Annotated in this window: 52 protein-coding genes, 1 other RNA gene, 1 riboswitch and 1 other annotated feature (1 of these 55 running past the window's edge); of the genes, 5 read left to right on the top strand and 48 right to left on the bottom strand. The window is 44.3% G+C overall.

The window, feature by feature from the left end:
* The 32 genes from PGU50_RS13075 to PGU50_RS12920 form a co-directional block, all read right to left on the bottom strand.
* Positions 1–644: the beginning of an MATE family efflux transporter gene (locus tag PGU50_RS13075; RefSeq protein WP_270247147.1), read on the bottom strand. The gene continues 739 nt to the left of window position 1, outside the view; the window shows 644 of its 1,383 coding nt (coding positions 1–644); its start codon is at positions 642–644; its stop codon lies off the left edge, out of view.
* A complete protein-coding gene (locus tag PGU50_RS13070) occupies positions 625–1,125 on the bottom strand; it encodes a GNAT family N-acetyltransferase (RefSeq protein WP_117555816.1) in 501 nt (166 codons plus the stop codon). Before PGU50_RS13070 ends, PGU50_RS13075 begins: the two co-directional genes overlap by 20 nt.
* A 2-nt stretch (positions 1,126–1,127) precedes the next feature.
* On the bottom strand, positions 1,128–1,799 hold the full coding sequence (locus PGU50_RS13065) for an HAD family hydrolase (RefSeq protein ID WP_270247146.1): 672 nt from the start codon (positions 1,797–1,799) through the stop codon (positions 1,128–1,130).
* Positions 1,800–2,025: 226 nt separating this feature from the next.
* Positions 2,026–2,826 (bottom strand): SDR family NAD(P)-dependent oxidoreductase, encoded by an 801-nt coding sequence (locus PGU50_RS13060; RefSeq protein ID WP_044998928.1) that lies wholly within the window; start codon positions 2,824–2,826, stop codon positions 2,026–2,028.
* Between the two features lie 176 nt (positions 2,827–3,002).
* Positions 3,003–3,632, bottom strand: a complete 630-nt coding sequence (locus PGU50_RS13055; RefSeq protein ID WP_117555814.1) for a precorrin-8X methylmutase — start codon at positions 3,630–3,632, stop codon at positions 3,003–3,005.
* Positions 3,629–4,030, bottom strand: coding sequence for a bifunctional adenosylcobinamide kinase/adenosylcobinamide-phosphate guanylyltransferase (locus PGU50_RS13050; protein WP_117822896.1), 402 nt, complete (start codon positions 4,028–4,030; stop codon positions 3,629–3,631). Before PGU50_RS13050 ends, PGU50_RS13055 begins: the two co-directional genes overlap by 4 nt.
* On the bottom strand, positions 4,027–4,578 hold the full coding sequence (locus PGU50_RS13045; RefSeq protein ID WP_117555810.1) for a bifunctional adenosylcobinamide kinase/adenosylcobinamide-phosphate guanylyltransferase: 552 nt from the start codon (positions 4,576–4,578) through the stop codon (positions 4,027–4,029). The genes PGU50_RS13050 and PGU50_RS13045 overlap by 4 nt, the downstream gene beginning before the upstream one ends.
* On the bottom strand, positions 4,566–6,104 hold the full coding sequence (locus PGU50_RS13040) for a cobyric acid synthase (RefSeq protein WP_270247145.1): 1,539 nt from the start codon (positions 6,102–6,104) through the stop codon (positions 4,566–4,568). The genes PGU50_RS13045 and PGU50_RS13040 overlap by 13 nt, the downstream gene beginning before the upstream one ends.
* A gap of 1 nt (position 6,105) precedes the next feature.
* Positions 6,106–7,161 (bottom strand): pyridoxal phosphate-dependent aminotransferase, encoded by a 1,056-nt coding sequence (locus PGU50_RS13035; RefSeq protein ID WP_270247144.1) that lies wholly within the window; start codon positions 7,159–7,161, stop codon positions 6,106–6,108.
* A gap of 15 nt (positions 7,162–7,176) precedes the next feature.
* Positions 7,177–8,139: an adenosylcobinamide-phosphate synthase CbiB gene (gene cbiB, locus PGU50_RS13030; protein ID WP_117834375.1), complete on the bottom strand. Its 963-nt coding sequence runs from the start codon at positions 8,137–8,139 to the stop codon at positions 7,177–7,179.
* A complete protein-coding gene (locus PGU50_RS13025; protein WP_117822890.1) occupies positions 8,136–8,762 on the bottom strand; it encodes a histidine phosphatase family protein in 627 nt (208 codons plus the stop codon). The genes cbiB and PGU50_RS13025 overlap by 4 nt, the downstream gene beginning before the upstream one ends.
* A gap of 34 nt (positions 8,763–8,796) precedes the next feature.
* Positions 8,797–9,573 (bottom strand): adenosylcobinamide-GDP ribazoletransferase, encoded by a 777-nt coding sequence (locus PGU50_RS13020; protein WP_117822888.1) that lies wholly within the window; start codon positions 9,571–9,573, stop codon positions 8,797–8,799.
* Positions 9,570–10,643 (bottom strand): nicotinate-nucleotide--dimethylbenzimidazole phosphoribosyltransferase, encoded by a 1,074-nt coding sequence (gene cobT / locus PGU50_RS13015; protein WP_195501945.1) that lies wholly within the window; start codon positions 10,641–10,643, stop codon positions 9,570–9,572. Before cobT ends, PGU50_RS13020 begins: the two co-directional genes overlap by 4 nt.
* Positions 10,644–10,689: 46 nt before the next feature.
* Positions 10,690–12,072, bottom strand: a complete 1,383-nt coding sequence (locus PGU50_RS13010) for a cobyrinate a,c-diamide synthase (protein ID WP_117555798.1) — start codon at positions 12,070–12,072, stop codon at positions 10,690–10,692.
* On the bottom strand, positions 12,069–13,289 hold the full coding sequence (cbiE, locus tag PGU50_RS13005; RefSeq protein WP_270202813.1) for a precorrin-6y C5,15-methyltransferase (decarboxylating) subunit CbiE: 1,221 nt from the start codon (positions 13,287–13,289) through the stop codon (positions 12,069–12,071). Before cbiE ends, PGU50_RS13010 begins: the two co-directional genes overlap by 4 nt.
* Positions 13,290–13,291: 2 nt before the next feature.
* Entirely contained in the window at positions 13,292–14,026 is a 735-nt protein-coding gene (gene cobJ, locus PGU50_RS13000) for a precorrin-3B C(17)-methyltransferase (RefSeq protein WP_117555972.1), read from the bottom strand.
* 1 nt (position 14,027) lies between these two features.
* A complete protein-coding gene (cobM, locus tag PGU50_RS12995; RefSeq protein ID WP_270247143.1) occupies positions 14,028–14,804 on the bottom strand; it encodes a precorrin-4 C(11)-methyltransferase in 777 nt (258 codons plus the stop codon).
* Positions 14,801–15,538 (bottom strand): precorrin-2 C(20)-methyltransferase, encoded by a 738-nt coding sequence (locus tag PGU50_RS12990; RefSeq protein WP_270247142.1) that lies wholly within the window; start codon positions 15,536–15,538, stop codon positions 14,801–14,803. The genes cobM and PGU50_RS12990 overlap by 4 nt, the downstream gene beginning before the upstream one ends.
* Before the next feature lie 20 nt (positions 15,539–15,558).
* Positions 15,559–16,695: a cobalt-precorrin-5B (C(1))-methyltransferase CbiD gene (cbiD, locus tag PGU50_RS12985; protein WP_270247141.1), complete on the bottom strand. Its 1,137-nt coding sequence runs from the start codon at positions 16,693–16,695 to the stop codon at positions 15,559–15,561.
* A 9-nt stretch (positions 16,696–16,704) separates the two neighbouring features.
* Entirely contained in the window at positions 16,705–17,232 is a 528-nt protein-coding gene (locus tag PGU50_RS12980; RefSeq protein WP_118198747.1) for a cob(I)yrinic acid a,c-diamide adenosyltransferase, read from the bottom strand.
* Positions 17,222–18,328 carry an ABC transporter ATP-binding protein gene (locus PGU50_RS12975; protein ID WP_270247140.1) on the bottom strand — a complete coding sequence of 369 codons (1,107 nt, stop codon included), beginning with the start codon at positions 18,326–18,328 and terminating at the stop codon, positions 17,222–17,224. The genes PGU50_RS12980 and PGU50_RS12975 overlap by 11 nt, the downstream gene beginning before the upstream one ends.
* 2 nt (positions 18,329–18,330) lie before the next feature.
* Positions 18,331–19,368, bottom strand: a complete 1,038-nt coding sequence (locus PGU50_RS12970; protein ID WP_270247139.1) for a FecCD family ABC transporter permease — start codon at positions 19,366–19,368, stop codon at positions 18,331–18,333.
* Positions 19,369–19,383: 15 nt separating this feature from the next.
* A complete protein-coding gene (locus tag PGU50_RS12965; RefSeq protein ID WP_270247138.1) occupies positions 19,384–20,589 on the bottom strand; it encodes an ABC transporter substrate-binding protein in 1,206 nt (401 codons plus the stop codon).
* Between the two features lie 31 nt (positions 20,590–20,620).
* Positions 20,621–23,467 (bottom strand): hypothetical protein, encoded by a 2,847-nt coding sequence (locus tag PGU50_RS12960; RefSeq protein WP_270247137.1) that lies wholly within the window; start codon positions 23,465–23,467, stop codon positions 20,621–20,623.
* A gap of 275 nt (positions 23,468–23,742) precedes the next feature.
* A riboswitch (cobalamin riboswitch) is annotated at positions 23,743–23,937 on the bottom strand.
* 294 nt (positions 23,938–24,231) lie between these two features.
* A complete protein-coding gene (locus PGU50_RS12955) occupies positions 24,232–25,932 on the bottom strand; it encodes a [FeFe] hydrogenase, group A (protein WP_117822865.1) in 1,701 nt (566 codons plus the stop codon).
* Positions 25,933–25,944: 12 nt separating this feature from the next.
* A complete protein-coding gene (locus tag PGU50_RS12950) occupies positions 25,945–27,813 on the bottom strand; it encodes an NADH-quinone oxidoreductase subunit NuoF (protein WP_008371805.1) in 1,869 nt (622 codons plus the stop codon).
* Positions 27,803–28,288, bottom strand: a complete 486-nt coding sequence (locus PGU50_RS12945) for a complex I 24 kDa subunit family protein (RefSeq protein ID WP_022220742.1) — start codon at positions 28,286–28,288, stop codon at positions 27,803–27,805. The genes PGU50_RS12950 and PGU50_RS12945 overlap by 11 nt, the downstream gene beginning before the upstream one ends.
* Positions 28,289–28,541: 253 nt before the next feature.
* A complete protein-coding gene (locus PGU50_RS12940) occupies positions 28,542–29,465 on the bottom strand; it encodes a LysR family transcriptional regulator (protein WP_181988834.1) in 924 nt (307 codons plus the stop codon).
* A 62-nt stretch (positions 29,466–29,527) separates the two neighbouring features.
* Complete coding sequence (gene cobK / locus PGU50_RS12935) at positions 29,528–30,289, bottom strand: precorrin-6A reductase (RefSeq protein WP_117822861.1); 762 nt, start codon at positions 30,287–30,289, stop codon at positions 29,528–29,530.
* The gene (locus tag PGU50_RS12930; protein ID WP_270247136.1) at positions 30,286–31,344 is read right to left on the bottom strand and encodes a cobalt-precorrin 5A hydrolase; all 1,059 of its coding nucleotides are present in this window, start codon (positions 31,342–31,344) and stop codon (positions 30,286–30,288) included. Before PGU50_RS12930 ends, cobK begins: the two co-directional genes overlap by 4 nt.
* 5 nt (positions 31,345–31,349) lie before the next feature.
* Entirely contained in the window at positions 31,350–31,688 is a 339-nt protein-coding gene (locus PGU50_RS12925) for a cyclic-di-AMP receptor (RefSeq protein WP_008371815.1), read from the bottom strand.
* Positions 31,689–31,839: 151 nt separating this feature from the next.
* The gene (locus PGU50_RS12920; RefSeq protein WP_270202818.1) at positions 31,840–32,526 is read right to left on the bottom strand and encodes an ABC transporter ATP-binding protein; all 687 of its coding nucleotides are present in this window, start codon (positions 32,524–32,526) and stop codon (positions 31,840–31,842) included.
* A 218-nt stretch (positions 32,527–32,744) separates the two neighbouring features.
* Between PGU50_RS12920 and PGU50_RS12915 the strand changes: the two genes are divergently transcribed.
* Positions 32,745–33,899 carry a double-cubane-cluster-containing anaerobic reductase gene (locus PGU50_RS12915; protein ID WP_270247135.1) on the top strand — a complete coding sequence of 385 codons (1,155 nt, stop codon included), beginning with the start codon at positions 32,745–32,747 and terminating at the stop codon, positions 33,897–33,899.
* 64 nt (positions 33,900–33,963) lie between these two features.
* Here the strand turns inward: PGU50_RS12915 and PGU50_RS12910 are convergent, their stop codons facing one another.
* From PGU50_RS12910 to PGU50_RS12880, 7 genes are all read right to left on the bottom strand, one after another.
* A complete protein-coding gene (locus PGU50_RS12910) occupies positions 33,964–35,355 on the bottom strand; it encodes a peptide MFS transporter (protein ID WP_270247133.1) in 1,392 nt (463 codons plus the stop codon).
* Between the two features lie 229 nt (positions 35,356–35,584).
* The gene (locus tag PGU50_RS12905; RefSeq protein ID WP_270202820.1) at positions 35,585–36,274 is read right to left on the bottom strand and encodes a GntR family transcriptional regulator; all 690 of its coding nucleotides are present in this window, start codon (positions 36,272–36,274) and stop codon (positions 35,585–35,587) included.
* Positions 36,275–36,480: 206 nt separating this feature from the next.
* Positions 36,481–37,797 carry a M18 family aminopeptidase gene (locus PGU50_RS12900; RefSeq protein WP_270247132.1) on the bottom strand — a complete coding sequence of 439 codons (1,317 nt, stop codon included), beginning with the start codon at positions 37,795–37,797 and terminating at the stop codon, positions 36,481–36,483.
* Between the two features lie 26 nt (positions 37,798–37,823).
* Complete coding sequence (locus PGU50_RS12895; RefSeq protein WP_270202822.1) at positions 37,824–39,260, bottom strand: APC family permease; 1,437 nt, start codon at positions 39,258–39,260, stop codon at positions 37,824–37,826.
* Positions 39,261–39,315: 55 nt separating this feature from the next.
* The gene (pepT, locus tag PGU50_RS12890; RefSeq protein ID WP_055157951.1) at positions 39,316–40,533 is read right to left on the bottom strand and encodes a peptidase T; all 1,218 of its coding nucleotides are present in this window, start codon (positions 40,531–40,533) and stop codon (positions 39,316–39,318) included.
* 129 nt (positions 40,534–40,662) lie between these two features.
* Positions 40,663–41,208 carry a phosphodiesterase gene (yfcE, locus tag PGU50_RS12885; RefSeq protein ID WP_117834413.1) on the bottom strand — a complete coding sequence of 182 codons (546 nt, stop codon included), beginning with the start codon at positions 41,206–41,208 and terminating at the stop codon, positions 40,663–40,665.
* A gap of 142 nt (positions 41,209–41,350) precedes the next feature.
* Positions 41,351–43,588, bottom strand: coding sequence for an excinuclease ABC subunit UvrA (locus PGU50_RS12880; RefSeq protein ID WP_270247131.1), 2,238 nt, complete (start codon positions 43,586–43,588; stop codon positions 41,351–41,353).
* A gap of 164 nt (positions 43,589–43,752) precedes the next feature.
* Here PGU50_RS12880 and PGU50_RS12875 point away from each other — a divergent pair, with 164 nt between their 5' ends.
* The 4 genes from PGU50_RS12875 to PGU50_RS12860 all read left to right on the top strand — a co-directional run bounded on the left by PGU50_RS12875 (position 43,753) and on the right by PGU50_RS12860 (position 47,523).
* Positions 43,753–44,574 carry a transporter substrate-binding domain-containing protein gene (locus PGU50_RS12875; RefSeq protein ID WP_182420263.1) on the top strand — a complete coding sequence of 274 codons (822 nt, stop codon included), beginning with the start codon at positions 43,753–43,755 and terminating at the stop codon, positions 44,572–44,574.
* A 21-nt stretch (positions 44,575–44,595) separates the two neighbouring features.
* Complete coding sequence (locus tag PGU50_RS12870) at positions 44,596–45,282, top strand: amino acid ABC transporter permease (RefSeq protein WP_117555754.1); 687 nt, start codon at positions 44,596–44,598, stop codon at positions 45,280–45,282.
* A gap of 15 nt (positions 45,283–45,297) precedes the next feature.
* Entirely contained in the window at positions 45,298–46,083 is a 786-nt protein-coding gene (locus PGU50_RS12865) for an amino acid ABC transporter ATP-binding protein (protein WP_117834421.1), read from the top strand.
* 93 nt (positions 46,084–46,176) lie between these two features.
* On the top strand, positions 46,177–47,523 hold the full coding sequence (locus PGU50_RS12860) for an MATE family efflux transporter (protein WP_117834423.1): 1,347 nt from the start codon (positions 46,177–46,179) through the stop codon (positions 47,521–47,523).
* A 149-nt stretch (positions 47,524–47,672) separates the two neighbouring features.
* Here PGU50_RS12860 and PGU50_RS12855 read toward each other — a convergent pair whose 3' ends face one another.
* The 9 genes from PGU50_RS12855 to moaA all read right to left on the bottom strand — a co-directional run bounded on the left by PGU50_RS12855 (position 47,673) and on the right by moaA (position 57,602).
* Positions 47,673–48,335 carry a Crp/Fnr family transcriptional regulator gene (locus PGU50_RS12855; RefSeq protein WP_008371838.1) on the bottom strand — a complete coding sequence of 221 codons (663 nt, stop codon included), beginning with the start codon at positions 48,333–48,335 and terminating at the stop codon, positions 47,673–47,675.
* Positions 48,336–48,820: 485 nt separating this feature from the next.
* Positions 48,821–49,846, bottom strand: coding sequence for a tRNA preQ1(34) S-adenosylmethionine ribosyltransferase-isomerase QueA (gene queA / locus PGU50_RS12850; RefSeq protein ID WP_008371840.1), 1,026 nt, complete (start codon positions 49,844–49,846; stop codon positions 48,821–48,823).
* A gap of 19 nt (positions 49,847–49,865) precedes the next feature.
* Entirely contained in the window at positions 49,866–52,286 is a 2,421-nt protein-coding gene (pheT, locus tag PGU50_RS12845; protein WP_270247130.1) for a phenylalanine--tRNA ligase subunit beta, read from the bottom strand.
* A 112-nt stretch (positions 52,287–52,398) separates the two neighbouring features.
* On the bottom strand, positions 52,399–53,418 hold the full coding sequence (gene pheS, locus PGU50_RS12840; protein WP_008371846.1) for a phenylalanine--tRNA ligase subunit alpha: 1,020 nt from the start codon (positions 53,416–53,418) through the stop codon (positions 52,399–52,401).
* A 215-nt stretch (positions 53,419–53,633) separates the two neighbouring features.
* Positions 53,634–53,854: a binding site (T-box leader), on the bottom strand.
* Positions 53,855–53,978: 124 nt separating this feature from the next.
* The gene (locus PGU50_RS12835; protein ID WP_082421134.1) at positions 53,979–54,812 is read right to left on the bottom strand and encodes a YihY/virulence factor BrkB family protein; all 834 of its coding nucleotides are present in this window, start codon (positions 54,810–54,812) and stop codon (positions 53,979–53,981) included.
* Positions 54,813–54,927: 115 nt separating this feature from the next.
* Positions 54,928–55,108, bottom strand: a non-coding RNA gene (ssrS, locus tag PGU50_RS12830) — 6S RNA.
* Between the two features lie 87 nt (positions 55,109–55,195).
* Positions 55,196–55,669, bottom strand: a complete 474-nt coding sequence (gene moaC, locus PGU50_RS12825) for a cyclic pyranopterin monophosphate synthase MoaC (RefSeq protein ID WP_055246514.1) — start codon at positions 55,667–55,669, stop codon at positions 55,196–55,198.
* A gap of 14 nt (positions 55,670–55,683) precedes the next feature.
* Positions 55,684–56,619, bottom strand: coding sequence for an MOSC domain-containing protein (locus PGU50_RS12820; RefSeq protein ID WP_118198763.1), 936 nt, complete (start codon positions 56,617–56,619; stop codon positions 55,684–55,686).
* A gap of 8 nt (positions 56,620–56,627) precedes the next feature.
* Positions 56,628–57,602, bottom strand: coding sequence for a GTP 3',8-cyclase MoaA (gene moaA / locus PGU50_RS12815; protein WP_118198784.1), 975 nt, complete (start codon positions 57,600–57,602; stop codon positions 56,628–56,630).
* Positions 57,603–57,671: the final 69 nt, after the last annotated feature.

The raw sequence follows: 57,671 nt of genomic DNA, 5'->3' as shown, positions 1-57,671 counted from the left end.
ATCAGCTGTGAAATAATTGTTCCAATTGCAACCCCGGCAACTCCCATATGAAAAAGAATAACCAGTGTCATGTTCAGCGCGGCATTTGCAATTCCGGAAATGATCAGGAAGATCAATGGACTTTTTGTATCACCGATCGCCCTTAAAATGGCTGCCCCATAGTTATATAACATAAAAAATGGCATTCCCATAAAATAGATCCGCATATATAAGGCAGACTGCCCGATCACATCATCCGGCGTTCCCATAATTTCAAGTGCCCACTTTGCAAGAAGCACCCCGATAACTGCCATCATAATTCCACTGATCAGCGCAAGTGTGATCGAAGTATGTACTGTTTCCGACATCTCCCGGTCTTTGCCCGCTGCATAAAATCTGGCTGCAAGAACATTGGCACCAAGTGAAATTCCGATAAACAGGTTCGTAAACACATTGATCAGTGCTGTTGTGGAGCCGACTGCGGCAAGTGCCTGACTCCCGGAGAATCTTCCTACCACGATGATATCCACTGCATTAAACGCAAGCTGCAGAATTCCGGAAACCATAAGTGGCAGTGAAAAAGAGATCAGCTTGTCCATGATGGAGCCGTTGCACATATCAATTTCAAACCTATTTTTTTTCACATTATTCACCCAGCCCTTCATCAAATGTAAGTCTCATCTGATTCCAGACCACGTTTCCATGTACTGATTCTGAGACACCTTCATTTTTGAATCCAAACCTGGCATAATAAGATATCAGCCGGTCCTTGCAGGTAAGGACAAGTCCCTTTCTTCCTTGCTCTTTTGCATCTGTAATCGCTCTTTTGATCAATTCTCCTGCATATCCATGTTTCCGGTAAGACGGCAGCGTATTTACACCAAAAATCATCTGCCAGTCACCTTTTTCATCATGCATTTCCGCTTTTTCATACATTTCGTCTGTCAGATCTTCCTGATTCGTCACCATACCGTCCACGAAGGCGATCAACTTCTCTTCTTCAAACATCAGCCAGAAATGATCTTTATAAAAAGTAAGTCTCTTTTCAAATTCTTCTTCTGTTGCCGCTTCTGCTGCCGGGAAACACTCTGCCTCCACACGGGCAATTTCTTTCAGATCACTCATATCTGCTGTTCTTATTCTCATCTTTACTCTCCCTCTTTTCCTAATATTTTCAGCATTTTTTCTACATTTTCGCTGGTCCATGCCGGAAATTCCAGTACCGCATCCGGGATATCCTGCCTTCCGGAATCCGGGTTGTGGAACCAGATACATTTCATATCGGCTGCTCTGGCAGCTCCTCCACCGTTAGTCGAATCCTCTACTACCAGACAGTCCTCCGGCTCCATTCCCAGTTTCTCTGCCGTTACAAGGAAAGTATCCGGTGCCGGTTTTGGATGCTCTACATAATCTCCACTCATGACCACTGTAAAATATTTCTCCATATCCAGAGACTTTAATGCATCTTTGATCGCATAAGCCGGAGAGGAAGACGCTACTGCAAGCAGATATCCTTCGTCTTTTAACTGCTTCAATGCTTCTTTGATTCCCGGCATCTCCGGAAATCCTTCTGCCTCTGTAATCTGCGCTTTTTTCTCTTTCATGAGCGCATTCATCTTATCCACATCATCAAAAACCGGCCCATAATTCTCATTGATCAAATCCATGAAGAATCCACGAGTAGAACCGATACACGGAAGGTAGACCTCATAGTCAAGATCGATTCCGTTCTTCTCTTTTAAAATTTCCTTCCAGCAACGATAGTGTAATGGTTCTGTGTTGATCAGAACACCGTCCATATCAAAAATAACTGCTTTCATATCTTTTTAGCCTCGATTAAATGATTTAAATTTTCTTTTCATTCTTATTTTGAATGACGTTTTTAAAGATGTCAAGACAGAGAAGCTAAAAAGAATATGCATCTCCGGCACGTAGTGCCTTTTATTTCATAGGAAGTTCCTTCGGAATTTCCTATGAAATAAAAAGAGAGCGACTGTACGATTCAAAAAACGCACAGGCACTCTCTTTGGCTTTTATGGATTTTTCTTAAGGTCTCTGTCCCATTCCACCTTCTAAGGTGATCGTCTCTCCGTTCATATATTTGAAATCCGGTGATGCAAGCTGTACGCATGCACGTCCGATTTCTTTTTCTACATCTCCGTAATGTCCAGCCGGCGGCATCTTTACATTTGCCTTAAATGCTTCCGGATAAGCTTTCTGAAAATTCTCAAGCTGTGCTGTCCATGCGAGCGGGCATACGATATTGACATTGATTCCGTCTGGTCCCCACTCTGTTGCAGCGACTCTGGAAAGTCCACGAATCCCTTCTTTTGCCGCTGCATATGCGCACTGCCCGTAATTTCCGAAAAGTCCGGCGCCTGAAGCAAAATTGATAACAGATCCCTTTGTCTCTTTCAGGTACGGATAGCATGCCTGCATATAATAGAATACCGCATATACGCCGGAATACATTGCCAGATTGAACTGGTCTGTTGTATGATCTGCGATCGTAACACCGGATGCGGATGCCTGTGCATTATTGATCAGGACATCAATTCTTCCGAATGTGTCGATTGCCTGCTTTACTACGTTCTGTACTGTTGCTTCATTATCAGCCCCCGCGCTGACATCAGCCTGTACAGGTAATACTTTGATACCATAGAGTCTCTCCAGTTCTTCTTTGGCATCTTCGAGTTTCTTTACATTACGTCCGGTAATTACCAGATTCGCTCCTTCTTTTGCGTAAGCTGTTGCGATTCCATATCCAATAGATCCACAGCTTCCATCACTTAATACGGCTCTTCCGCCGCCTGTGATAATTGCAGTCTTTCCTGTTAAAAATCCCATAATCAGTTTCTCCTTCCTGCTATCCTTCAACTAGCATACGATTATAATAGCAGAGTTCAGGTCGGAATTCAATACGGAATTGCGTCTATTTTCTGACAATATAGTTAATTTTTTAATTATCGCAAATACAGTTAGAATACAAAAACCTCATTGGACAAGGGTAGTTTATTATATATTTACAACATATATAATAGTGCATTGCAGATGCATGCAGCGATATTGCTGCCACCTTTTCTGCCTCTTGCTACGATATATGGCGTGTCTTTCAGTGAAAGGATTAACTCTTTAGACTGGACGACATTTACGAATCCTACAGGAACTCCGATGACAAGTTCCGGGGTTAATTTGCCATCCTGGATCAGTTCATAGAGTCTTACAAGGGCTGTCGGGGCATTTCCGATGGCAAAGATGATTTTTTTATCAAGGGCGGCTGCTTTTTCCATGCTTGCCACGGCACGCGTGGTTCCGTTCTTTTTGGCAGTTTCTGCTACATCTTCATCGGACATGAAGCAAAGAACTTCGCCTCCGTATTCTGCAAGCTTCCGTTTGTTGATACCTGCTTTTCCCATCTGGGTATCGGTTACAATGACTGCACCATTCCGGATGGCATCCAGCGCTTTTTCTACTGCACCTTCTGAAAACATCAAGTTCTTGGCATAATCAAAATCTGCGCTTGTATGGATACAGCGTTTGACGATCGGTTCTGTTCCTGGGATTAGATGCGTATCTCCCAGTTCTTCTGTTATGATCTCAAAACTGCGTTTTTCTATTTCTGCAGGTTTTACATTTTCCAGTTCTATCTTCACTTGGTATCTCCTCCTTTGATCGTCACACCGATCCCGCATACTACCCGGTCTACCTGATCTGAATTTGCCGCAAGTACGGTACAGATCCTTCCGGTCAGTTCCCTGTATCTGCGCTCAAATGCGTCTATCGGAACCAGGCCATAGCCAATCTCCTGTGTCACAATTACAATATCCGGACACTTTTTTGTTAGTTTCGATGCGAAATCAATTGCTTCTTTTTCCGACCAGTTTTCTTTTTTTATCATGCTCTGGATATATTTTTCAAAATGAAAGACTCCTTCTGCCGCAAAAATATTATCTCCTTCACATAGTTCCCCATCCGTCCAATGAATGTATGGGTTCTGCTTTTTTGCATACGCAAGCTTCCCCTGGTATGCACCGCCGATTATCATTTTCATTTTTTTATGTCTTTCCTTTCAACCGGAATTCCGTACACAACTTCTGTCACCAGATCTGCCATCTCTCCCATCCGAAGATTTATGTTTCCGAGAAGCTTCAGATATTTTTCCATCTCCGGATTGTCTGTCATGCTGTCTGAAAACACTTCATTTGTAACAACTACCAGATCATCACTGGCCTTTTGCAGCTTATGGATTCCTGCCAGAATGGACTCTTCTGCATTTTCACCTGCTCCTGACGGATCGTACATTTCATTTGCCACAAGATTGGACATACATTCCAGAAGAACACTTCCTGTCTCTTTTGTCTGCAGGACTTCCGCAGCTTTTTTAAGATCCGTATAGCATTCGATCGTTTCAAACCCTTTGCCTGCACGAAGTCTTCTGTGACGTGCAATTTTCTCTTCCGTTTCCTTCCCGAAAGGCATCATAGTTGCTATATAGTAGCGTTTTTTGTTTCTTTTTGAATGGCTGGCATACTCCATAAGCTTCTGCTCTGCATATTCGGATTTGCCACTTCCACTGCCACCTGTGATCAGATGAAACATTCTGCTGCATTTCCCTTCTCGATAATCTCATATATTTTCTTCATATCCATATTCTCACGAACTGCATTTGCAAGAATCTGATACTGCTTCTCTTTGTAAGCATGGTAGTCCATGGAGTGCATGGCTTCCTCGCCGTATCCTTTTTCTTTCAGAAGTGCTCCGATCAGTGCATCCGCTACTTCCCGGTCATCAAAAATCCCATGTACATAGCAACCGTACACATTCTTCTTCTGCGCTCCGTCCCACCGGCTCTCACCTGTCACCTGATCACAGATCTGTACCAGCATCTTATGATCTGCAGCATCTTTATCTGAAAAAATAGTTTCCCCCATATGGATCTCATATCCATCCAGCTTTGCACCGGACATTGCTTTTAAGATTCCGGTAACTTCTCCGAACTTTCCGGTAACACGGGTTCTTCTCTTGGTATTTTCAAATACAGTAACGGCAGGAAGCAGCCCCATCGCTTTTATGGTTCCACCACGTTCTACCCCTTCCGGATCACAGATCTCTTCTCCCAGCATCTGGTAACCGCCACAGATACCAAATACCGGTTTCCCTGATGAGGCATGGCGTAGCACTTTTCCTTCCAGTCCGCTCTGACGAAGCCACAACAGGTCTTCCATCGTATTTTTACTTCCCGGCAAAATTACCAGATCCGGATTCCCGAAATCTCCTGCCTTTGACACATACCGGAGAGAAACTTCTTCCCTGCATTCCAGTACTGCAAAATCTGTGAAATTGGAAATACGCGGCAGGCGGATCACTGCAATATCCAGAAGTGCCGCCTTTTCTTTCCGGTCAAACCTTTCTGACAGACTATCCTCATCATCAATATCCGCATAAATATATGGCATCACACCACATACCGGTATCTTTGTCCGCTCCTCCAGCATCCTGATACCTGGCTCCAGAATTTTTACATCCCCACGGAACTTATTGATCACCGTACCTTTGATTCTTGCCCGCTCTTTTTCTTCCAGCAGCATAACCGTCCCGACGATCTGCGCAAACACACCACCACGGTCAATGTCTCCGGCAAGAAGAACCGGTGCATCCACCAGCTCAGCAAGTCCCATGTTGACAATATCATTCTGCTTAAGGTTTATTTCTGCCGGACTTCCCGCGCCTTCAATGACGATCACATCATACTTTTCTTCCAGTTTATGATAAGCTTCTAAAATAGCCGGAATATATTCTTTCTTTTTACGGAAGTATTCCATCGCCGGCATGACTCCCGCAACTTCTCCGTTTACAATTACCTGACTTCCTACATCGGAGGTCGGTTTCAAAAGAATCGGGTTCATATAAACTTCCGGCTGGATCATGGCAGCTTCTGCCTGCATGACCTGTGCGCGTCCCATTTCCAGACCATCTGCCGTGATAAAAGAATTGAGTGCCATGTTCTGTGACTTAAATGGTGCAACCCTGATTCCATCTTCCTTTAAAACACGACAGAGCCCTCCCGCAAGAAGGCTCTTTCCAACATTTGACATGGTTCCCTGAATCATAATCGACTTTGCCATATTAAAATTCTCCCTGACCTGCATAGAGGATTTCTCCCAGCGCATCGATCAGCTTCTGGTTGTCTCCTCTCTGCCGCATACAAACACGATAATATCCTTCTCCGAGACCTTTGTAATTGCTGCAATCCCGAATCAGGATCTTCTGTTTTTTCAGTTTCTCATATAAATTTATACCGCTTCGCATCAGAATGAAATTGGCATCTGACGGATAATGGGTAATTCCCAGCTTGTTCAGTTCATTTTCCATCCAGATTCTTTCACGGTTCGTAAAATCACAGGTCCGTTTCACACGCATCCCCTCTTTTAAAGATGCCATGCCTGCCACCTGTGCCGGTATCGATACACTCCATGGCTGTCTGGACTGTTCCATCTTCTCCAGAAATTCCATATCCGAAGTAACGGCATACCCGATACGGATTCCCGGAATCGCGTGCATCTTAGTCAGTGAACGGAGGATAAATAAAGTTCTCCATCTCTTGGTATCCGCAAGAATGGATGCCGTAGTTGCATTTTCCGCAAAATCAATAAAACATTCATCCAGCACCATCCGGATTCCGTAAGTCTCACATCTGGCAAGAATCTTCCAGAGCATGCTCCGGTCGATCAGCTTTCCGGTCGGATTATCCGGTGAACATAAAAATACCATATCGATATCTTCATTCAGAAGATCCAGAAAATCTTCTTCCAGCTGAAACCCAGTCGCTTCTCTTTTCTTGTAATAACAGATCTCGCACCCGGTCGCACGCAGTGCCTGTTCGTATTCCGCAAATGCAGGAACCGGTATCAGCGCCTTCCTTGGGCAGTCCGCAAGCACTGCCGTAAAAATCAGATCCGCCGCCCCATTTCCACAGATAATATGCTCAGCCGGAACTTCCAGTCTTTTCGCCAGAGCACTTTTCAGTTTCCTGCAACTGGCATCCGGATAATTTCCAATCTGGTCCATTGACTTTCTTGCCGCTTCCACTACAGCTCTTCCAGGTCCGAACGGATTCAGATTCACGGAAAAATCTGTCATTCCTTTGTGTGTATAAATATCTCCACCATGTACATATTCCATAACCTTTTATTCCCCTTACATCAGTATCATACAATATTTCAGTAATCCAAAGACAAGAAGTGTCAGAAGTGCTGCTCCGTCCATCAGATTTCCGGCTCTTAAAATATCTTTCGGCTCGATAGGACGCACATCATCTCCAATTGTCTCTTTCGGATATAATTTTCCAAAATAATAGGCATCTCCGGCAAGCTGCACCTGAAGTGCACCTGCACATACCGCTTCTGTCTGTGCGGAATTCGGGCTGGCATGCTTTCGCCTGTCTCTTTTCCAGACTGCCCACGCCCTTTTATAATCCATCCTGAAGATCCATGCACTTGCGATCATCAGAAGTGCTGATATCCTGGACGGAATATAATTCCATACATCATCCATTTTAGCCGCAAACCGACCAAAATGTAAATACTTTTCATTCTTATATCCTACCATAGAATCCATTGTATTAACAGCCTTATAAAAAAATCCAAGTGGTGCCCCACCGATCAACATAAAAATGAGCGGTGCAATCACTCCGTCTGATGTATTTTCGGCTACCGTTTCTACCGCTGCCTTTGTCACTCCGGCCTCAGAAAGATTTCCGGTATCCCGCCCTACGATCATCGATACCGCATGTCTTGCCCCCTCCAGATTGTGGTTTACGAGCTGTACATAAACCTTCCGGCTTTCATCTTTCAGGCACTTTCCGGCAAGAAGCTGATAACACCAGAAGGTTTCCAGTGCAAATCGAAGCCAGAAGCTGACCTTTCCGGCAAGATACAAAAGTCCCCACGGAATTCCAATGGATACCATAACCACACCAAACCACAGAATCCCCCCTGCGATTCTCTCTTTTCTTTCTTCATTTTTGCAAAATTCGCGCAGCCATTTTTCCAGCATCGAAATCCACTTTCCAATGATCCGCACCGGATGATAAAGCCATACCGGATCCCCGAAAACCGCATCCAATGCCATTCCTGCTATACATGCCATCAAAGAACTCATATTTCCTCAATCTCCTCAAACTGTCTGTTTCCCTGCTGCCATTTTTCTTCTTCAATTTGAAAATGAAAACCTTTTCCGTTTTTCACCTGCCAGTGGTAAAATTCTTTCTTTTCCGGATCAAACGCTTCCATCACCGACATGATCGTCCCCCCATGAACCACAAAGGCAATCTTCTTCCTTTTTCCCTTTATCATCTTTTCCATCATCTCTTCAAATCCGCAGACACACCGTTTCCGGAACTCCATCGGATCTTCTCCTCCCGGAAATGCCTTTGTACCTCCAGAATCAATCCAGCTCTGATACTTTGGATTCCCAGTCAGCTCCTGATAATTCTTCCCCTCAAAAAGCCCAAAATCGCATTCCCTCATCTTATCACAGACAACCTGCTCCGCTCCCGGGAAAAGAATCTCTGCCGTCTGCCTGCACCTCCTGAGCGGACTGACAATCACAAGCTCCGGCTCCCACTTCGCACGTCCATTTTTCTTCCCGTATCGTCTGTTTTCTTCTTTTTTCAGAATATACTCCGGAACGCACTCTGTTTTTATTTCTTCATCCGTCACCCCTATATACCGTTTTTCCAAATTCCCTTCCGTCGCAAAATGCCGAATCAGTCTGACTTCCATCTTCTATATGTCTCCTCTTCCTTTCCCTGCTTTTTCATTGGATTCCCTGCACAATCAATCCCCCGACTAATAATGCCAGCTCACAAATCTGCAGAAAGTATCCCGCCAGATCCCCGGTAACGCCTCCAAACTGTTTCCTGCTCATCCGGTAATAATATCCAAATACTGCTCCTGCAATTATAAGAAGTACCACCATACCAACCGGCGAGCAGATATACAAATATCCTGCCACCAGGATCAGGTATACGATCATTGTGAACCTTACTGCCTTTTTCTGTGCTCCATCCTGGAAAGTCTTCACAAGACCACTTCCTCTTGCTGCCGGAAATGTCATTACAGCAAGCCCACTGAGCGCTCTTGAAATTACATATCCTGCTGCTACTACAGGAAGCATCTCCGTCCGGATTTCACTCCATACGCCAAGGCTTCCGGTAAAATAACAGCAGATTCCGATGACCGCAAAAGCACCGTTATGCGAATCTTTCAGGATTTCCAGTTTCTTTTCTTTATCTCCCCAGGATCCAAGTGCGTCCATCGTATCCATAAATCCATCCAGATGGATTCCTCCACTTACAAAAACTGGTATCAATGTCATGACCGCAGCAAACATCAATCTTCCACTGTGTACTTTTGAAAAAATATTTCCATCAAGAAACATTCCTGCCAGATAAATGATTGCTCCGGTCACAACACCGATCAGCGGAAAAAAACACATCGTATATTTCATATTTTCCTTGTTCCACTCAATGCGCGGCATCGGTATTTTGGAATACATAGAAAACGCAATGATCATCGGTTCTAAAAACTTCATCTTTCTTCCTTCCCATCCAGTACTTCATACTGCTCTACGTGAATATCATCAAAAGTTCCCATTTTGCGGTACACCTGAAGTCCCATCTCAAGAAGCGGCATCGCTGCCACTGCTCCTGTTCCTTCCCCCAGACACATACCACATGTGAGAAATGGTTTTTTTTCTAAAGCATCTAAAATCTTTCTTGACGCAGGTTCATCAGACAAATGGGATGGTAAAATATATCCTGCACATTCCGGAACCATCCGTACCGCCACAAGTGCAGCCACTGCAGAAATAAAGCCATCTATCAGCACCGGAATCCGGTAGATCGCCCCACCAAGATATACACCTGCAAGTCCTGCTATGTCAAGTCCTCCAACCTTGGAAAGTACATCGATCGCATCTGTCTTATCCGGCTGCATCCGCTCAACCGCTTCCCGGATGACCTGTACCTTCTTTCGCAGACCCTTTTTCGTCAGACCTGCCCCCTTTCCTGTCATGACCTTCGGATCCTCTCCGAGCAATACAGAGGCAACCGCACTGCTGGTCGTTGTATTTCCAATCCCCATTTCACCTGTCGCAAGAATTTCGTATCCCGCTTCGGCACACTTCTTTACCATCTGAATTCCAACTTCTATCGCCTCAACTGCCTCTTCTCTTGTCATCGCCGCTTCTTTTGCAAAATTGTGTGTGCCATACATCACTTTGTATTTTTTCTTTGTCACAGACGGCACATCTGTTGCCATCCCTACATCCACCGGGAAAAGATCTACCTTTGCCTCTTCTGCCATGATGCAGACGCTTGTCTCTCCTCTTGTAAAATTATCCGCCACGATTGCCGTTACTTCCTGACCGGTCTGTGTCACGCCTTCTTCTACCACACCGTTGTCCGCGCACATAATGATCAGCCCGCGCTTTCGCAGTTCAAAATCTGAAGTCCCCTTAATCCCGGCAATCTGGATCACCGCATCCTCCAGACTTCCCAGGCTAAACAGTGGCTTCCCTACCGTCATCCAGTGAGCCCGCGCCTCTTCCATTGCATTTTCATCAAGTGGTTTTATTTTCTCTTTCCATCTGGTCTCTTCCATCTGTAAGTCTAATCTCCTGTCTTTTCGATTTGTCTTTGTCAGCTTTTTACTTGCTTCTGTAGGTTCTACACGCTTCTACAAAGCGTTTGGCCACTTTGGGGTTGGAATAAAAGTATAAATGCGGAAATCCCGCAAACAAATTCCCCTTCATATGAACAGCCTGCCATTTTCTCACACCATCCGGCTTTACGGCAAGTGTATCCTCTCCGTTTTCCGTAGAATCCCAATAATGGAACTCATGCGCCCGGATCTTCTCTCCCTTTTTCATATACACTCCGTTCATTTCCGCAGTCAGCTCAATGTATCCGAATCTGGTAAGTCGCCCTTTTTTGATCCCTTTTCCCGGAAGTGCCCCCACCATCGGATAGTGCTTTCCATCTTCCCCTTCCAGCTCTTCTGTCAAATATAAAAATCCTCCACATTCCGCAATACATGGAATTCCATTTTCAATCTGCTTTCTTACATCTTTTCGCATAGCTCTGTTTTCTGCCAGATGTTTCGCACAAAGTTCCGGATATCCACCACCAAATAAAAGTCCGTCTAAATGTTCCGGAAGCCTTGTATCCTCCAAAGGACTAAACGGAATGATCTCACATCCAAGCTCTTTTAAAAGCTCCATATTATCCTTATAATAGAAACAAAAGGCCAAGTCACGCGCTACGCCGATACGCACTTTTCGTCCGGCTGCTTCCTGTTTTGCCTTCACCGGATGATACTCCATTTCTTTTGCTTCCCAGGCAATTTTCAGCACCGATTCCATATCAAGTGTCTCTGTCAGAATCTCTGCTGCCCGGTCAATCTGTTTTTTCAGGTTCCCTATTTCCTCCGGAAGCATCAGTCCCAGATGCCGACTCTCCAGATGAAAAGCATCCTCCTCCGGCACATAACCAACCACCTGAACCTGGAATCCCATTGTCTGCAATCCCTCTTCGATCATCTTCTTCATCTTCGGATACAGCATCGGGGAAATCCGGTTCAGAATGATTCCCCGGATATTACTGTCATTCCGGTATTCAATCATTCCCTTCAATACTGCCAGGATTGTCGATGCCATACCTCTTGCCGGAACAACCAGGATTACCGGAAGTCCCAGGGTTCTCGCAACGTCATAAGTACTTGCCTGATCCGAATCCAGACTGATCCCGTCATAGTACCCCATCACACCTTCTGTCACCACAAGCTCCGCGCCTTCCGCATGATGCATAAACCGCTCTTTCAAGCGCTCCCGGTCACAAAAATACAGATCCAGGTTCTCGGAATCAATTCCCAGCACCTCCCGGTGAAACATAGGATCAATATAATCCGGTCCGCATTTGCAGGCGCGTACCTTCTTTCCGGCATTTTTAAATGCTTTCATCATTGCCATTGTCACCGCTGTCTTTCCACTCCCACTGGCAGATGCCGCGATTACAATTCCGGGAATTTTCATTCTGTATCTCCTCCGTCTGAAATAATATAAATCGGATTTAACCCGGTCATCATGTGATATCTTCCAAGTTTCTTTGACTTTGCCACATTCAGTTGTATGATTTCCGGATCTGCAAGCAGTCCTTCCTCCATCGCCTCCATCGCTTCCTTCACGGTTTCCAGCGAAATTGCATTAATCACGATACGGACGTCCGGATTTTTTTTCTTTATGCACTGAATAATTTCTTTTAACTGTCCTGTACTGCCTCCGATAAAAGCATGGGTCGGCATTTCCAGTGCTTCCAGTGCTTCCGGTGCAACTCCTTCTATCACCTGAATCTGGTCTGTCCGGAATTTCTGCATATTCTTCCTGATCAGCTCTGCACCCTCCGGATTCTTCTCTATTGCATAAACGCGGAGATTCTCTCCCTGAAGAGCAGCCTCTATAGACACCGAACCGGTTCCGGCCCCCACATCATATATTACTGCATTCTTTGTAAGCTTCAATTTTGCAATGCTGACTGTCCGCACTTCCTCCTTCGTCATCGGAACACTTCCACGGATCAGCTCCTCATCTGCAAGATGAATTCCTGTTCTCTTTTCCGGCTTTGGATTCTCGATCAGAATAGTGGTAAGATCACCAAAATCTTCTGCCTGAAGCTCGTTTCCTTTTTTGATCACAATCTCTTCATCCGGATAAGACAAATGATTTCCAACCGAAACGGTTACTTGTTCCAGATGGTAATATTTCAGTTTTTCGCAGATCTCTTTTCCCGCACTTTTCCCAAGGATCAGAAATGTCTTTTCATGGTTTGCAACTGCATAGATAAAATTCTGACTTCTTCCATGCATGCTGATGATCTTCGCATCCTCCCAGCTCTTTCCGACCCTTGCCGCAAGATAGATTACCGAGGAAATTCCCGGAAAAATCTGCACTTCATATCCGTCTTTTTTCAGAATATCCGCCAGCTTTTTTGCCCCGCTGTAAAATCCGGTATCCCCGGAAAACAGCACCGTACATCTGGTCTTTTTCTCCTGCTCATCCAGGATCGCTCTGATCTTTTCCGGCAGATACTCTGCATAGCAGCATTTCTTTTTTTCCCGGAATCCTTCCAGCATCCGCATGGCTCCGATCAGCACATCACTTTCCGCAATGATCTTTCTGACCTCTTCCGTAAGCGTTCCTTTACTTCCCATCCCGATTCCGACAAGATTTACCCGGCATTTTCGGTTTTCCACAGTTATTCCTCCAATCGATAGCCTCTCGGTGTCACCATTTTCCCATCCACATTTCTCGTCTGGCTGTTGCCGATATAAACGGTTGTAAACATATCGACCTCCGTATCCTTCAGCTCAGAAAGTGTCAGAATATGTGCATCTTCGCCTTCACGTCCGATGTTCCGCACATAACCGCAGACTGTATCCGGGCTCTGGTACTCCAGAATATACTCGCATGCCTTTTTCAGGTAATCTGCCCGTTTCCGGCTGGACGGATTATACAGACAGATTACAAAATCCGCCATCGCAGCTCCGCGGATCCTCTTTTCAATCTTCTCCCACGGTGTCAGAAGATCACTCAGACTGATCACTGCAAAATCATGCATCAGAGGTGCACCAAGAACTGCCGCTCCGCCATTTGCCGCCGTGATTCCCGGCACGACCTCCAGCTCCACCTCCGGGTAGCCCTGTCCCATCTCATAGAGCAGACCTGCCATTCCGTAAATTCCGGCATCCCCACTGCATACCATAGCTACCGTTCTTCCTTTCATTGCCTCATCCATTGCCATCTCACAGCGGACCACTTCCTGCCGCATTGGTGTGGAAAGGTACTTTTTATCCGGAAATCTTTCCCGTATCAGTCCTGTATATACGGTATATCCGATAATAACCTCACTTTTTTCCAGTGCCGTGGACGCCTGGTATGTCATTTCTTTCTCAGCACCCGGTCCAAGACCGATTACATAGACTTTTCCAATTTTACACATTTCCTGCACCTTCTTTTCCTTTGCCTTGCCTGAACTCTGTTGTAAACTCCGGATGATATAAAAGTGACCGTTCATACTCTCCGCCAAGCACCTCACCAACCACGATCAGTGCTGTCTTTGTAATTCCATTCTCCTTTGCTGTCACCGCAAGATCTTTCACCTTACATCTGCACACCTTTTCATCCTCCCAGGTTGCCTTGTAGACGATCGCTGCCGGAGTCTCCGGCTGATAACCGCCTTCGATCAGACGCTTCGACAGTTCTTCCAGCATCCCGGTACTTAAAAAGATTACCATCGTTGCCTGGTGCGCAGCGAAGCTTTCAATGGATTCTTTTTCCGGAACCGGTGTTCTTCCTGCCATCCGTGTGATCACCACAGACTGTGAAATCCCAGGAAGAGTATATTCTGCATTCAGTGCAGATGCCGCTCCGCAAAAGGAGCTGACTCCCGGGCACACTTTACAAGAAATATTCTCCTTTTCCAGCAGATCCATCTGCTCTTTGATCGCACCATACAGACACGGATCACCCGTATGCAGCCGGACAACTTTTTTCTCCTGCTTCTCTCCGGAAATCATCACTTCCATCACTTCTTCCAGCGTCATCTTCGCACTGTTGTAGATCTGACAGTCCTTCTGACAATTCTTAAGAAGCTCCGGATTTACCAGTGAACCGGCATACACCACTATATCTGCTTCCTTCAAAAGCTTCTGCCCCCGTACTGTGATCAGATCCACAGCACCACTTCCTGCTCCAACAAAATGAATCATTTTTCTTTCTCCTTTGCTATTACAATCGAAAAATATCCCGCATCTTCCGGTATTTCTTCTGTGCATTTGTAAATTTTTTCTCCATCCATTCCGCAGTTCATGACCATTTTCGCCTGCTGTCCTTCCTCTTTCAGAACAGCTTTGACCTGCGCCATCTTTTTCCCGGTCTTCATAAGAACCTTCGTCCCCGGAAGCTTCAACTTTTCTTCAATTCCATAGGATCCCTGAAAAACATGCAGCTCCTGCCGGTTCTCCACAAGCGAGATCTCCAGCCTTGCTGCCGCAGCACAAAAAGACGGAATCCCGGAAAAGATCTCCCCCTGATATCCCATCTTTTTCAGTCTTTTATAAATATAAATTCCTGTCGAATACACGGTCGGATCTCCAATCGTCAGAAAAACCAGATTCTTTCCTTTCTCCAGAAGCTCTGACGCCTTTCTTGCACCCGCATCGTGTATCTCTTTCAGTAGCTTTTTTTCCTTGATCATTGGCATGGGAAGATACAGCCGCAGCTTCTTTTTCGTCTCCGGCTCTGCCTCACACGCAATCCGATATGCCAGACATTCTTTTGCAAATGTCTCTTCTTCCCTCTCTTCCAGTTCCGGTTTCTTTAACTCCGGACTGCCAATTGGAAGTACCAATACCTGACACGCCTTAATCGCACGAATTGTCTTTATCGTCATCAGTTCCGGATCTCCCGGACCTACACCCGCAAGGTCAAATCTTCCTGCCATTTTTTGTCATACCTTTCTACCTATCCGATTTTCTCCCTTAATTCATCCACAAGCAACGTCTTCCCCAGAACTCCAAGCTCATCGGAAAACATCAGCGCCCCGACCTTCATCTTCTCGCCGGCACGCTTTGTCAGGTGATACTCGATTTTCTCCATAACCGTCCGCATCGTCTCTTCCAAAAGCCCTTTTTCTTCCAGGATTTCCAATGCTTCCTTCGTTGTAAAACACTCCATCAGAGCACACACTGTATCCCGGTCTGCCCCTGCCATTGCCGCATGGACGGCAAGCACTTCCATTCTTACATCTGCCTGTCTGGAATGAGTATTCATTACGCCTGCAGCGATCTTGACCAGCTTTCCGATATGTCCTACAAGCAGCAGTCCGTCCATCTTCAGCCGCACGCCGTCATCAATCGCATCCCCGATATAATTACTGCACTTCACCGCAAGCTCCTGGTCATATCCAAGCGTCTGCCTGAGAAAATCATTTCCATAATTTCCCGGTGTCAGATAACAATACCGGTGACCTTCATCACGAAGCATCTTCATTTCCATGAAAATAGTCTGCGTCAGTGCCTGTTCGCTCATCGGTTCTACGATCCCGGAGGTTCCAAGTACCGAAATCCCGCCTTCAATCCCAAGTCTTGGATTAAACGTTTTCTTCGCGATCTCCACGCCCTCCGGGATATAGATCACAATGTCTGCACCGCCATCCCATTCGTATTTCTCAATCTGGCTTTGCACCGCTTCCCGGATCATCTGCCGTGGCACTTTGTTGATTGCTGCCTCTCCGGCTTCCTGCTCCAGCACCTTCCGGGTAAAGCGCCCGACTCCGATTCCACCATCTAAGGTCATTCCTTTTTCCTTTTTTTTCGTGACCTTGGCGTAAACGAAGATCCCGTTCGTCACATCCGGATCATCTCCGCTATCCTTCTGAATGGCACAGCTGACCGCTTCATTTTCTCTCTGGATCTCTTCCACTTCCAGATACAGTTCGATCCCTTTCGGTGTCATAAGAGATACCTGGCGGACTTCCTCCCCGGAAAAGAGCATTGCCGCTGCCGCCTTTGCTGCTGCCGCAGCACAGCTTCCCGTTGTGTATCCGCACCGCAGTTCTTTTTGATTTTTCCACACGACCTGCATCTTGTCCATTTCCATTTCGTCTCCTTAGTATTCGATGCCTTTCCTTGCCCGGATTCCTTTTTCAAAAGGATGCCGTACCATCTTAACCTCCGAAATATAATCTGCCAGCTCCAATAACTCATCTGACGGATCCCGTCCGGTCAGAACCACTTCCAGATTGTCCGGTCTGTCTTTTAAGAACTGCACCGCCTCTTCATTCGGAATCAGTCCATACCGGTATGCCGCCATAAATTCATCGATCACAAGCATATCATAATCCCCTGTGCTGATTTTTCTCTGGATCGTATTCCACAGCCTGCCATACATCTCTCGGACTTCTTCCTGTTCCTTTTCAGAAAGTGTCTTAAAAAATCCATAGCTTTTTTCCAGATGAAGTACCTCGATCTCCGGGATCTGATCCAGAATCTTCAATTCTCCTGAAAATTCATTTTTTAAAAAACGGGCAAACAGAACCCGCATACTGCTTCCAGCTGCGCGCACTGCAAGCCCTGTTGCCGCCGTCGTCTTTCCTTTTCCATCTCCACAGTAAATGTGCAAAAGTCTATTTTTCATATGATTCCAGCTTCCCCATTTCTTCTGCAAATACAAGCAGTTCTTTCATCTTCCGGTTGGTTGTCCCAATCACAATTCCTGCATTTATCACCTTTTTACACTGTCTGATCATCTGCTTTGCCCGTTCAAATGCACGATCGCTTACCGGCTCAAATGGCTCTTCTTCTATTACATTGACCGCCAGATGCTTTGCCAGATGATAGTCGATATCATTAGTATACAGGATTCCTGCCGAAAATGGAATCTTTGCTTTCTGAAGGTTTCGGTAAACAGGAATTCCACTGCCTCCGGAAGAGATCACAAATACTTCTGCCTCTCCCTCCGCCTTTGCAAGCTCCACACTTCCGAACAGCGGATCAAAATGCCCGTTGTCGATCTCATAAAGCTTCTGGATAAAATCTTCTTTAAAAATCGCCTCCGGCTCTCCATACCCGAAAATCGTATCTCCTTTAACGCACAGGATCTTATCTGAGATCTTCTGCGCCAGATCGATCTCATGGAGTGACATAATGACCGTGATCTGCTTTTCTTTCGCCATATTTTTCAAAATAGTAAGCAGCTCCAGCTTATAACGGATATCCAGAAAAGAAGTGGGTTCATCCAGAATCAGGACCTCCGGTTCCTGACAGATCGCTCTTGCCAGAAGGATCCGCTGTCTCTGCCCGTCACTGATCGCCTCAAAACTTTTTTCTGCGTATTCTGTTGCATGGACAATTTCCAGTGCTTCCTGTGTCTTCTTTTCATCTTCACGAGTTAATATCCCGAGCCGTCCTGTATAAGGATACCGCCCTGCTGCTACAACCTCATAGCAGGTCATCAGCTCCGGCTTTGCCCGCTGTGTCAGCACCACTGCCATCTGCGTTGCAAGCTCTTTGTAAGATAAGTCTTTCAGATTCTTTTCACCGATCGTTACCTTACCTCCAATGAGCGTAAGCTGCTTGATAATACTTTTTAAAATCGTAGATTTCCCGGAACCGTTTGGTCCGATCAGTGTCAATATCTCACCTTTTTTAATCTCTGTACAGATATCATGGATCAGTACATTTCCATGATATCCGACAGAAAGATCTTTCATCTGAAAATAGCTGTCACTCATATTTATTTCCCTTTTCTTCCTTTTATCATCATGAAAATTACGATCGGTGCACCAAAGATCGAAGTCACGGTACTGATATTCAGCTCCAGTGGTGCAAATGCCATACGCGCGATCAAATCACATCCCATACAGAACACCGCCCCTCCAAGGAATGTTGCCGGTATCACAACCAGCGGTTTTGCCGTCCCGAGAAGATGCTTGATCAGATACGGAACTGCGATTCCAACGAATGAGATCGGCCCTGCAAATGCGGTCACACATGCGGAAAATACACTTGAGAGCAGAATCAGAAGCACCCTGAACACACGGATATTGACACCCATGCTCTGCGCATACATTTCCCCAAGCTGATACGCTCCGATCGGCTTTGACAGGAAAAAGGTAAGGATCAGAGTGATTCCTACCATAAGCGCAGCTACCTTTACATTGCTCCAACTCATCCCTGAAAAGCTTCCCTGTGACCAGCCGTGCAGATTCACAATATCTGAATCCTCCGCAAAAGTCACAACGAAATCGGTTACTGCCGAGCAGATATAACCGATCATGATTCCACCAACCAGAAGGGTTGCCATATTCCGGATCTTCCTTGCAAGAAGCAGGATAAATCCGATAGAAAGCATGGATCCGGTAAATGCTGCAACAATCAGTACATAGGATGATACAGAGGTATAATATTTTAAAAAGATGATCATCGCCAGAGCGACCATCATCTTTGCACCCGAAGAAATCCCCAGTACATACGGTCCTGCGATCGGGTTGGAAAAAAATGTCTGCAATAAAAATCCGGAAAGGGCAAGTGCCCCTCCCAGAATTGCTGCTATCAGAACACGCGGAAGACGGATTTTCCAGATAATATTCATCTGCACCTGTGTTCCTTTTTTCAGAAACAGGATCCGTAAAATCTCAGGAACCGAGATCTGTACATTTCCGGTATTGATGTTCAGCACTACGATCATGCAAAAAGCTACTGCCAGCACCGCAAATACTCCCACATATCTTGTATTCCTTTTCCAGTTATTTTTCATTCCTGCCTGTCCCATTTTCTTCTCCGTTTTCTATTTTACATGGTATAAAAATGTCATCTTGCTTTCATTGCCGCCTGTCAGCATCAGATTCATATCCGTGATCAGTTCCCCGACGATATCGGTTGCCTGATACAGATATTTACCGGTACACCATACATTTCCTTCTTTGACTGCTTTGAAATCAGAAAAAAGTGCATCTTTTTCTTCCAGATCCTTTACACTGTTGATTGGATTATCGATACTTGAATTATAAATCAGATAATCTGCATCCGCCGCCTGTGCATAAAACTCTTCCATTGTAAGTTTTACTGCTGAGGTATTACTGTCATCGCCAGTCAGATCACCGAATACATATCTTCCACCGGCAAGTTCGATCATTTTCGGAATATAATCATCACTTCTTCTTACTACCACCGTTCCGTCACTGCTTACATAGAAAAATGCAACCGTCTTCTCGGTATTCTTAAAATCTTTGAGCGCATCGACATTTTCCACCTGCTTTTCAAAAAATGCATCCGCTGCATCTTCTTTATTCAGCATTGCTGCATAAAGTTTGATCCACTCAGTTCTTCCAAGGGGATGCGATTCATAGCTGGACCGGTCGATCATCACCGGGATATCCAGCGATTCGATCATCTCCTGTACCTTCGGTGTGTGAAGGATCATGGTCGATTCGATGGCAAGATCACAATCTTCATCCACCAGCATCTCATAATCCGGTTCACTGTATTTCCCGGCAAATTTCATTTTCCCGTCTTCCATCGCTTTCACCGCATTCTCAATATACCATCCGGAAGCCTGGGTACCTGTCATTGTGATATTATCCAGAGAATCTATCGCATTAAAAAGTGCCATCGCAGATGTTGCCGCAAGATAAATATGATCCAGCGGCTGCTGAAGGATTACGTAATCCTCATCAACTCCATCCGGCACATCCTGGTTCTCCGGAACGACCAGAAATTTTGCACCGTCTTTGATATCGATCATCTTATAGCCGTCTTTGTAGTAATATACCTGAAAACCTTCGGCGTATTCCAGATCCATCGTGGATTCATAGGTGAGTCCGTCAATCTCCGGACCTTTTTTTTCTTTGGCACTTTCTTTCGTACTGCTGCTTTCTGTTTTTTTTGTATCTGTTGTATTCTTTTTCATCTGCCTACATCCGGTCAGTGCTGCCGTTCCAAGCAGCACTGTACTCAAAAGAATACACCCCAAACGCATCGTTCTCTTTTTCATTTTCTACCTCTGTATCTAAAAAAGAATCTGCCTAGTTTATTGCAGAAGAATCTGCACTGTCTGTCTGCGCGAAAATTGCCTCGTAAACCTTGCTCCACTCTACTTTTGCATCATTCTTTTCCTCATCTGCTGACCGGTCAACGATCATCGGAATATCCAGAAGAACAAATTTTTCTGCCAGCTCTTCGTATCTCTTCTGCTGATCTTCTACCGACATTTTCTTCTCATTCTTTTCATCCGGAAGAATTTTATTGGAAAGGATTGCAAGATCACACTTACTCTTCATCAGTTTTTTATTTTCCGGTTTCTTATAGGTTCCTGCATAAATGATCTTCTTAGCTTTCATTGCTTTTGCAATGCCTTCTACCTTACAGTTCTTCTGTTTTACCCCTACTGATGTAATCTGGTCTGTTGCATTCAGCTTATCCAGGATTTCCAGTACTTCCTCTGAACCTACATATGCAGACTTCTTTGGCTTCTGGATCACGATCATTTCTTTGTCCAGACCTGCCGGAATTTCTGCGTCTTCCGGAACGATCAGATAACGGACGATCTTTGCTTTGTAAAGCGCAAGCTTTTCTTCCTGTGCCGGTGTCAGTCCGGAATCTGTATCTTCTTTTGTATCCTTTGTCTTGATTTCTTTTGTATCCTCATCTTTTCCCTGATCGATTTCTAAAAGAGTGATTCCCTGATCATAATGATAAATCTTGAAGTACTTAGCATGCTCTACCTTTGTCTCAGACTGATAAGAAAGTCCCATGATTTCCGGCGCTTTCTCATCCAGTGTATCTGCACTTAAATTGGTCTCCCCACTTACTGTAGTTCCGTCTGCTTTTGCTGCAGCACTTAGGTAAATGAAAATCGAATAGCTGATTTCATGCGCTGTTGACATCTTGGTTGTCATACCGATGATCGTATTGTTCTTGTTCAGTTCTACCGGAATGACAAATGTAGACGTACTTCCGGTTGCTGTCGGATAATAGGTATTTCCATTCGCCTTTACATAACCATAAGAACCACTGCTAAATACAATGGTAGCATATGCCTGACCGCCTGTCACGGTAATCTTGGTACAACTGATGCTGACCTTTCCGGTTCCACCTGACCAGGAAAATTTATCCGGTGTATAGACACCGTCTGCAAGTGTTGTTGCACTGTTTACACGGGCAGTTCCACCATTTAAATCTGCCTCGTATTTGGATTCTTTGTCCGGGGTCTGGTTTGTGCCTGTGCCTCCGGAAGTGGTGCCGGTTCCAAAGTTGGTGTTCTGGCTGGTGTTATTTCCCTGGTTGGTGTTGCCATTATTTCCAGTAGTTCCATTTGTGGAATTGCTATTATTCAGATTCTTCATGCCTGCTGAGGCGAATGTCAAGGTACGGTCATACCATATTTGCTTTTTATGAGAAAATGCTGCCACTGAAATTCCTGTGTCTAATAAAGAAACCGGAATCGTATAGGTATACATACCATTTTTGTCCACAACATAAGGAATCCACTTGGACTTATCTGCAAGTGCTGCTTCTGCACTTGTTCCTACATACAGATAATCATATCCTGTACCACTGAGTGTAATTTTTGCAGTCATCTCCCCATTTTTTGATGTTAAGATGCAATCCGTAACTTTAAACATGGATGAACTTGAAGTTACGTTTGCTTTATAAGAACCATCACTTACCTGAACATATTTGGTCATTCCTTCTGTCTTGAATGTTAATGTACGATCAAACCATTTACCACCTTTTTTCCCATGTGCTGCAATCTGAATCCCAGTATTCATGCTTTCCACCGGCACTGTAAATACACATTTTCCTTCTACAATTTCTTTAGGCGCAATTAACTGATCTTTTAAAGCTTTTTCAGCATCCTTAGCGGTTCCCACGTATAAATAATCATATCCTGTTCCACTAAGTGTAATATCTGCCTGCATCTTGCCACCAACAGATGTCAGCACGCAATTTACTACACGAAACATTCCACTAGCTGAAGCTGCATCAACATCTACTACATACTTTCCAGTATCCAGTACGTTCTTGTCCTCATTTCCTGGTTTCTGGTTTTCGCCACTTCCGGTTCCCGGTTTGCTATCTCCTGAATTGCCTCCCTGTTCAGGATTTTCTGTGTCGTCTTTTTTATTTTCTGCTGACGATGAGATATGAAGCGTGTAATCTCCGTCTGCTTTCCTACTCTCCCAACCGTTCTCTTGGCTATGTGGTACAAAGGCAACATCCGTTCCATCTGCTGACAGCGGAAGTTCAAATGAAAATAAATACCCTTTGCCTGTTCCTGTTCCAACTATCGCCTTTTCTTCTTTCCGTTCAACTGTATCAGCTTTACTTCCAATATAAATTTTATTGTAAGTTGTATTCTCTGTTTCTATCGAAACTTTCAGGTGATCATTTTCTTTTACAACAGAAGACGGTCCAAGCTTAAACATTGCAAAATCACTGGTAACATTTTTCGCTTCCTGCGTACTCACTTCTCCAGCATTTTGCGCAGTTTCTTCTGTTTTAACATCCTGCCTCTCAGAAACCTTCTCTTCGCTCTTTCCGTCTTCGCCCGCTTCTTTCTTCTCTGCCTCAGTTACATTCCCTGTTTCCGCATTTTCTTCTGCTTTCGGCTCTTCCTGACTCTTCTGCTTCTCGTCCGTTCCCTGTCCGGCAGTCGTTTCTTCTTCCTGTCCAGTCACTTCTGCAGCCGGCTGACCTGCTGCGTCTGCCGCACCTATTTTTCCGTCCGCTACTTCTACGGTCTGCTGACCTGATTCTGTATTTTCTACTCCTGCTACTGCACTGTCCTCAGCGTAAGCATAAGAAACCGGTGTAACCGACATTGCAACTGCCATAAAAAGTGCAAGAAACTGTTTTGAATTCCTCTTCATAACCTAACTCTTCCTCCTGATGTCCTGATCTTCTGTCGCTTGACAACTCGATGATGTACATTCGCCAAATTCAGATCCTTGTGCAAGCACAAATCTATACCTGGCTCATCGTATGAAAAAAAATCTGCTTCCTTTTTCCTGAAAGCAGACTTCACCTACACCCTCTGCCACCGGAACTCTTCTCTGTATATATGGCAGCACAAAAATCCTGCTTTCATACTCTGTATGAAGCAAGATATCATTTCTTTGTGTATGTAAACGCGCTTTCATCGGAAGCAATTTACTCTCTTTCAGCAGGTCTCCTGGCTTATGGATCCTAACAAAGCTGCACCTTCTCACATTTTTATGCAATGGCATGCCGCCGCTTTACTCCTCATTTACAGTGACCGGATCGCTCAGGACTTTCACCTGATTCCCTTTTAAGCCGACCAGAAATTCTTCTGCCTAGCACTGAAAAAGTTTCTTTATTTATTCTTACTCACTATAACAGATATGTTTCTTCTTGACAAGAGTCATCTTTCCTGGTTTATTTCCCTATTTTTTCCAAACTCTCCATTAAAAATCCCGGAAGTTTTTGTTTCAAAATCGACACCTTAATGACTATATGTTTATCATAATTTCATGACCTACTTCATTTATATATAGAAAGCGAAGGGGATCGAAATGAGAAAAAGTGCCAGTGAATGTATGGAAATACTCTGAAATAAGACAATGCAGCCGCCAGATCGACGACTGCATTGTCTTATACTCTTTTTCGTACAATTTTATTTTTTCGCTGCCTCAAAATTACGATGAAGTAATTCGTGGGTCTTTCCTTTCAGAAGTTCATCATATAATGACAGGATCAGCGGATTCTCATTCGACTTCTTAATCTGCGTATTGATATCGGTATCATACAGGCCTTTGCTTCTGGCTATCCTGCTTCTCGGACCTGCCGGGACTGGCTGTCCGCCACCCATGATACATCCGCGCCTGCATGCCATAACCTCAACAAAGTCGTAATGTACCTCGCCCTTCTGGATCTTCTTCATCAGCGCATCTGCATTTCCAAGTCCACTGACAACAGCTGCATGGATAGTACGTCCGTTGTAATCAAACTCTACTTCTTTCAGTCCTTCTTCTCCACGAACTCCACTGAATTTGATCTTATCCATTTCCACACGGTTATGTCCTTCACGAAGACGCCTGAGTACGGCTTCTGTCACACCACCGGTTACTCCGAAGATCACACCTGCACCAGATCCGATACCAAACGGCATATCGGATGCTTCGATCTCCAGATTTTCAAAGCGGATACCGGATTTCCGGATCATTGTAATCAGCTCTGTTGTAGTCAGTACATAATCAATATCCTGTTTTCCATTCGTGGAAGATTCCGGTCTTAAAATCTCTTCTTTCTTTGCAGTACACGGCATGATCGATACAGAAACGATTCTCTTTCCACCATTCTTTTCCGGATCCTTATAGTATTCACGGATCACAGCACCAAACATCTGCTGCGGTGAACGGCAGGTTGACAGATTTTTTGCCAGATCCGGATAACGGTTCTCGCAGAATTTTACCCATGCCGGACAGCAGGATGTAAATAATGGGAGATTTTCTCCGGATGCAAGTCGTTCAAGAAGCTCTTCAGATTCCTCGATCACCGTAAGGTCTGCACCATAAGAAGTATCATAAACTTCATCAAATCCAAGGCGGTGCAACACATTGACGAGTTTTCCCATCACATTTTCCCCTCTTGGAAGGCCGAACTGATCGCCGACTGCGACCCGGACTGCCGGTGCGATCTGTGCGATCACCTTTGTATTCTTATCTGCAAGAAGATCCCAGATCACTTCGATATTGGTATTGATACTGATCGCACCTGTAGGACAGACAACCCTGCACTGTCCACAGTTTACGCAGTCTGTCTCTGCAATCTTTTTGTTAAATGCCGGTGTTACCAGAGCCTTTGTTCCCCGGTATGCAAAATCAATCGCATTAACAGACTGTACATTGTCGCACATACGGACACAGTCACCACAGAGAATACATTTATTCGGGTCACGCACGATTGACGGTGAACTGAAATCCAGTGGATACTGTTCTTTTGTATTTTCAAATCGGACGGTTGTGACGCCCATACGGTGTGCCAGCGCCTGAAGCTGACATTCTCCACTCTTGATACAGGTTGTACAGTCTCTGCAATGTGCAGCAAGTAAAAGCTCCAGAATCATCTTACGATATTTCATAAGACGCGGAGTATTCGTGTAAATGACCATCCCATCTCTTGGCGGTTCTGAACAGGATGCAAACGTCTTTCCTCTCTCATCTTCTACGGTACACAAACGACAGGCTCCATACACAGACAGTTCTGAATGGTAGCAGAGTGTCGGTATATCTATATCTGCATTACGGATGACAGAAAGTACATTCGGCTCATCTGTAAACTCTACCTTCCTTCCATCTATTGTCATATATCCCATGACTCATTCCTCCTATTTCTCGATATGAATTGCTTTAAACGGACACTGTTCCATGCAGGCTCCGCACTTGATACATTTCTCCTGATTGATATGATAAGGAGATTTCAACACGCCTTCAATTGCACCTGCCGGACAGTTTCTTGCACACTTCGAGCAGCCCTTGCATATCTCCGGATCGATCTGGAATTTACGCAGATTTGAACAGACACCTGTCCGGCAGCGTTTCTCGTTGATATGTTCCAGATATTCCTCTTCAAATGCATTCATGGTACTGATAACCGGTTTCGGTGCGCTCTTTCCAAGTCCGCAAAGCGCCGTACTCTCAATCATATCTGCCAGTTCACGAAGCTCGTCCATATCGGATGGTTTTCCGTTTCCTGCTACAATACGCTCCAGGATTTCAAGCATTCTCTTTGTACCTTCACGGCAAGGAACACATTTTCCACAGCTTTCTCTCTGTGTAAAACTCATGAAGAATCTGGCAACCTCTACCATACAGGTATCCTCGTCCATGATAACCAGACCGCCCGAACCGATCATTGCCCCGATCTTCGCCAGTGAATCAAAGTCCATCTTACTGTCCAGCTGATCCTCGGTCAGACATCCACCGGACGGACCACCGATCTGTACTGCTTTGAATTTCTTGTCATTCTGGATTCCACCGCCGATGTCATAAATAACTTCGCGCAATGTAATTCCCATTGGTACTTCGATCAGTCCTGTATTTCTTACATTACCAGTCAGTGCAAATGCTTTCGTTCCGGGACTCTCTGGTGTACCGATTCCTTTGAACCAGTCTGCACCATTTGTTACGATCATCGGAACATTGGCATAGGTTTCTACGTTATTAAGAACAGTTGGTCTTGCCCATAATCCCTGCTCTACTGTACGTGGCGGTTTTACTCTCGGCATTCCACGTTTTCCTTCAATGGATGCCGTCAGTGCGCTGCCTTCTCCACAGACGAATGCACCTGCACCACGGTTGATATGTAAATGGAAACTGAAATTGGTTCCAAGAATGTTGTCTCCTAAAAGTCCGATTGCCTCTGCCTGGCTGATCGCTGTCTTCAGTCTTTCAATCGCAAGCGGATATTCTGCACGTACATAGATATAGCCTTCCTGTGCCTGTACTGCATATGCTGCGATCATCATGCCCTCGATCATACGGTGCGGATCACCTTCCATGATACTTCGGTCCATAAATGCACCCGGATCACCTTCATCACCATTGCAGACCACATAGCGGATCTTTTCTTTCTGGGAAGCAACCTGCTGCCACTTTCTGCCGGTGCGGAATCCGGCACCTCCACGTCCACGCAGATTCGAATCATAGATTGTCTGGATCACTGCTTCCGGTGTCATCTCAAAGAGTGCCTTTTCGATTCCGGCATAAGCACCGACTGCAAGTGCACCCCCAATATGCTCTGCGTCGATATGTCCGCAATTCTTCAGTACCAGTCTGGTCTGCTTTGCGTAGAACGGAATCTCTTCCTGTGACGGATAGGTCACTCCATCCATCTTGTAGAGAAGTCGCTCTACCGGTCTGCCACCCAGGATTGTTTCGTTATAAATCTCTTCGCAGTCTTCCAGTTTTACTTTAATATATAAATAATTATATGGTTCAATTCTTACCAGAGGTCCCATCTCGCAGAAGCCATGACATCCACTCTTCATAACCTTTGTATGTGCGATTTCTTCCCCGATCTTTACTTCTACCCCTGTATGATCTTTTGTCAGTTCTTTTAACTTTTCATAAATCTTGCCTGATCCACTTGCCAGACATCCGGTTCCCCCGCAAACCAGTACTCTACAGTCAGCCGATTGTTTTTTCTGACATTCAATACGATATTCCTTCAGTTCCGTTCTGTTTTCAATTTTCATTTTCTTCACCTCTCAGTTCTTCAAGAAGTTTGATTACCTTCTCCGGTGACATCTTCGGATGTACTTCATCATTAACTGTGATCGCAGGTGCAAGTCCACAGGCTCCAAGACAGGATACAGTCTCTACTGTAAAAAGCATATCGTCTGATGTATGCTTGTGCTCATTTAACCCCAGCTCTTTATACAGTGCTTCCAGGATCGGAATGGATTTACGCACATGACAGGCTGTTCCGTCACAGACCTTGATCACATACTTTCCTTTCGGTTCAAATGAAAAATTCTCATAAAAGCTTGCCACACTGTACGCTTTTGCCTCTGTAATCCCGATCTGTTTTGCTACATAGGTAAGCAGTTCCGGTGGAAGATAACGGTATTCCTCCTGAATATCCTGAATGATCGGTATCAATGAGCGTTCCTCCCTTGTATGCATGGCAATGATCTCATCCGTTTTCTGATAATAAGATGCATCTAACATTCCATTTCCTCCTTCGTCATATTGTACATTTCCTTCTTATTATTCTATCATTTTTATGACATTATAACATATATCTATAGTTTTCGTTTATACATTTCATATATGATAGCTATATATTTTCCAATATATAATAATACAAGAATCAAAAGTATCAGTATTTATGAATAGACGGATAAATGTGTACCCAGCTCATCAAATACACAAAAAGAGCAGAATGGATATATCTTGATCCGATATATCATTCTGCTCTCATTTACATCATTTCACGGATTGTTTCTTTTAAATGCTCAATAAATTCTCTTTCGTACAATTTTTTCTGATAACCCTTTTTGTAGATCAGCACATCCCGGATCATCTGTCCGGAAAATCCGGCATGCTTCTGCACCAGATTGTAGTTTTTCCTTAATTTTTCCGGTACTGGCGATACCCACATATAACTGTTTTTTACTTCCCGCAAAATATCAAACTGGCTTCCCCTTTCAAAAATATAAATTTTATTATGTGGATGAAGCGACTCTCCATTCTCACTCAGCTCGGTGTATTCTCCGGTCGGAAGTTTCCAGTCCCCATGCAGGATTTCCACACCATCTTCCAGTTCTTCTCTTGTCTTTAACTCCCTCTTTGCAAGATCTCCATCCGCAGAAGTTAAGATCATATACGGAAGCTCTGCCAGAAGTTCTGCATCCAGCCCTTTCAGATCAAGAAGCGACTGAAAATAAGGTTCATTCTCGCACAGATACCGGATGATTCCCATGGAATACCCGTTCTGCAACACATTTTCAATGGCATGCATAGAACTGTTTTCCTGAAATTCTGCTTTGATCGCCGTTTCCTTGCTCTGCATTCCGATAAACTCTGCAAATGCACTGGAAATGTAACTTGCCCTCGGAACAGTAATCTTAAATGAGAGATTTTCTTTCCCAAGATCACTGCAGTCCCTTTTCATTTCCTCTATTTCGTAAAGGATCCTTTTGGCATACTCCAGAAATTTCTGTCCTTCTCTTGTCGCCTTAACTCCCTTTGACGACCGCTCAAAGATAGAAATTCCAAATTCCCGCTCCAGATGCTTGATCGCTTTACTAAGATTTGGCTGCGCCACATAAAGTTCCTTCGCCGCCTTTGAGATTGACCCACTCTTATCGATTTCAACTACATAATGCAAATCTGTCAGATTCATCTTCCCCATCTGCCTTTCTGATCTCTGACTTTATCTCCCCACAACTATTTTCTGAACTTTTATTACAGATTCTTTTCCAGCCATTTACAGACTTCTGAAAATGTTCTCCCTGTTTCTTTTGGTCTTCCTACCGCAACAAGAACTACCCCTGTTTCCTTTGCTGCCTGTACCTTTTCTCCAAAGCCTCCGGCTTTTCCCGATTCTTTGGTCACAAAGTATTTCGCGCCTGTCTGATGGATCGTAGCCACGTTCATTTCCTTTGAAAATGGTCCCTGCATTGCAATGAGATGCTTTCCTTCAAAACCAAGCGCGACCGACTCCATAACCGCCTGCTCCGTAGAGAGGACTCTTGCAAAGCAGCGCTCTTTATACTCCGTAAGCTTTGTATATTTTATCAGTTCCTTGCTTCCGGTGGTAATCAGGATCTTTCCTTCTGTATTTTTCAGATATTCCACCGCATCTTCAACCGACTGCGCCCAGATCACCCTATCCGCTTCATCCGGCGCTGCTTCCATCTCCTCACGCAGGCAACGCAGATACTGCACACCGGAGATTTCGCAGGCTCTCCTTATCTCCCCAGTCACAAGCTGTGCGAATGGATGGGTTGCATCGATCACCAGATCGATCTGCTTTTCCTTTATCATCTCTGTCATCTGCTTCTGATCCATACGCCCAAAAAAGACTTCCGCATTCTCATGCTCTCCGGTACATTCTTTTCCATATTCGGTTGCGGCACTGACATAAACTTTTACATTTCTTCCATCCAGGAATTCCGTAATCCGCCTTCCCTCTGTTGTCCCTGAAAATATTAAAATCCGCTTCATATTCTGATCCTTACCTTCTTTTCTGCCACTGCTATTGTCACCCGTTTCATGCACTGCTTCGGCATCAGAAGCCTGCCATCCTCGCCGGCTGCAAGGATCGCCGCCCGCTCACAGACATTGTCCACACCTGTGACCTTCCTGACAAACTCCGAATGAGAGCTGACACATTTAACCTTTCCCAACTCTTCTGCTGAAAACGTGTAAAATGGAAGCTTCCACTTTGCCGCATAAGAAAGTAATCCCGCTTCTTCTTTTTTCAAATCAATACTGTCGATCTCAATGACTTCCTTTTCTGTAAATCCAAGGATCTTTTTTGCCTCATTGACCGCGCTTTGGATTTCTTCTTCGGAAATCCCTTTGCGACATCCGATTCCCAGCACCAGGTTCTTCGGCGGAAGATCCAGAATCGTCTCTTCTTCCCGCCTTTCACCACTTCTTCCTGCAATCCGGATTCCATATGGATAGTTTCTGAGAAACTCTTCTGTTTCACATAGCTTTAATTCCTCCGGAAACTTTCCTTCTACTGGAAATACACTGTAAAGTCCAATCTTATTCCCATCCAGAACCACAGCTGAAATCTCCTTTGCCTTTTTCCGGTCTGTCAGTACCAGACCATTGCTTTTTGCAAATACATCTACTGCAAACTTTTGTTCTACATCCGTTGCTGTAGTAAGTACTGCCTGCGCATTTATTTTCTCCGCGATTTCCTTTGCAAGCTCTACAGCTCCGCCCACATGTCCCGACAGGAACGGAATCACATAGCTTCCTTTTTCATCCATCACCAGAACCGGCGAATCGGTAAATTTGTCTTTCACATGAGGGGCGATCATCCGCACTGCGATTCCTGCCGCCCCGATAAAAAACAAAGCCTTCTCTCCCCAGAGGCTGCCTATCCAGCTTTTCTTATCTTCCGGAAAAGCATGAAATCCGTATAATCTGCAAAACCGTGTCAAAGTATACACTTTGACACGGTATCCGCTTTGTATGAAATTCTCTCTGACTTTACAGGCCATCTGACAGCCTGCATCTGTAAAACTCAAGATTACAATTTCCATAAACTTTAGTATTTCTCCATCTGCTCCACGTTCAGTACAAAAATCGTACTTCCGCCTACCTGCACATTGATCGGAACGGACGGTGCTGCGCTCATGCTGCTCTGTCCTGAGATCAATGCCGGGTTTGCATAAGTGATCGTCTTTCTTTCGCCAGAATTCTTCTTGATAATCTTCAGTGCCTCTGCTACCTTCTCATCATCCACTACAACCATGATCGTGGTGCTCTTTTTCTTCAGAAATCCACCGGTTGTAGCCAGCTTTGTTACCATGTATCCGGCAATATTCAGTTCCTCTATCGTCTCCAGTTCATCATCCTTATGCAGGATCGCCATAATCATCTTCATACAAAAACCCTCCTGTCTTATCTGGCTTTTGATTCCAGATTCCTTTTTCTTTTATTTTACCGCATTTATCTGGAAAGGTAAACGAAAATGTTGCATTTTAAAAGATTTTAAAAAATTAGTTGAAATCCAAAACGAACTTTAACTTTGTGCATTACCTGTTACAATAATCTTCTTCAATCCTGCCATCCAGTATCCGGATCACCCGGTGTGCCTGACTGGCAATCTCTTCATCATGTGTGATGATAATAACCGTTCTGCCTGACCTGTGCAGTTCTTTCAGGATTTCCATGATCTCCTGTGTTGACTTCGTATCCAGATTGCCGGTCGGCTCATCGGCGAGAATGATTGGCGGTTTTGCGGCAACCGCTCTTGCCACCGCAACTCTCTGCTGCTGTCCTCCGGACATTTCATTCGGCTTATGCTTCATCCGGTCTTCCAGACCGACACTTTTCAGGGCTTCCATCGCAAGTTGCTTCCTCTCATTTTTTGACACCCCGCGGTATACCAGCGGAAGCTCTACGTTTCCAACTGCATCCAGATTACTGATCAGGTTGAATCCCTGGAAAATGAAACCGATCTCTTTATTCCGCACATCTGCAAGCTGATTATCTGTCATACTCGCCACATCCTGCCCGTCCAGAACATACTTGCCGGAAGTCGGTGTATCCAGACAGCCAAGCATATTCATCAGCGTTGATTTCCCCGATCCTGAATGTCCCACAATCGCAACCAGGTCTCCTTTTTCGATATCCAGATCGATCCCGTCAAGCGCACGAACTTCATTCTCACCCGGATTGTAGATTTTCTTCATATTTTCTATATGAATCAATGCCCCCATAAATGTTCTCCTTTTCTTTTCATTCTACTTTACGTTCCTGTTTTCAATATACCTTATTTTGAATCCAATCACAATGCTATCCTCCTGGCATCATGAATTCTTAAGAATTTCCATTGAAAACATCTTTAAATTTCCTTTTTTATAAAAAATATCAATTATACATCTCGTTTAAAAACACTTATGATAAAACTATCAGTTATAAAAAAGGAGATCTGAAAATGACCAATTTAAAATTACCGGAAGATTTTGAAACCTATCCGGAAGCAAGAAAGAATGCTTTTCTGAAAATGAAAGAGCTGAAGGAGTCCGGGCGCAGAATTGTCGGAGTTTTCTGTACCTACACCCCATGGGAACTGATTGAAGCTGCAGACGCAGCTGCAGTTGTACTTTGCGGGATCGGAGATGACAATATCCCGATCGCAGAGACCAGACTGCCACAGAACCTTTGTCCTCTGATCAAGGCAAGCTACGGTGCCGCCCTCGCTGACCGTTGTCCATTCTTCTATTTTTCAGACATGGTACTCGCAGAGACAACCTGCGATGGAAAAAAGAAAATGTATGAACTGATGTCTGAGCTTAAACACTGCCATATTATGCAGCTTCCGCCAGGAAAAACAGGCCGCGGTGCGCTGGAATTCTGGAAACAGGAGGTAATCAGCGTCAAAGAAGATCTGGAGGATTTCTATCACATAAGGATCACAGATGAGCAGATCCGCAAAGCAATCCATCTTCGCAACCGGGAACGCAAGGCCGTCCTTGACTTCTTTGAGATTGGACGCTTAAAACCGACTCCGATTACCGGTTATGAGATCAATACGGTTATTTCCTCGAACGAATTCACGGTTGATCTGGAAGAAAAAATCAAATACCTGGAACACCGTACCGCTGAGCTTAAAGAGCTTTATGAAAAAGAATATAAAGGCAAACCATCCCGTCCGAGAGTTCTCATTACCGGATGTCCGACCACCGGCGTGATCGACAAAATTGTACGCCAGATTGAAGAACTCGGAGCAGATGTTGTCGGCTTTGAGAACTGTTGCGGTCCACGTGAGAAAAAAGATCCGATTGATGAGACAAAGGATCCAATCACTGCAATCGCCGAAAAATATCTTCGTGTAAACTGTTCGGTCATGAGTCCGAACCCGGGACGTCTCGAGGCGCTTGATGCCCAGATTGATGAATATCAGGTAGATGGTGTCGTTGAGGTCCTTCTGCAGGCATGTCATACCTTTGCCATTGAGTCCGATGCGATTCACACCTTTGTCACCAAAGAAAAAGGACTTCCGTATATTGCGATCAATACAGACTATTCTTCTGGTGACCAGGCACAGATCAATACAAGACTCGGGGCATTTATCGAAATGCTCGGTTAAAAGAAAATCCGGTGATCTTTCCTTCGATCACCGGACTTCTTTTTTCTCTTTTTGGCAGAATCATTTAAGCTTCTTCTTTCCCTTCAACAAGGCTGTTCAGCTTCTTGTTAGCCAGGAAGATAAGTGCTGTAAATACTAACATAATGACTGTGATTCCAACAAATACAGGGAACACATCAAATTTTTCAATAAATGCCTGTACAAACGGGCTTAACTTGTTTGCGCCAAATGTAGAAATTGCGATAACCCCCATCAAAAGTGAGAGATATTTCTTCGGCGCATACTTACTTACAAATGCATTACGCAGCGGTGAGAAACACATCTCTCCGATTGTAATAACCGTTACAAACAGGAATGGCCAGAAAACGCTTGCTTTTACAGAAACATCTGCGCCAACTCCGCGAACCAGTTCACAAACAACCATTACTCCAAACGCAAGTCCTACAAAAAGGAAGCCAAGTGCTACTTTCTTAAACATATTCATATCGCCCTGCGGACGCTCGGCAAGTTTCTTCCAGATGGCTGCCATCACACCACCAAGAACGACACACAAAAGTCCGTTCCATGTAGTAGTAACCCATGACGGCGGAATGTCAAAAGAGCCAATACTCATCTTCACATAATCAGTCATATAAATGACAAGCGCAAGATCCTGCTGATAGTAGAACAGCCAGAAGATAACAGAGAGTGCCGATACAAGAATGATCGCTATCATACGGTTTCTTTCCAATTTTGTAAGCGGCTGCTTATCGTTCTTCCCATCTTCTTTCTTTTCGTTAGACCCGATCACATTTCCATTCTCATCCGTAAGATACTTGAATGGTTTCACACCCTGTCCCTGAAGGTTTTTCCAGTTCAGCACAAACCATGCCAGACCAACGATGCACCAGATCGATGCCACAAAGAAGCACTGACGGAATCCAAGCACATCGCCTTTTTTAAATAAGTGGAGATACAAAAATCCGGTAAGCAGTGAACCTACGAAAGCCCCAACATTTACATAAGAATACTGAATGGAAAATGCAGCATCCAGAAGCTCTTTGTTTTGATATTGTCTTCCGATCAGAGCATTTAAGTTTCCTTTGAAAAGACCGGTTCCAATCGATACAAGAATGATCATCAGATTGACCATTCCCGGACCTGTTGCCTTCCAGCCTACCAGATATCCGATTGCCATGATAATATATCCCAGAGAGATCGCATATCTCGCTCCCAGCCATCTGTCAGAGATAATCCCTCCGATCAGCGGTGCCATGTAGGTGTACGCTGTCAGATTCGCTGCCATTACTGCTGCATCTGTTCGCTCAATACCAAGACCACCCTGCAAAGTTGCAGTGATCAGGAATAACAGCAAGATTGGCTTTGCTCCGTAAAATGCCAGGCGTTCAAACATAAACGTGATACAACAGGCATAAAAGCCTTTTGGATGTTTTTCATTAGTCTGTGCTTTTCCCATTACTTTTTAATTCCTTTCTGTTTTTGGCGACTGTCGACAATCGTTATTTTCTATAAGTAATATAGCATAACATCATCACTTTTTCAATACAGCTCATATCTTACACTCCTTTTTTGTTATAATTCAACAAAATACAGCAAAAAGAGATGTGGAATATTACTATCCACATCTCTTCATTATTAATATTTATCCATTTACTATGTAAACTGTAACCTTTCCTCTCTGTATCCTAGACAAGAAAATCAAATGAAAATCTGGAATCCTCTTCCGACAATCCCTGCTCTTTCAAAAGCCTTCGGATCGTTCTCATGTAATGTTCGGAAAGAACCTGACAGATCTTCTCCTTGTTCTTTTCCCTGCAGGCATCCACCAGTTCTTTATGAATCGGATACTGTCTTTCTACCACACGCTTTTTATCCGTGCTCAGGCTGAAGCCCGTAACAATATTTCCATAATTCAGCTCTTTCCATGCTTTATAGAGCCTTGTCATACCAGTCATCTCTACAAGTAGTCCATGCATCTGGTTATCATAGACAAAAACCTGGTCAAACTGCTCTTCATCCAGTTTTTTCATTTTTTCCAGCACTTCTTCCATCCGGCAAATGGTATCCTCCGGAACGTTTCCGCCCATCAGCTTCACTGCCATGGTTTCGTAATTCGCCCGCATAAGGTAAATTTCAAATGATTCTTCCAGTGTAATTTCTTTTACAGAGCATCCTGCATTTCTTACATATTCTATAAGTTCTTCATTTTCCAGCTGTCTAAGTGCCTCACGAATCGGAGCCCTGCTCGTCTTAAATTCCTTTGCCAGATCCTGTTCCACAATCTTCTGTCCCGGCTCCAGCTCCTGGTAAATGATCCTCTTCCGGATAATATCTGCAATATTTTCTCTTAGTGTTCGATATATTAATTCTGCCATTCCTTTTACCCAACCTTGTTACTCATTCTCTGCCATTTCGGTGATCTGACACCATAATTATTATAACAGGACATTTTCTTTCCTGTCTATAAAAAAATTAGAATGCACTCTGAATTTTATTTTTCTATCGTTCCTCGAAATATGCCTTCTTCCAGATTCAAAAAAACTTGCAGAGAGTTCTTCCGGAACTCCCTGCAAATACTTCTTTATACAATTTCAAACACACCATCGCCTGCTGCCTTGATATGACAGCTGTAAAATTCTTTGGATGCCTCGATCAGATAACCCGTATCCTTTACACCGGAAGTCTCATAAGCCGAATGCATTGCGAGCTGCGGAAGTCCGATATCCACGGTATTCATGGATACCTGCGCCATTGCAATATTTCCCAGTGTACTTCCACCTGCCGCATCCGAACGGTTGGCAAAAAACTGCACCGGTACACCTGCCTTTTCACAGATTGCCTTGAAAATCGCAATACTTACTGCATCACTGGTATATTTCTGACCGGCATGAGATTTGATCACGATTCCTTCGTTCATATAGTTACAGTTATTTACATCCGTCTTCTGCTGATAATTCGGGTGTACTGCATGTGCATTATCACAGCTCAGCATAAAACTTCCGGCAACTGCACGATAGAAATCTTCCTCATCCTTTCCCAGTGCCTTGTTGATTCGCCAAAGCACATCCGACAACAGTGTCGATGCTGCTCCCTGCTTGGTTCCTGATCCAACCTCTTCATTGTCAAAGCAGGCAAATACATTGATATTCTTTTCATTTTCTCCTGTTAGGAAACCATTCAGTGACGCAAACGCACACTGCAGATCATCCAGCTGTGGGCAGGATAAGAATTCATTCTCTCTTCCCCATACAGATGGCTCCATCCGGTTATACAGGAACAGATCCATACCATAAATCTTCTCTTCTTCTACGCCAAGCTCTTCTGCGATCAGTTTTTTCATCTCACCCGGTTCTTTTGCCGATCCAGCAAAAACCGGAAGCATGTCTACCTGTTTGTTGATCGCACGGCCTTCATTGACTGCGCGGTCCATATGGATTGCAAGACTTGGAATCATCAGAAGATCTCTTTCTACCTTGACCAGTCTGGTCTCCATTCCACTGTCCGTCTTTACAATTACGCGCCCTGCTACCGATAACGGACGGTCAAACCAGGTAGAGCAGATCATTCCGCCATAGCCTTCTGTATTCAGAACGGTGTATTTTTTCTTCACCTCTATCTCTGCATTCTCTTTGATCTTAAAGGTCGGTGAGTCACTGTGGGACGCAGTTACATGAAAGCTGTACTCATCCAGTTGGTTTCCGACTTTAAATGCAAGAATGCTGGAATGGTTGCGGGTCACATAATATTTTCCGCCTTTTTCTATTTTCCATTTTTCCGACTCTTTCAGCTCCTGAAATCCTTCTTTTGTAAGAATATCCCGGATTGATTTTACTGCATGGAAAGCAGTCGGCGAGTTCTTTATAAATGATGTGAGTTCTTTAATTGTCTGGTTATCCATAATGTTCCTCCTGGCATTTCAGCCCTTTATTTTCCAGATTCTTTTGCACGTTCACGTTCGGCAAGCTTCGGCATGATAATTCCAAGTGCAGTCAGCACTACCGGTGTGATCACATTCATTGCAAAGGTAAATGGATCTTTGTTATACATTCCCATTATACAACAGATCAGTGTCACAAATAAACACCATCCTCCGAAGAAGTATGCGATCTTCTGATTTTTCACAAAACGGTATTCTGCCGGAATCCGGTCATATGCCTTACGAAGCGCAATGTAAGCCACAAATACCCAGGTATAACGAAGCGGCATACATACGGAATTCAGCCTGGTAAGCTGCTGGAGAACCGCTGCTGCTCCCGGAAGGAAGGTCTGCACTACGATGATTGCCCCTGCAAGCACCAAAACCAGTTTAATACCATTGGAATACGCACCATATTTATTCTTTTTACGAAGCCCTGAAGGAATATACTGTGCCGTTTTTTCGTTATCCAGAAGCATACGCAACGGTGCATCGATACTCAGGATCAGAATTGAAAACTGTCCGATCAGGTTACAGAGTGCATAGATGATCAGGAAAGTATCTCCAATGTGATAGTACTCACCCAGTTTCTGGAATGCCCAGTAAGAACCATTTGCCGCATAAGAATTAAAAGATTCTTCACTGGCGTTAATTACCACCGGGTCAAACATTCTTCCCATCGCGATCGTTCCCAGCATTGCGCATACCAGTACCATAGCAGTCATTGCAATGATTCCTTTCGGGAAGCCTTTGCTTGGATTTTCTACTTTATTTACATAAGGCGAAATTTTTTCACATCCTCCGACTGCAAATACAAGGATTGAAAGCGATGAAAAATATCCGATATTAAAGTTCGGAATCAGATTCTTCAGGCTGAAATCAATCGTTACATAGTCTGCGCCCGGATTGATCGCCGGTGCTGCAAGCATCATGATAATATATAAAATCGACATTACAAACATACTGGTCCCGGCAAGAGAAAGCAGCTTTTTCAGCGGATTCATTCCTTTACTCGCAATGAAACATCCGATCAGGAATACCCCCAGTGTTGCCATCTGTACGCCAATCGTCGGGAATGTATCATAAGTCTCTGCGTTACGGAATACTGCCCAGCTGAGGGCTTTCAGGCTTCCGCTTCCTTTGCTGGCAATGTACGTAATATGGCATGCCCAGTAGGTCCAGCCTGCATAATAGGCTACCTTCGGACCTATTGTATCGTAAACCCATGAGTTTACACCGCCACCGCTGTTTTTAAAAGCCGATCCCAGTTCCCCAACCATCAGTGAATACGGAATAAAATACAGTACAAACATCATAACCCAGCTTAGTATTACCTGAATTCCGTTAAAATAGATGAACCCGTTCAATACATTTCCAAATCCCCATACTGTTGAAAATGCCATAAATGCCAGCGTAACCACTGTGATTTTCTTATTATCAGACATAATTTTACCTCTCTCGTATTTTCATACATTTCCTTTAATTCTATTAAATTCCCCTTTATTCTGCAAACTGTCTAATGATGTCTTTTACAATAAGGACTGCTTTATCCATTCCTTCTACTGTGATATGCTCAAATACGCCATGGAATGCATGTCCGCCCGTTCCAAGATTCGGACACGGAAGTCCTTTGAAGCTGAGTCTTGCACCGTCTGTTCCCCCACGGACCGGTGACACGATTGGTGTAATACCTGCATGCTCAATCGCTGCTTTTGCGTAATCGATCAACTGCATGCACGGTTCAATCTTTTCGCGCATGTTGTAATAAGATTCCACAATCTCAACTTCCACTTTTCCTTCGCCGTACTTTTTATTCATCTCTTCTGCGATATCACGAAGTTTCTGTGCTCTTGCGTCAAAAGATCTGCGATCGAAATCACGGATAAAATATTTCATCTTAGTCGTTGTCACATTTCCCTGCACGCTGACCAGATGATAGAATCCTTCATATCCTTCGGTTGTCTCCGGTCTTTCATTTACCGGAAGCATCTGGTGGATCTCGGTCGCAATGGTCTGTGAATTAACCATCACGTCTTTTGCTGATCCCGTATGTACGCTGACACCGTGAATGGTGATAAATGCAGTCGATGCATTGAAGTTCTCGAATTGAATCTCGCCTTCCTCATCACCGTCCAAAGTGTAAGCATAGTCAGCACCAAAACCTTCTACATCAAAATGCTTTGCTCCCCTTGCAATCTCTTCATCCGGTGTAAATCCGATGCAGATCTTTCCATGCGGAAGTCCTTCTTTGATGATCTCTTCTGCCACGGTAAGAATCTCTGCGATACCCGCCTTGTCATCTGCCCCAAGAAGTGTGGTTCCGTCAGTTGTGATCAGAGTTCTGCCCTTTAATTCTGCAAGGTACGGGAACTCATCTACTTTCAGAATATCTCCGGAACCTTTCAGGACAACGTCCTTCCCGTCATAATTCTCAATGATTTGTGGCTTTATATTTTCCCCTGATGCATCTGCCACAGTGTCCATATGCGCAACCAGACCAAGCGACGGCTTGTCTTCGCATCCAGGAGTTGCAGGGATGTGTCCATATACATATCCTTTGTCGTCCACTCTTGCATCTGCGATTCCAAGACCTTTCATCTCTTCTACAAGCATTCTTGCCAGTACCAGCTCTCTGTCTGCTGACGGGACAGTATCGCTTGTCTCATCACTGGTTGTCCATACCGGAACGTAGTTTAAAAATCTTTCGTAAGCTCTCATGTTATTAGGCTCTCCTTTGCTTTTCTTAGTTTCATTTTATTACATAAATTGTCGGATGTACATTGGCGAATGTCGACAATTTATGGGGTTTTATTTTGTTCAATATTTTCTTGTTCTTTAGTAAAATAACTACAGCATCAGTTCGTGGTAAACTTCGCCGTATAGGTTTTTCCATTTCGCGATACCGTCTTCCAGGATCATGTAACTGTGGGCGCTGTTTTCTTTTGGGATGGAAACGGAACCTGGGTTGAGGTAGAGGTTCTCATTTCCGAATGGTTCCCAGGCCGGTACGTGGGTGTGACCGTGGAGGAGAATATCTCCTGGCTGCATTGGGATTGGGGTCATGACGTTATGATGGTGTCCGTGAGTGGCGTAAATAATCCTGTTGCCGCACGGGATCACTGCATAATCTGCCATGATCGGAAAATCCAGTACCATCTGGTCTACCTCTGTGTCACAGTTTCCGCGTACACAGAATAATTTTTCTTTGACTTCATTTAACATTTTGATTACCTTTTTTGGTTCGTATTCCAGCGGAAGATCATTTCTTGGTCCATGATACAGGATGTCGCCCAGAAGTAACAGTCTGTCCGGGCATTCTTTTTTCATCGCATCCAGCATTTCCAGACAATAATATGCGGATCCATGGATATCTGATGCAATCATTAGTTTCATAGCGTTCGTCTCCTTTTCTTCTATCTTTTTGGTAAACATTTCTGTTTCTGTAAATTTTTATAATTATAAATAGGTGAATTGCGTAGCAATGGAGCAATCCGGTTACATCAGTGAGTGGCAAAATTTGCTTTTGACACTCACATCATACATATTCTGCCGTGACAGATTTCTCACTCATTTTCATCTCAGACGGTGTACCGGCAAACAGCAGTCTTCCTCCTGCATCTCCGCCTTCTGGTCCTAATTCTACCACATAATCAGCGGATTTGATAAATTCTATGTTATGTTCGATAACAAAAATGGAATTCCCTTCATCCACCATCTGGTTCAGAAGCTTTAACAGACTTCGGATATTCTTGATATGCAATCCGTTTGTCGGCTCATCAAGAATGAAAATACGGTCTTTACTTCCGAGATAGGAAGCAAACTTCATTCGCTGCAACTCTCCGCCGGATAAAGTAGAAAGTGCCTGATTCAGGTGCAGATAAGAAAGTCCTACTTTTTCCAGAGGCTCCAGCGCTTCGCTGATCTTTGTTCCCCTGAAGAATTCCCCTGCCTGTGCAACAGTCAAATCCATCACTTCCGCAATATTCTTTCTATCTACTTCGTATTGCAAAACTTCTTTTGAATACCGAAGTCCTTTACACACATCACAGGTCGTCTCGATGTCATCCATAAATGCCATATCCGATACGATCACTCCTTTTCCCTTACATGCCGGACACTTTCCTGCGCCGTTAAAAGAAAACAAAGATGCCTTCTGACCGCACCGCTTTGCAAATATTTTCCGGATTTCATCTGCGACTCCCAGATAGGTCGCCGGAGTGGATCTGAGACTTGCACCTGCAGCGCGCTGGCTTACAAACACCACATCCTCTCCCATACTGCGGTAAAAGCTTTCCATCAGAGAACTTTTTCCGGATCCGGCAACACCAGCGATCACAACCAGATTTCCTATTGGAAATTCGATGGTAATGTCCTTCAGATTGTGAAGATGGATATGCTCCATCCGCCATATTCCTTTCGCTTCCCTTGTCTTTGCTTTTAGAGAAGTAGTAAGCCGCATCTCTTCTCCGGTCGGCGTATCACTCTTTAAAAGTTCCTTATAACTGCCTTCAAATAAAACTCTTCCACCAGCCATTCCCGGTTCCGGACCCATTTCCACAATGTGATCGGCCATCTCGATCATTTTCCGGTGATGCTCCACCAGAACAACCGTATTTCCACCATCTCTCAATTTTTCCAGTGCACGGCGCATCCGCTCAATATCATGATTATGAAGCCCTGCACTCGGTTCATCCAGAATATACAACAAATCAGAAAGCGAGGAATTCAGGCATTTTGCAATCTTGCATCTCTGGATCTCTCCACCAGATAAAGTAGATAACCCTCTGTCCAGAGACAGATATCCCAGTCCGATATCTATAAGTGCAGACAGTTTGGTATGCAGTGTATCCTGAATATCTTTTGCAAGCGGATCTTCTATTTGGTCAATCCACGCACGCAGCTCGGATAATGGAAGTTTTATTACATCAGCAATATTTTTCCCGTCAATTTTGCAGGACAACACCTTCTGATTCAATCTTGCCCCATTACACTCCGGACAAACTCCATGACTGGTGATTGGATCCAATAACTCCCTGTGAAGTTTTCCTTCTTCCGAATTTAGGACACTGCGGTACATCCGATGCACAAGACCTTCGTATTTCGCAGTTTTCGGCCATCCTTCCGGTGGATTCTTAAGACGTATCTGCGGTGAATACAAAAACAGTTCCAATTCTTCTTCGGAATAGTCTTTAATCTTCTTATTCAGATCAAACAATCCACTGTTTGCATAGCGGATCCATCTCCACTGCCCCGGCTCAAATGCCACATAATGGATCACCCCGTCATCATTCAGACATTTATCAAAATCCACCAGCTTATGCACATCCAGATCTGTCACTTCTCCAAGTCCGTTACACCGCAGGCAGCATCCCTGTGGATGATTGAATGAAAAGCTGTCCGAATAACCGACAAAAGGCTGTCCCACTCTGGAAAATAAAAGCCTCAGAAGGGTATAGGTATCCGTATAAGTTCCAACCGTCGACCGCTGATTCGGCGACGGCTTTTTCTGATTGATCACAATTGCTGCCGGTAGATTCTCGATCCGTTCCACATGCGGTCTTCCGTATTTTGGAAGATACTGCTGTACAAAGCTTGGAAAAGTATCGTTTAACTCCCTGCGCGACTGCGCCGCAAGAGTATCCAGAACCAGCGAAGATTTCCCGGAACCTGATACTCCGGTAAATACTGTGATCTGATGCTTTGGTATCCGGATAGATACATTTTTCAGGTTATTCTCCGTCGCATGGTGAACAATAATCTCATTTGTTTCCATATATTTATATTCCTCTGTTCTACTCTTTCTACAGTAATTCCTGTATTTCTTATTGTATCTTTATCAAAAAAGAAAGTAAATAGCAAGTTTTGGTTGACTTTAGTGTGGTAGATTGATAATATAGTGACGTGACATTTTTTGAAAGTATATGAGGAGAGATTATTATGAAAAAAATAACAGCACTTGCACTTACTTCAGCAATGGTATTATCCCTTGCAGCATGCGGAGGTTCTTCCTCTGACACAAAAAAATCCGACAACTCAAAAAGCTCATCCGAAAGTGATATAGAATATATTCAGGATAAAGGAACTCTTGTAGTCGGAATCACAGATTTTGAGCCAATGGATTACAAAGATGATAACGATGAATGGATCGGTTTTGATGCTGATATGGCAAAAGCATTTGCAAAAAGTCTTGGCGTAGATGCCGAATTTGTAGAAATTGACTGGGACAATAAAGTCATGGAACTTGATGGAAAAACAATCGACTGTGTATGGAACGGTATGACACTTACTGATGAAGTAACCAGCGCAATGGCATGCACATCCGCTTACTGTAACAATGCGCAGGTAGTGGTCGTTCCTTCTGATAAAGCAGACAAATATCAGGACAAAGACAGTCTTAAGGATCTTTCTTTTGCAGTTGAATCCGGAAGTGCCGGAGAAAAAGCTGTAAGCGGAGAAGGATATGACTACACTGCAGTTTCTTCACAGTCTGATGCCCTGATGGAAGTTGCAGCCGGAACCTCTGATGCTGCAGTCATCGACCTTCTGATGGCCGGTGCCATGGTCGGAAAAGGTACCGGATACGAAAATCTGACTCATACCGTTGAGCTTACTACCGAAAAATATGGTGTTGGATTCCGCAAAGGTTCCGACCTTGCAGACAAACTGAACGAATTCTTCAAGACAAGCTACAATGATGGTTCTATGAAGAAATGCGCTGAAACCTATGGGGTTCAGGATGCCATCATTGAGCAGAAATAATATTTAAGGCAGGAACTTTTTATGGATCTGATTATGAAACAAATGCCGGTCGTAGTGTCCGCACTGAATGTCGGCTTTTTACAAACTTTAAAATTATTTATTGTGACGCTGGTCGGTGCCCTTCCTCTCGGACTGGTCATTGCCTTTGGTTCCATGTCTCATTTCAAACCTCTTAGCTGGCTTGCGAGACTGACCGTCTGGGTGATCCGTGGTACCCCGCTGATGATCCAGCTTCTGATCATCTACTATTTCCCCGGGCTGGTCTTACATAACCCGATCTGGGGTGGTGGTGAAGCAGGGCGTTTCCTTGCAGCAGCCGTATCTTTTATCATCAATTACGCCTGCTATTTTTCAGAAATCTACCGCGGTGGAATCCAGGGTGTTCCGGAAGGGCAGAAAGAAGCCGGTCTTGTACTTGGCATGACAAAGCATCAGATCTTTTTCAAGATCACACTCCTTCAGATGATCAAACGCATTGTACCACCGATGTCAAATGAGATCATCACCCTGGTAAAAGATACTTCTCTTGCACGTATTATCGCGCTGCAGGAGATCATCTGGGCAGGACAGGCATTTATGAAAGGCTCACATGGCATCTCCGGTGCCATCTGGCCGCTGTTCTTTACCGCTGTTTATTATCTTATTTTCAATGGTATCCTGACCGTTCTTCTCGGACGCCTTGAAAAGAAACTGGAATATTTCAGATAAGGAGAATTCATATTTATGCCAATCTTAGAAGTAGAACATATCAGTAAATCTTTTAATAAGACTCCTGTCTTAAAAGACGTTGGATTTAACCTGGAAAAAGGACAGGCTGTTTCCATCATCGGATCTTCCGGAAGTGGAAAGACAACACTTCTCCGCTGCCTGAACTTTCTGGAACATCCGGATAACGGAATTATCCGGGTAAATGGCGAAACACTTTTTGATGCCTCTGTCCCGGCAACCACTCAGGAATCCGTGATCCGTAAAAAACGACTGCATTTTGGTCTGGTGTTCCAGAACTTTAATCTGTTTCCGCAGTATACCGCTCTGGAAAATGTAATGCTTGCCAAAAAGCTTCTCGCCACAGAGCAGCCGGATTTTAAAGAAAGAAAACGTGAAATCCTGACCGCCATCGAGGTACAGGCAAAGGTTCTTCTGACACAGATGGGGTTGGATAACCGGATGGACAATTATCCGCATCAGCTTTCCGGCGGACAGTGTCAGCGCGTTGCCATTGCAAGAGCTCTTGCCCTGCAGCCGGACATCCTGTGCTTTGACGAACCGACCTCTGCACTGGATCCGGAGCTCACCGGTGAGGTACTGAAGGTCATCCGCGAGCTGGCCGATCAGAATACAACCATGATCATTGTAACACATGAAATGGCATTTGCCCGTGACGTTGCCGATCATGTGATCTTTATGGACGATGGACGCATCGTTGAACAGGGTGATCCGCGCCAGGTGTTTGAAAATCCAAGTGAAGAGAGAACAAAACAGTTTCTTTCGCGTTTTCATGAAGGATAACATGCATTTTTACCGAACCTCATTTTCATTGACTTTCCCTCTGCCGCACCTTATACTTAAAAGTAATGACTTAAGAAACGGGGGAAATATTCTATGTCAAAATCTTCTGCAAAACTGATGACAGAAGGCTCCATCTGGAAGCGTATCGTTGCTTTTGCGATCCCGCTTTTCTGGGGAAACCTTTTTCAGCAGCTATATAACACCGCCGACTCTCTGATCGTTGGAAATTTTCTTGGAAGCTCTGCGCTTGCCGCTGTCAGCTCTTCCGGTAATCTGATCTTTCTTATGGTCGGTCTTTTTAATGGAATCGCCATCGGATCCGGTGTCATCGTCGCCAAATATTACGGTGCCAGAGACATTCCGAATCTGCAAAAATCCATCCATACAACCGTTGGCTTCGGACTGATCTGCGGCGTGATCCTTACCATTGTCGGTATCATTGCCGCACCACAGATCCTGGTACTTATGGGAACACCGGAGGCGGTACTTCCAAACTCAATTACTTATTTCCGGATCTACTTTACCGGCTCACTTGCCTTTGTCATGTACAACTTCTTTGTCGGCATTCTGCAGTCCGTCGGTGACAGTACCCATCCTCTGATCTACTTAATCGTTTCTTCGGTAACGAATATCATTCTTGACCTTGTACTGATCGCAGGTCTTGGATTTGGTGTAGGTGCTGCCGCTTTTGCAACTGTCATTTCACAGTTTTTAAGTGCTATTCTCTGTATGGTACAGCTGCTTCACAGTCCGGAGGAGTTTCGGCTTCATCTGAACCGGATCAATCTGGATTCCTATATGCTCCGCCAGATCATTTCTTATGGTCTGCCAGCAGGACTCCAGAACTCGATCATTTCCCTGGCAAATGTATTCGTCCAGGCAAATATCAACCAGTTTGGGGAAATGGCGGTTGCCGGATGTGGGGCTTATATGAAGATCCAGGGATTTGGGTTCCTTCCGATCACCTGTTTTGCTCTGGCACTTACTACTTTTATCAGTCAGAATCTGGGAGCAAAAGAATATGACCGTGCTAAAAAGGGTGCTGTATTCGGTGTGATCTGCTCTCTTACGATCTCTGAGCTGATCGGTATCTGCGTGCATTTTACCGCTCCACAGCTTCTGTCTGCTTTCAGTTCCACCGCAGAGGTTATCCACTACGGAGCCATGCAGGCACACACGGACACCTTTTTCTACTTCCTGCTTGCTTTTTCACACTGTATGGCAGGAATCATGCGCGGAGCCGGTAAATCCACAGTCCCGATGTATGTCATGCTGGTATGCTGGTGTCTGATCCGCGTTACCTATATCGTAATTATTTTAAAATTCATCCCGTCCATTCAGATGATCTTCTGGGCTTACCCGATGACCTGGGCGCTCAGTTCCATTGCTTTTCTGATTTATTTCCTAAAGTCAGACTGGATACACGGACTGGAAAGATAAATTCCACAAATTTATACTTGACTCATCGTATACAAAAAACCATTACAGGATCTGATGAAATCACATCTCTCCTGCAATGGTTTTCTTTTATCCTAACCCACATACAGTTTCTCACTGCTGTATCCGTTTTATTTCCATTATTTATCCATTCATATTTCCGTTTCGTCAAGAATACGGAAATGTTTCCTGTCTACTTCGATCAGCCTATCTTTCTGCATCTTCCCAAGCTCATTTGACATCGCGGACCTGTCTACATTCAGATAATCTGCAAGCTGCTGCCGGTTGAACGGGATATCAAATTCTTTCTTCCCGTTTTCCATAGCCTGATAAGACAAATACGACAGCAGTCTTCCCCGGATCGATTTTGATGAAATATGAAAAATCCGTTTCGACAGACGGAGATTCTTCTCTGCGGAAAGCTTCAGCAGATTTTCAATTAACGTATGATGAAACACACACGAATTGGAACAGACTTTCAGTATCCTTCCCACATCAAGAAACAAAATTCTTGCCTCTTCTGCCGCAACTACATTGACCATCAGCTTCTGCCCCGGAATCGCTGCATATGTTTCTGCAAAAATCTCGCCTCTTCCGGCCCGGTCCAGAATGCTGTGATTCCCCCAGATATCATCATTCTCAATGAACACGCTGCCGGCAAGAACCACGCCCATCGAAGTAACCTCATCCCCGGCATGGTAAATGATTTCATCTTTTTTATAAGTCTTTTCTACCGGATTCAGACAGTTCAGCATCTGTCTGGCGTCCTCCTTCGTGACGCCCCGGAAAATTGCTGCCTCCTCAAATATGCCCATTTTCTGCTACTCCTCAATTCTCAATGCATTTCTGTCCGCTTTTTAACCAAATCAAAAAGCAAAACAAATTACGAATATCCACCTGACTTTATTTCCCAAAGTTATTTTTTTCGTTTCTTTCTCTGATATATTCTGCGTAGTCCATCTTCTGTCTCCTTTTGCAATCTTGTTTTTATAACCTTTTCGTCTTAGTATGTGCCCAGATTTCTCCATTACTATACCATTCATGCTTTTGGCACTTACACCATCTTACTATATTTTTGCAGAATCGGCAAATCTGTTCTGTTTATCTCAGCCGGATAAAACAACATTCTCTATAGACATTCATTCAATAAGAATTTTAAACTCAATCGTTTCCAACCTATACAAAAAACGGAGAACAAGATTTTTCAAAGTTGTACATGACTTGAACAATCTCGTTCTCCGGTTAATATCTTATGATTTCCTGTTCCCTGACATAACCTCACATTTGTCAGATTCTGCGTCTATTCTATAAACATCGCATCCCCAAAGCTGAAGAATCGATATCTCTCTTTAACTGCTTCTTCATATGCCGCAAGCACATGCTCTCTTCCGGCAAGCGCACTTACCAGCATGATCAGCGTTGACTCCGGTAAATGGAAGTTCGTGATCAGGCAGTCCAGTACCTTGAATTTATAGCCCGGATAGATGAAAATCTCTGTCCATCCACTGCACTCTTTTAACTTTCCGTTTTCATCAGCCGCAGATTCTACGGTCCGGCAGCTTGTCGTTCCGACGCAGATCACCCGGTGTCCGCTCTCTTTTGCACGGTTGATCTTTTCTGCCTCAGATGCCTCGATCCGGTAGAATTCCGAATGCATATGGTGATCCAGAATATCATCCGCTTTTACCGGACGGAAAGTTCCAAGTCCGACATGAAGCGTTACATGCGCAATCTCCACACCTTCTGCTTTGATTTCTTCCAGAAGCTCCGGTGTAAAATGCAGTCCTGCCGTCGGAGCAGCCGCAGATCCGGAATGCTTTGCATACACGGTCTGGTAACGATTCTTGTCCTCCAGCTGGTGGGTGATGTAAGGCGGAAGCGGCATCTGTCCAAGCTGATCCAGAATCTCTTCAAAAATTCCTTCGTATTCAAAATGGATCAGACGGTTTCCTTCCTCTACAACCTCCAGAACTTCCCCTTTCAGAAGACCGTCCCCGAAGCTGACTCTTGCTCCGGGTTTCATCTTCTTTCCTGGTTTTACAAGTGTTTCCCAGACATCATTTCCTTTTCGTTTTAAAAGAAGAACTTCGACTTTTCCGCCGGTTCCTTCTTTTTCACCGATCAGTCTTGCCGGGATAACCTTGGTATCATTGATCACAAGGCAGTCTCCCGGTTTGAGATAATCTTTGATCTCACGGAAAATGTGATGACTGGTTGCACCGGTTTTTTTATCAAGAACAAGCAGTCTGGAACTGGATCTGTCTTCAAGCGGATCCTGCGCGATCAGCTCTTCTGGTAAATCAAAATAAAAATCCTGTCGTTTCATTCTTTTGACCTCTTTTCGCCTACTTACGAAGCTCGATACCCATTTCCTCCAGTGCCTTTAAGATACGGTTCATAGCAGCTGAAATGTCAGCTTCTTCCAGAGTCTTATCTTTTGCACGGAATGTGATAGAGTAAGCAACAGACTTGAAGCCTGCCTTGATCTGAGCGCCTTCATAGATATCAAACAGCTTATAGCTTTCCAGATAAGCGCCACCCTTGTTCTCGATCACTTCTTCAACCTGTCCTACCAGGATGGATTTTGGCATTACCATACTGATATCACGGCTGACTGCCGGGTATTTTGCAATTCCTTCGTACTTTCTGTCAAATGTTGCAAGCTCTGTGATCTGTGGCATATCAATGACAGCAACGTATGCTCTTTCACCGATTCCATAGATATCAGCAACTTCCGGATGAACCTCACCCATGTATCCGACAACCTTTCCATCGTAAACGATGTTTGCCTGACGTCCCGGATGAAGGAAGTTCTTTCCTGCATTTGGATCATAGGTTTCTTTCTTATGAAGTCCGACTTTTTCAAAGAACTCTTCTACAACACCTTTCATACTGAAGAAGTCTCCATCTCCGTACATTCCAAGTGTAAACTGCATTCTTTCGTCCGGCAGTTCTGTCAGTGGAAGTGCCTTTGGAAGATAAATATTTCCAAGCTCGTACAGACGGACATTTTTATTTCTTCTGTTGTAGTTTGTTGCAAGAGATGTCAGCATACCATTCAGAGATGTTGTACGCATGACACTGTAATCTTCTCCAAGCGGGTTCATGATCTGGATTGCCTGACGCATCGGATCATCCTTGTCGAGGAGGAGCTTGTCAAATACCTTCGGGCTTTCAAATGAATAAGTCATTCCCTGACTGAATCCACAGAATTCTGCAATATTTCTTGCTACTTCTTCCACACGAAGCTTGAAAGAAAGCTTACCAGTTGTAGCTTCACCTGTAGGCAGTGTAGTCGGGATATTATCATATCCGTAGAATCTTGCTACTTCCTCCGCAAGATCGGCGATACGGAATAAGTCATGACGGAAGGTTGGTGCGATCACTTCTTTTGCTTCTGCATCATATTCCAGGTCGATCTTTTCAAAATATTTGATCATATCTTCTTCCGGGATGTCTGTTCCGAGAAGTGCATTGATCTTGTCGGCATCAAATGGTACACGTACAGGTTCTTTTTTCTTGCTGTATACATCAACCATTCCTCCGACAACTTCACCGGCTCCCATTTCTTCAATCAGCTGGCAGGCACGGTTGATTGCATCCTCTGCATTATTCGGATCCAGTCCCTTTTCAAATTTACCGGATGCATCGGTACGAAGTCCGACTTTCTTGCTGGATTTACGGATGTTGGTTCCATCGAAGCATGCAGCTTCAAATAACATGGTCTGTACATTGTCAGTGATCATGGAATTTTCGCCACCCATGATTCCGGCAATACCTACCGCTTTTTCGCCATCACAGATCATCAGAACAGAATCATCCATTTCTCTTTCCTGACCATCCAGTGTTACGAATTTTTCTCCTTTATGGGCATTGCGGACGATGATCTGATGACCTGCGATAGTATCCAGATCATAAGCATGCATTGGCTGTCCGTATTCTTCCATTACATAGTTTGTGATATCAACAAGGTTGTTGATCGGACGGATTCCTACGGAAGAAAGTCTTCTCTGCATCCATTTCGGTGAAGGTCCGATCTTGATATTTTTTACGACTCTTGCACAGTAACGTGGGCAAAGGTCTGTATTTTCTACTTTTACTTTGATGTAATCATTGACATCTTCATCATTTCCGGTTGATGTTACAACCGGTGGCTTGAATTCTTTGTGGAATGTAGCTGCAACTTCTCTTGCGATACCAACCACGCTGAAGCAGTCTACACGGTTGGAGGTGATCTCGTATTCAAATACGACATCATCCAGTCCGAGTGCCTTTACTGCACTTTCTCCGACAACTGCGTCATCATCAAAAATGTAGATTCCATATTCCGGTGCTTCCGGATACATATTTCTGTCTGAACCAAGTTCTTCGATCGAACACATCATTCCGTAGCTATCGACTCCACGGAGTTTTCCTTTTTTGATCTTGATTCCGCCTTCTACTCTCTGCCCAGGCTCATGTCCGCCCGCAACGCGTCCGCCATCCAGAACAACCGGTACCTTGTCTCCTTCTTTTACGTTCGGAGCACCTGTAACAATCTGCACCGTCTCTGTTCCTACATTTACCTGGCAGATGATCAGTTTATCTGCATCCGGATGTTTTTCAATTTTCTCAATCTGTCCTACTACGATCTTGTCCAGATCAGCATCCAGCTTTGTAAAACCTTCTACTTTTGTTCCGGAAAGAGTCATTGCATCTGTATATTCCTGCGCTGTTACGTCAAGATCCGGAACATACGCTTTAATCCATGATAATGAAGTATCCATTTTATATCTCCTTCTGATTTGTTTATATATTTCTCTTATTCAGTCTCCAAAATCCAGCATCTTTCGATGCTGCCACAGCTCTTCGCACTGCTCTCTGATTTTGTCGTGCTCACTAGAACTGTTTCAGGAATCTGATATCGTTCTCGTAGAGGAGGCGCATGTCGTCGATCTCGTATTTGAGAAGGGCGATCCTTTCAAGTCCTACTCCGAATGCAAATCCAGTGTATTCTTCCGGATCGATTCCGCACATTTCGAGTACGTGTGGGTGAACCATACCACAGCCGAGGATTTCAATCCATCCTGATCCTTTACAGAAACGGCAGCCTTTTCCGCCACACTTGAAGCATGATACGTCTACTTCTGCACTTGGCTCTGTGAATGGGAAATGATGCGGACGGAATTTTGTCTTGGTATCCGGTCCGAAAAGTTCTTTTGCAAATACTTCCAGAGTTCCCTTTAAGTCAGCAAAGGAAATATTTTTATCGATTACCAGTCCTTCGATCTGATGGAAGGATGGTGAATGGGTTGCATCCACTTCGTCAGAACGGAATACTCGTCCCGGTGCGATCATACGGATCGGGAGCTTGCCCTGTTCCATCACACGTGCCTGAACCGGTGATGTCTGGGTACGAAGCACGATGTCTTTGTTGATATAGAATGTATCCTGTTCATCTTTTGCCGGATGATCTGCAGGAATATTCAGTTTTTCAAAGTTGTAAAGGTCATATTCTACTTCCGGTCCTTCCACAACTTCGTATCCCATACCGATGAAGATACGCTCTACTTCTTCCAGAGCGATCGTATTCGGATGACGATGACCTACTGTATTTTTCTTGGAAGGAAGTGTTACGTCAATAACTTCCTGTTTTAATTTTTCTTCACGGATTGCAGCATCCATTTTCTTCTTTGTCTCATCAAGAAGTTCTTCGATAGCAGCTCTTGTCTCATTCACAAGCTGTCCTACCTTCGGACGTTCTTCCGGAGCTACATCTTTCATTCCTTTTAATACGGCTGTCAGTTCTCCTTTTTTACCAAGGAATTTGACACGTACATCATTTAATTTCTCCGGTACATCAGAAGCCTGGATCTGCTTAATGGCTTCCTGTTTGATGCTCTCAAGTCTTTCTTTCATGATATCCTCCTTAAAACTTGTTTTGGCTATTCATTTGCGACTATAACAGGAAATAAAATTTCCTGTGGAAGAAAAAAGAATGTGCCTTGGCACATTCTGGCACCTGCGGCGATCGCTTGTGACATCTTCCTTATACGCCGCAGTGCACATCCTCGCGGAGCGTTTTTATATATTAGGAAAGAACACTTTCCTAATATATAAAAAAATCGCCCCTAAAAAGGGACGAGATAAATCGCGGTACCACCCTGTTTCCTGCTATTTGAATAACAGGCACTCGGACTGCGTAACGTGCAGGGACGTCGTTTTCTACTTTATTTTCAAAAACGCAGCTCACGTGGGAAATTCGTTTCCTGCCTGAACCGGGGAGAACTTACAGCCGGGGATTCTCCTTCTCTGTCGGAAAACAGTTCACTACTTACACGGTCATTGCTTTTATTATATGTCATATACTTAATTATTGTAACATATGATTTTTTTATGTCAAGCGGTTTTATCTGATAGATTCACCGTTTATCTACGCAAAATCATATTCCGGAACCTGGATGCTGCTTTTTGCAGAACTAATCCTTTTCCAGGATATCCCGCTTTGCATCTACCCAGATACAGTTAATAAGCCCTCCCAGCAGCATCACATACATACAAAAATACAGCCACAGCATCACAAGAATGATCGCCGTCATACTTCCGTACAGACCGGAAAATCCTTTGAAGATTGTCAGATACATTGAAAAAACAAACGAGATCACCAGCCATCCCAGAGAACAGAAAATAGATCCCAGAATCAAATCCCGGAACGGAAGCTTTCGGTTCGGCAAAAAGTGATATACCAGAAGCGAAATTCCAGTCATAACAACAAATGAAATCACTGTTCTCAAACGCATGATCATATCCGTCGTCTCCGCAAGAAACGGAATTTTGTGATATATAAAAATACTGATATTATTACCAAACACAGAAAGTACCAGAGCCATCACAATTGCTGCAATGAACAGGATCGTATAGATGGATGCCCGGATTCTTAAAAATACATAATTTCGTGTCTCACGAAGCTCATATGCACAGTTCAGTCCTGTACTAACCGCAAGTACTCCTTTACCTGCTGACCACAGTGCTACAATCGCAGTGATCGGAATGACCGTCTTCGACTGGTTATATACTTCATTTACAATGCCAACCATAAAATCCTGCATATTTGTCTCCGGAAACAAATTTACCACTGCAGTCATAACATCTGCTTTTGTCACCGGAGTATATTGTATGATAGCAAGAAGCAGCAAAATAATCGGGATCATACTCAGCACAAAAAAATAAGCAGACTGGGCCGCGTATGCTCCCACATGCTTTTGTGACACCTGCCCTGTAATTTCCCGAATCTTGTTTATCGTTTTCATCATATAATAACTCCATTTATCTTATCGGCAGTTTCATTTTTCAAAATAGTTTATCACATTTTCACTTCTTTGAAAACCCAAAAAAACAGTTGCTCTCGCAACTGTCCTTTATCTTTTGTAGTCCCCCGAAATGCCGTTTTCCGTTTTTTGACTCCTAGCACTCCGCTAGGTGGGCGACCGCATCTGCTTTTCTGCCTTCCCCTGCGCAATGAGGGCCTGACATATTACAGAGATATAAGAATCCCGTTTAAAGTATTGTAGGTTCAAAAATACGGAAGTCTCGAACATTCCAGGTTTTCTAAAGCCTATTATAGACCATCAGCCGTGTTTTTTCAACTGTTAATCGTTGAAGATATTTACTTTTTTTACCAGAAATTAAAATACGTTTAACGTACCCATTTCCCGCTTTTTCCACCGGACTTTTCAAGCAGATGGATTTCTCTGATCTCCATTCCCCGGTCAACCGCCTTGCACATATCATAGATTGTAAGAAGAGCGGTATTTACCCCAGTCAGTGCTTCCATTTCCACACCGGTCCTGCCAGTACATGCCGTGTGGCAGATTGCCCGGATCCCATGCTCTTCTTCCAGATATTCAAAATCAATCTCGACTTTGGTAAGGTTTAACAGATGGCACAGCGGAATCAGTTCTGCTGTCTTTTTTGCACCCATGATCCCGGCAATTCTTGCTACGCCAAGAACATCTCCTTTTTTCATGCTGCCTTCCTTTACTTTCTGAAAGCATTCTTCCGACATGCGGATCACCCCGGATGCAAGTGCTTCTCTTTTTGTCTCAGCCTTTTCCCCCACATCTACCATCACTGCATTACCATCTTCGTTAAAATGTGTAAATCCACTCATGATTTTTAACCTCTTTATTTTCTGGCACATTCGCCTTCTGTTCCCCGGAGGATTCCAAGCCCATGTCCAAGTTCAGGAAGCAGAAACTCCAGTGCTTCCTGTACTGCTTTGGGACTTCCCGGGAGATTGATGATCAGCGTTTTTTTTCGGATACCTGATACAGCTCTGCTGAACATAGCACGCTTTGTGATCGTCATCGAATAATTCCGGATTGCCTCTGCTATTCCGTTTGCCATCCGGTCACAGACATTTACCGTCGCCTCCGGTGTCCGGTCCCGCTCGGAGAATCCTGTTCCTCCGGTTGTGAAGATCACATTAAGCTGTCTCTGATCAGCCAGTCTGATCAGCTCTTTTTCCAGTTTTTTCTGCTCATCCGGTAATAAAATCGTTTCTTTAATATCATATCCGGCATCTTTCAACATTTCGACAATCATGGGTCCGCTTTTGTCTTCTCGTTCTCCGGCAGCCCCTTTATCACTTAAAGTAATAACTGCCGCTGAAAATGGACGGTCACTTTTCACCTGTTCCATGACAACTTCATCTCCTACCTTGATATGACCTCCGGTGACGACTTCTGCAAAAACGCCCTCTCTTGGCATAATGCAGTCACCCATTCTCTTATAAATCTGACAATGACTGTGGCATTCTTTTCCAATCTGTGTCATCTCAAGTACCACATCTCCGATATGAAATCTTGTTCCAACCGGAAGCATGCGAAAATCAAATCCCTCCACGATCAAATTTTCACCAAATGCACCATACGCAACTTCTGCCCCTTTTGCACGAAATTCCTGAATCTTTTCATCGGAAAGCAGACTGATCTGACGATGCCATTTTCCACCGTGCGCATCTCCTTCAATCCCCCAGTCCATTTTGACCATGGCTTCACGAACCTCATGTTTTTCGGTTCCTCTCTTTTCACTGATGCAGATTCCCTTCAGTCTTCCCATTTTTATGTTTATCCTCCGATCTGTGACATATTTTTCTGTTCTGTAATAAAATTCTGCTCCTCAAAATGATGCATCTTCGGTTTTCCACGGATCGCCTGTTCGAGACATTTCCGGATTTCTTCTTCCGATCCGTGTCTTGCTGCCTCAAAAACGGAGATAGTATCTGCATAGCACAGACACGCTTTTAACTTTCCGGTTGATGTCATCCGGATCCGGTTACATCTGTCACAGAATTTTCCATGCAATGCACTGATCAGACCGATTTTCCCCTGAAAACCAGGCAGTTGATAATACACAGCAGGTCCGTTCCCAAACCGTCCCTCTAACGGATAAAACTCTCCTTCTATTCCATAAGCTTCTTTCAGTTTTCCAAGCACCCAGGCACCGGAAATGCCATTCTCTGCTCTTCCCTGTCCAATCGGCATCAATTCAATAAAACGGACATCCAGCTTGTTCTTTTTCGCCAACTCTGCCAGACTTTTCCATTCCTCATCATTGACTCCTTTTTGCAGGACCGTGTTGATCTTTACCCGGATCTCGCTTTTTTCTGCCATGAAAATGGATTTTCTGACTTTTTCCAGTTCATCTGCCCCGGTAATCTCCTGATATTTTTCCGGAATCAGTGTATCCAGACTGATATTCACCGCATCCAGCCCCGCTGCAAGAAGATCTTCCAGATTCTCACCCAGAAGAACCCCATTTGTCGTCATTGTTACTTCTTCTGTGCCCGGAATCTGCCGGATCATCCGGATCAGATCTGCGCATCCTTTTCTGACCAGAGGCTCCCCTCCGGTAATCTTAAACCTGGTAATCCCGATCCGGACAGCCTCCCTGCAGATTCGTTCAATCTCCTCATAAGTCAGGATTTCTGACATAGGAATCCACTTTGCGCCATCCGGCATGCAGTACCTGCATCGCAGATTACAGCGGTCTGTGATTGAAATTCTCATATATTCAATTGTTCGTCCATAAGAATCTCTCACAGCCTTTTCCATCCTTTCTACTACAATATATTTATGGTTAATATCCCTTACAGCCAGTAAGGAATTATC

Source organism: Coprococcus sp. AM11-30B (genome assembly GCF_027674365.1).
Taxonomy (GTDB): domain Bacteria; phylum Bacillota; class Clostridia; order Lachnospirales; family Lachnospiraceae; genus Allocoprococcus; species Allocoprococcus comes.
Note: the sequence above shows the minus strand (reverse complement) of the source record. Positions and strands in the feature narration are given on the sequence as shown.

Coding starts and splice junctions, on each gene's coding strand:
- PGU50_RS13070 (WP_117555816.1), bottom strand. CDS start 1,125: ATGAGAATAAGAACAGCAGATATGAGTGATCTGAAAGAAATTGCCCGT.
- PGU50_RS13065 (WP_270247146.1), bottom strand. CDS start 1,799: ATGAAAGCAGTTATTTTTGATATGGACGGTGTTCTGATCAACACAGAA.
- PGU50_RS13060 (WP_044998928.1), bottom strand. CDS start 2,826: ATGGGATTTTTAACAGGAAAGACTGCAATTATCACAGGCGGCGGAAGA.
- PGU50_RS13050 (WP_117822896.1), bottom strand. CDS start 4,030: ATGAAAATGATAATCGGCGGTGCATACCAGGGGAAGCTTGCGTATGCA.
- PGU50_RS13045 (WP_117555810.1), bottom strand. CDS start 4,578: ATGTTTCATCTGATCACAGGTGGCAGTGGAAGTGGCAAATCCGAATAT.
- PGU50_RS13040 (WP_270247145.1), bottom strand. CDS start 6,104: ATGGCAAAGTCGATTATGATTCAGGGAACCATGTCAAATGTTGGAAAG.
- PGU50_RS13035 (WP_270247144.1), bottom strand. CDS start 7,161: ATGGAATATGTACATGGTGGAGATATTTATACACACAAAGGAATGACA.
- cbiB (WP_117834375.1), bottom strand. CDS start 8,139: ATGAGTTCTTTGATGGCATGTATAGCAGGAATGGCATTGGATGCGGTT.
- PGU50_RS13025 (WP_117822890.1), bottom strand. CDS start 8,762: ATGGAAGTCAGACTGATTCGGCATTTTGCGACGGAAGGGAATTTGGAA.
- PGU50_RS13020 (WP_117822888.1), bottom strand. CDS start 9,573: ATGAAGTTTTTAGAACCGATGATCATTGCGTTTTCTATGTATTCCAAA.
- cobT (WP_195501945.1), bottom strand. CDS start 10,643: ATGGAAGAGACCAGATGGAAAGAGAAAATAAAACCACTTGATGAAAAT.
- PGU50_RS13010 (WP_117555798.1), bottom strand. CDS start 12,072: ATGAAAATTCCCGGAATTGTAATCGCGGCATCTGCCAGTGGGAGTGGA.
- cobM (WP_270247143.1), bottom strand. CDS start 14,804: ATGATTCATTTTGTTGGAGCAGGAAGTGGTGCTGTGGATCTGATCACA.
- PGU50_RS12990 (WP_270247142.1), bottom strand. CDS start 15,538: ATGGCAGGAAGATTTGACCTTGCGGGTGTAGGTCCGGGAGATCCGGAA.
- cbiD (WP_270247141.1), bottom strand. CDS start 16,695: ATGGAAATGGACAAGATGCAGGTCGTGTGGAAAAATCAAAAAGAACTG.
- PGU50_RS12980 (WP_118198747.1), bottom strand. CDS start 17,232: ATGAAAAATAGACTTTTGCACATTTACTGTGGAGATGGAAAAGGAAAG.
- PGU50_RS12975 (WP_270247140.1), bottom strand. CDS start 18,328: ATGAGTGACAGCTATTTTCAGATGAAAGATCTTTCTGTCGGATATCAT.
- PGU50_RS12970 (WP_270247139.1), bottom strand. CDS start 19,368: ATGGGACAGGCAGGAATGAAAAATAACTGGAAAAGGAATACAAGATAT.
- PGU50_RS12965 (WP_270247138.1), bottom strand. CDS start 20,589: ATGAAAAAGAGAACGATGCGTTTGGGGTGTATTCTTTTGAGTACAGTG.
- PGU50_RS12960 (WP_270247137.1), bottom strand. CDS start 23,467: ATGAAGAGGAATTCAAAACAGTTTCTTGCACTTTTTATGGCAGTTGCA.
- PGU50_RS12955 (WP_117822865.1), bottom strand. CDS start 25,932: ATGGGATATATGACAATAGATGGAAGGAAGGTAGAGTTTACAGATGAG.
- PGU50_RS12950 (WP_008371805.1), bottom strand. CDS start 27,813: ATGAAAATTGAAAACAGAACGGAACTGAAGGAATATCGTATTGAATGT.
- PGU50_RS12945 (WP_022220742.1), bottom strand. CDS start 28,288: ATGTTAGATGCATCTTATTATCAGAAAACGGATGAGATCATTGCCATG.
- PGU50_RS12940 (WP_181988834.1), bottom strand. CDS start 29,465: ATGAATCTGACAGATTTGCATTATGTAGTTGAAATCGATAAGAGTGGG.
- cobK (WP_117822861.1), bottom strand. CDS start 30,289: ATGAAGCGGATTTTAATATTTTCAGGGACAACAGAGGGAAGGCGGATT.
- PGU50_RS12930 (WP_270247136.1), bottom strand. CDS start 31,344: ATGGAAATTGTAATCTTGAGTTTTACAGATGCAGGCTGTCAGATGGCC.
- PGU50_RS12925 (WP_008371815.1), bottom strand. CDS start 31,688: ATGAAGATGATTATGGCGATCCTGCATAAGGATGATGAACTGGAGACG.
- PGU50_RS12920 (WP_270202818.1), bottom strand. CDS start 32,526: ATGGGGGCATTGATTCATATAGAAAATATGAAGAAAATCTACAATCCG.
- PGU50_RS12915 (WP_270247135.1), top strand. CDS start 32,745: ATGACCAATTTAAAATTACCGGAAGATTTTGAAACCTATCCGGAAGCA.
- PGU50_RS12910 (WP_270247133.1), bottom strand. CDS start 35,355: ATGGGAAAAGCACAGACTAATGAAAAACATCCAAAAGGCTTTTATGCC.
- PGU50_RS12905 (WP_270202820.1), bottom strand. CDS start 36,274: ATGGCAGAATTAATATATCGAACACTAAGAGAAAATATTGCAGATATT.
- PGU50_RS12900 (WP_270247132.1), bottom strand. CDS start 37,797: ATGGATAACCAGACAATTAAAGAACTCACATCATTTATAAAGAACTCG.
- PGU50_RS12895 (WP_270202822.1), bottom strand. CDS start 39,260: ATGTCTGATAATAAGAAAATCACAGTGGTTACGCTGGCATTTATGGCA.
- pepT (WP_055157951.1), bottom strand. CDS start 40,533: ATGAGAGCTTACGAAAGATTTTTAAACTACGTTCCGGTATGGACAACC.
- yfcE (WP_117834413.1), bottom strand. CDS start 41,208: ATGAAACTAATGATTGCATCAGATATCCATGGATCCGCATATTATTGT.
- PGU50_RS12880 (WP_270247131.1), bottom strand. CDS start 43,588: ATGGAAACAAATGAGATTATTGTTCACCATGCGACGGAGAATAACCTG.
- PGU50_RS12875 (WP_182420263.1), top strand. CDS start 43,753: ATGAAAAAAATAACAGCACTTGCACTTACTTCAGCAATGGTATTATCC.
- PGU50_RS12870 (WP_117555754.1), top strand. CDS start 44,596: ATGGATCTGATTATGAAACAAATGCCGGTCGTAGTGTCCGCACTGAAT.
- PGU50_RS12865 (WP_117834421.1), top strand. CDS start 45,298: ATGCCAATCTTAGAAGTAGAACATATCAGTAAATCTTTTAATAAGACT.
- PGU50_RS12860 (WP_117834423.1), top strand. CDS start 46,177: ATGTCAAAATCTTCTGCAAAACTGATGACAGAAGGCTCCATCTGGAAG.
- PGU50_RS12855 (WP_008371838.1), bottom strand. CDS start 48,335: ATGGGCATATTTGAGGAGGCAGCAATTTTCCGGGGCGTCACGAAGGAG.
- queA (WP_008371840.1), bottom strand. CDS start 49,846: ATGAAACGACAGGATTTTTATTTTGATTTACCAGAAGAGCTGATCGCG.
- pheT (WP_270247130.1), bottom strand. CDS start 52,286: ATGGATACTTCATTATCATGGATTAAAGCGTATGTTCCGGATCTTGAC.
- pheS (WP_008371846.1), bottom strand. CDS start 53,418: ATGAAAGAAAGACTTGAGAGCATCAAACAGGAAGCCATTAAGCAGATC.
- PGU50_RS12835 (WP_082421134.1), bottom strand. CDS start 54,812: ATGATGAAAACGATAAACAAGATTCGGGAAATTACAGGGCAGGTGTCA.
- moaC (WP_055246514.1), bottom strand. CDS start 55,669: ATGAGTGGATTTACACATTTTAACGAAGATGGTAATGCAGTGATGGTA.
- PGU50_RS12820 (WP_118198763.1), bottom strand. CDS start 56,619: ATGGGAAGACTGAAGGGAATCTGCATCAGTGAAAAGAGAGGAACCGAA.